Consider the following 56648-nt stretch of genomic DNA (forward strand, 5'->3'; position numbering starts at 1 on the left):
ACGTGCCGCTGTCGCTGCTGCTGCAGAGCCGCGACTTCCGCACGCTTCCCGTCACCATGCTCGACTACGTCCAGCAGAGCTACGACCCCATGGTCGCTGCCACGAGCACCATCATCCTCGCGGGCACCGTCGTGATCGCCGTCATCGCCGAGCGCACGGTCGGCTTCGCCCGCATCTTCGGAGGGATCAACCGATGACCACCGCAGCAGAGTTCGTCGGGGTGACACAGCGCTTCGGCGACTTCACCGCCGTCGACGACATCGACCTCGCCATCCCGTCGGGGCAGCTCACGACGCTGCTCGGGCCGAGCGGATGCGGCAAGACCACGTCGCTGCGCATGCTCGCGGGCTACACGCAGCCGACCTCGGGCCGGATCATGATCGCCGGCACCGATGCCACCCGCACCCCGCCGGAGCGCCGCGGCCTCGGCATGGTGTTCCAGTCCTACGCCCTGTTCCCGCACATGACCGTCGCCGAGAACGTCGGGTACGGACTGAAGCTGCGCAAGGTCGGGGGAGCCGAGCGCCGCCGCCGCGTCGAGGAGTCGCTCGACCTCGTCGGCCTCGGCCACCTCGCCGCGAGCCGCCCCAAGAAGCTCTCGGGCGGGCAGCAGCAGCGCGTCGCCCTCGCCCGCGCGATCGCGATCCGCCCGACCCTCCTGCTGCTCGACGAGCCGTTGTCGAACCTCGACGCGCGCCTTCGCGTGCAGATGCGCGCCGAGATCCGCCGCATCCAGTCCGAGACCGGCCTCACCGTGGTCCTCGTGACCCACGACCAGGACGAGGCCCTGGAGATGTCGGACCGTATGGTGCTGATGCGCGACGGCCGCATCATGCAGGAGGGCGCTCCCTCCGAGGTCTTCACCGCCCCAGCGAACCGCTTCGTCGCGGAGTTCCTCGGTTACGAGAACTTCCTCACCGGCCCCGACGGATCGCTCACGACCGTTCGGCCCGAGCACCTCGCGATCGGGCGGCCCGCCGGGGGTGCGGACCTCGCGCTCGACGGCGTGGTGCTCGACGTGGCCTACCGCGGAGTCGACCGTCTCGTGACCGTCGAGACCGCCGACGCCGGGGGCGCCGTAGTGCGCCTGGTCGCCGACGTGCGCGACGAGGCGGTGCTCGCCCGCCCCGGCGACCGGGTGACCGTCACCGCGCCCGCCGCCCGTCTCATCCCCCTCGCCGCCTGACCCGGCTCGGCCCCCGGCCGAGCCGCCCTCGACGCTCCACCCGCACCCGCACCAGCCACCCGCATGCCTGCGGCCCGCCCGCAGCCCCGAGAGGAACCCGCATGATCCGCACCCGCACCAGCCGCGTCCTCGCGGCATCCGCCGCCTTCGCCGCCACCGCGCTCGTCGTGACCGGCTGCTCCGGCAGCAGCACCGACGGCTCCGACGACGCCGCCTCGACCGATTCGATCGTGGTCAGCACCTTCCCGTTCGGGGTGGAGCAGTTCCAGGAGGCCGTCGTCGATCCGTTCACCGAGAAGACGGGCATCGAGGTCGAGATCGAGACCGGCTCGAACGCCGACCGCCTCTCGCAGCTCCAGCTCGCCGGCGGCGACGCGGGCATCGACGTCATGCTGATCTCCGACACCTTCGCGGCATCCGGCCAGGAGCAGGACCTGTTCCAGGACTTCGACGAGTCCGACGTGCCCAACCTCGCGAACATCGCCGACTTCGCCGTCGAGGAGGGATATGACGGCCCGGCCTACAGCTACCAGCTCAACGGCACGCTGTACAACACCGACGAGCTGTCCGCGGAGCAGGCCGCCGACTGGTCGCTGTACGCCGACTCGGCATACAGCGGACGCCTGGCGTTCCCCGACATCTCGGTCACGGCCGGTCAGCTCGCCGTCTCGGGTGTCGCGTCGACCTTCGGCGACGGCCCGTACGACATCGACACCGCCTACACGACGATCGGCGAGTGGGCGCCGAACATCCTCCAGTTCTACTCGTCGTCGACCGAGGTGACGAACCTCCTGACCCAGGGCGAGATCGTCGCCGCCGACTCGCTGAGCGGGTTCGCCACGACCCTCGTCGCGTCGGGCGAGCCCGTCGCCTGGACCGCGCCGGCCGAGGGGCGCTACATGGCGACCAACCGCGCCATGATCCCCAGCGGAGCGAAGAACCTCGAGGGCGCCTACGCGTTCATCGACTACCTCCTGTCGGTCGAGGCGCAGACGGCGTCGGCCGAGATCGTCGGCGACCTGCCCGTCGCGCTCGACGCGACGATCCCCGCCGAGATCACCGACGTGGTCGGCGACATCGCCGCCGACCCGATCGCGGCCGGCTACGCCACGCTCGACCCCGCCGAGGTCGTGCCGAACCGCGCCCAGTGGGTCGAGCGGTTCGCGCGCGAGGTCGCTTCGCGCTGACCCCGGCCCTCCGGCCGCCGAGCATCCCCCATCCTCGGCGGCCGGACACCCCCGCGCGTCCGACGGGCGCGCCCGCTCCACACCCTCGACGCATGAACGGCACCATGACCTCCGCAGCACCCCTTCCCGCCGAATACCTCCAGCGCCTGCCGAAGGCCGACCTGCACTGCCATCTCATCGGCACCGTGCGAGCGACGACCTTCGGCGAGCTGGCCCGCCGGGAGTCGCTCGAGCTGCCCGCCGACCCCGAGCGCATCTTCGCCGACATCAACTCGCTGCCGCCCGACCCGGCGCTCTACCGCGACACCCGCATCCCCGTCCCGCAGCAGCGCAGCGCGGACGAGCCCGAGGTGTCGTACTCGCTCTTCCAGGCGTCGAACTGGGTCGTCGAGGTGCTCCGTGATGCCGACGATCTCACGCGCATCGTCTACGAGGCCTTCGAGGACGCCCACCGCCAGAGCGGGACCCGTCACCTCGAGCTGTTCTTCGACGCCCTGCCGCCGCACCTCGAGTCGCTCGGATACCTCGGCGCCGTCGAGGCCTATGCCGAGGGCATCCGCATGGCGGAGCGCGACTTCGGCATGACCGGTCTCATGATCCAGGGCATCGACCGCAGCCGCAGCGGCGCGGAGGCGCTCGAGGTCGTCCGCCGCGTCGTCGACAACCCGCACCCGTACGTCGCGGGCATCGGCCTCGACAACCTCGAGACCGCCGGGCCGCCGGAGCGTTTCGTCGACGCGTACCGGCTGGCCGGTGAGGCGGGCCTCGGCCGGACGGCGCATTCGTCGGAGCACGCCCCGACCGCCGTCAACACCATCACCTGCCTCGACCTGCTCGGCTGCGACCGCATCGACCACGGGTACTACGTGCTCGAGGACGACGCCGTGATCGAGCGGATGCGGGACGAGCAGGTGTCGTTCACGGTTGCGTCCACGACCTCCCGCCGCTCGTGGCGGCCGTGGCGCCGCGCGTCGATCGCCGCGATGCTCGACGCCGGGCTCAACGTCATCCCGTGCTCCGACGATCCCGGGATGTTCCCGACGAGCCTCGCCGCGGAGTACGGCATCGTGTCGGAGCAGATCGGCGCGACGCCCGAGCAGATCCGCCGCATGGCGATCTCGTCGTTCGAGGCCTCGTGGCTGCCCGCCGAGGAGCGCGCCCGTCGCGTCGCCGAGGTCACCCGTGAGATCGACGCCCTCGACGCCGAGTTCGCCGTCTCGGCCTGAGCCCGGGCCGCGGTTCGCTGCCGCGAGAACGCACCGTCGCCGCGAGAACGCACCGTCTGGGGTGCGTCCTCGCGGCAAGCGTGCGTTCTCGGCGGGTTCGCCCGCGCCGGGCGGTGTCGGGTGGCATGACGAAAGCCGCCGCGACCTGCGTCATCCCCGTGGGGAGACGGCAGGCCGCGGCGGCGTGGTCGTTCGCGGATGCCGGGGGTCAGCGACCGCTGCGGCGTCCGGCACTGTTCTGGCGGACGACCGAGCCGACCATCAGCTTGCCGCCGGCCGCACCGCCGTTCGATGATGCGCGACGGCCGGTGCGGCGCGGGTTGCCCGCGGGGGCGGCGTCACGCGCGGCACGGTCGGTGTTCTGGCCGCCGCGCGCGGGCTGCTGTCCACCGCGGTTCTGCGGACCGCCCTGGTCGCGCTGAGCGCCCTGACCGCCCGAGCGCGCGCCCTGGCCGTCGCGGCCACCCGCGGCGCCCTGACCCTGGCCACGTCCGCCGCGGCCCCGGCCGTTGCCGCCGCCGGAGCGTCCGCCGGAGTTCGACGAACCACCCTCGCGAGCGTCGCGCGCGGCGCGCTTGCGCTGGGCGTTCGCACCCTGGCTGGTGCCGCGGGGAGCGTCCTCGACCGGCGCCGGGGTCACGTAGGGCGCGACCTTGCCGACGAGGGCGACGACCTCGGGCGACTCCGCCGTGACGGACGTCGGGGTGACGGCGATCGCCGCCTTGCGCAGCAGGTCCTTGACGTCGCGCTCCTGACCCGGCATCACGAGCGTGACGACGGCGCCCTCGGCGCCCGCGCGGGCCGTCCGGCCGGAGCGGTGCAGGTATGCCTTGTGCTCCATGGGCGGGTCGACGTGCACGACGAGCTCGACGTCGTCGACGTGCACGCCGCGCGCGGCGACGTCCGTTGCGACGAGGACCTTCGCGGCGCCCGACGAGAACGCGGCCAGGTTGCGGTCGCGCTGCGGCTGCGAGAGGTTTCCGTGCAGGTCGACCGCGGGGATGCCCTGCGACGTCAGCTGCTTCGCGAGCTTCTTCGCGGCGTGCTTGGTGCGGGTGAAGAGGATGCGGCGGCCCATGCCCGAGGCGAGCGCCTTAATGACGTCCTTCTTCTCCTCGGCGCCGGCGAGGTGGAACACGTGGTGGGTCATCGCCGCGACGGGCGAGTGCGCCTCGTCGACCGAGTGCAGCACCTCGTTCTGCAGGAAGCGCTTGACGAGCTTGTCCACGCCGTTGTCGAGGGTCGCGCTGAACAGCATCCGCTGTCCGTCGCGCGGCGTCTTGTCGAGGATGCGCGTGACGGCGGGCAGGAAGCCGAGGTCGGCCATGTGGTCGGCCTCGTCGATCACGGTGATCTCGACCGAGTCCAGCGTCAGGTGGCGCTGCTGCAGCAGGTCCTCGAGGCGACCCGGGCAGGCCACGACGATGTCGACGCCGGCGTTGAGCGCCTGCACCTGACGGTTCTGGTTGACGCCGCCGAAGATGGTGGTCGTCTTCATGCCGTATGCGGCCGCGAGGGGCGCGAGGGTCGCGTTGATCTGCGTCGCCAGCTCACGGGTGGGGGCGAGCACGAGGCCGAGGATGCGGGTGGCGCGGCGGCTGCCGCCGGCCAGCTCGCCGCCGAGGCGCGCGGCCATCGGGATCGAGAAGGCGAGCGTCTTGCCCGAGCCGGTCTTGCCGCGGCCGAGCACGTCGCGCCCGGCGAGCGTGTCGGGCAGGGTGTCGACCTGGATCGGGAACGCGGTGGTCTTGCCGTCCTTCGCGAGTGCTTCGACGAGGGGAGCGGGCACGCCGAGCGTGCGGAAAGTGGTGTCAGTCATGGGGGAGCGTTTCTCCGGGCACACGTCGGCGCCCTGATCGGTGGCCCGGATGCGGGTGCATGCGGGTTCGCCGTACGAAAGTGTCCGCGGGATGCCGGTCGTGACCCGGTGGGCGGAAGGCGTTCTACGACGCGTGCGGCGCGAGCGCGCCACAAGTTCCCCCAGTCTACCAGTGCCCGCCCGTCCGCCCGTCCGTCTGCTGCGCCGCGATGCAAGCGATCGGTCGCGACACCCCGGCCGCGCGGCATCCCGTGCGGGGTGTCGGCCCGGATGTCTTGCACCCGCGCACGGCCCACGGCCCACGGCCCACGGCCCACGGCCAACCGCGCGCGGCCGAGGTCAGATCAGCGAGAGCTCGCGGAGCTTGGCTGCGACGTCGTCGTTGCTCGGCTCGACGTGGTGGCTCGCGTCGGGGTAGACCACGACGGGGATCTGGGTGCGCCCCGAGATCTCGCGAGCGACGTCGGCGGCGGCCGGCTCGGCCTCGAGGTCGATGTAGGTGTAGTCCACGCCGAGCTCGTCGAGCTGCGCCTTCGTGCGGCGGCAGTCGCGGCACCAGTCGGCGCCGAACATCGTGATCGTGTCGGTGGAAGCGGTCATGTCTCCAGGGTACGTCCGCCACAAGAACTCGGGGCGCCCGTCCGATCGCGCCGAGCGCGTACCGCTCGAGCGAAAACGCACCGCCATGCGAGCTCTCTCGACGGGGCGGTGCGTTTTCGGCGCGGAGGGCTCAGTACTCCGCGGCGCGTGCGCGCTCGGGCGCAGCCTCGATGACCGCCTCGACGCGCTGCTTCTTCGGCGCGTAGACGACGAGCGCGTGGAACACGAACCGCACCACGAACGCCGCGATCAGCGTCAGCCCCGCGGCGATGACGCTGGGGATGTGCGCGTTCTCGACGAGGACCCACAGCACCGGGATCCGGATGACCGCTTCGGCGTTGTTGAACGTGAATGACTTCAGGAACCGCTGCGTCATGCTGCCCGACTCGGAGCGCATGTCGGAGAAGACGAGGTATTCGAGCAGCAGGAAGTTGCCGATGATCGTGATCTCGCTCGCGATGATCGACGCCGGCAGGTAGTCCATCCCGAGCCGGATGAGGCCCCACATGATCACGAGGTTCGCGATCGCGCCCACGCCGCCGACGAGGGCGAACGCTGACATGCGCCCGAAGCGCAGCATCAGCAGCTGGGTGAGGAACCGGATGCCCTGGGTGAAGGTGGCTTTCGAGGCGCCCGCGTATCGCGGGGCGAATGCGAACGGCACCTCGGCGACGCGCATGTGGCGGCGGGCGAGGATCTCGAGCAGGATCTTGAAGCCGCGCGGGCGCAGGGAGTCGATGTCGACGGCGTCGCGGTCGACGAGGAAGAACCCGGTCATCGGGTCGCTGCATTCGCCGAGCTTGCGGGGGAACATCGCCTTGGTCAGCAAGGTCGAGGCGCGCGAGACGGTCGTCCGGGTGGCGTCGGCGAGCCCCTTCGAGTCGCCGCCGGCGATGTACCGGGAGGCGACGACCACGTCGACGTCGCCGCGGTCGGATCGTGCCAGCAGCCGGGGGATGTCCTCGGGCGGATGCTGCAGGTCGCCGTCCATGACGAGGCACCACGACGCGGTGGCGGCACGCAGGCCTTCGACGACGGCGCCCCCGAGACCCGCGACCGGCTCGTCGCGGTGGATGAGGCGCACCGGGAAGTCCGCCGTCTTCGCGGCCCGTTCGATGACGGCGGGTGTGTCGTCGGTGGAGTCGTCGACGAACACGACCTCGATCATCCGATCATCGACCGCGTCACCGATCCGTCGAAGGAGTTCGGCGACGTTCGGACCTTCGTTGAAGGTCGGGACGACGATCGTCAGATCCATGTATCGCTCGCAGGTGTCAACAGGCGGGGGAGTTCACACAGTACTGAGGATTCATATGCGGACAAGCCGTTGACTCTTTGGATATCTCCTGAGATTCACCCGATGGCCTTCTCGATGTCATTCACGGTCATCCCGTAGTTGACGCGGATGACCGGCAGCGCGAGCTTGTCGGTGCCGATGGAGACGTACCCGTGCTCGATCGTCCGGCCCATTGCGAACCCGGCGTCCGCCACCGCCTGTTTCGCCGCGTCGTCGTAGTGGCCGAAGGGGTAGGCGACAACCTCCTTCACGCCGCCGAGCACGCCCGCCGAGGTCTCGAGGTCCGCGACGATCTCGTCATGGGTCCAGTTGACGATGCGGCCCTGGCCGTCGGCGCCCGCGGAGTGCATGTCGTGCGTATGCGAGCGCTTGAGCACGAGGGGGGTGAGGTCGGGGCCCGGACCGTTGACGGTGATCACGAAGGATGTCGTCATCACCTGGTACTTCTCCACCACGGGCACCGCCAGCTCGAGCCAGGACGGGTCGGCGTCGTCGTCGGTGATGATGACGGAGTGGTCGGGCAGGTACAGCCTGCCGTCGATGAAGGCGTCCAGTTCCGGCCAGGTGGGCAGATAGAACTGCTGCTCGGAGATGTACTTCAGATGCGCGTCCCAGTCTCCGACGTAAGCGTAGTTGCCGCGCAGCCAGCCCGACTCGCCCGCGGGGTTGGTCGTGAACTGGTGGTACATGAGGATCGGGATGCGGGTGCCCGCCGCGGTGTTGTCGCCCGGCGACATCCACGCGGCGTGCACGGTGCGCTGCTGCGCCTCGCACGAGACGATGTCCGCCCCGTTGAGGCGCCCGGGGATGGACAGCCCCGCCGCGTCGTCGGCGGTGTCGTACCACCCGGCGAACACGAGCCCGTCGTGCGCGGGGATCGGCAGCGAGGCGTACGGCCGCCCCTGTGATTCGAGGACGGGGGCGATGTCGATGCCGTCGCCCGCGAACGAGACGGCGCATGCGTTCGAGTCGTTCGCGTCGGCGACGAGCTGCTCGGCGGGCGACAACGGCGGCGTCGTCGGGGTCAGCGTCGCGGCCGGGGTCGGGGCGTTCGAGGTGGACGCCTGCTCCAACTCGGAGCCGTCGACCCGAAGAGCGGCGACGGCGAGCCAGCCGGCGACGGCGGCGACCAGGACGACGCCGGCCAGCGAGGCGCCGATCCAGATCCCGACCGCTCGGTGCCGGCGGTGTCGGCGCGCGTTCGAGCGTCGCGTTTCGGCCATCGTGTCTCCCCTGGTGGTGCCCGGTGCGTCGTCGAAATCCTAGGGGGCCGGGTGATGCGGGACCGGTCGGAGCGGTGGGCAACCCCCTTCCGCGCGGACGCGCATCGACCGAGACTGCGGCATCATGAGCGACGAATCCGCGGCATCCGGTCCGGGTCGGGTGCGCGTCGGCATCTCCGGGTGGCGGTACGCCGGATGGCGCGGCGACTTCTACCCGACAGGCCTCGGGCAGCGGCGCGAGCTCGAATACGTGGGCGAGCGGATGTCGACGGCCGAGCTAAACGGGTCGTTCTATTCGCTGCAGCGCCCGTCGAGCTATCAGCGGTGGCGGAACGAGGTGCCCGAGTCTTTCGTCTTCGCCGTCAAAGGCTCGCGCTATGTCACGCACATGCTGCGCCTGCGCGGAGTCGAGACGGCGCTGGCGAACTTCTTCGCCTCGGGAGTGCTCGCGCTGGGGCGGCAGCTCGGCCCGGTGCTGTGGCAGCTGCCCGAGCGCGAGGCGTTCGACCCCGACGTGCTCGAGGGCTTTCTCGGGCTGCTTCCGCGCACGACACGCGCAGCCCTCGCGCTCGCCGGGCGGCGCGACGAGCGCCTCGACGGGCGGGCGTGGCTCGAGATCGAGGAGGACCGACCGATCGTGCACGCACTCGAGCCACGGTCGTCGGGCTTCGGAGGGGATGCCGCGCTCGCGCTGCTGCGTTCGCACGACACCGCTCTCGTGGTGGCCGACACCGCCGGACGCTTCCCCCGGTTCGAGGAGGTCACGACCGCGGGACACGTCTACGTGCGGCTCCACGGCGCGACCGATCTCTATGCCAGCGGATACACCGACGCCGAGCTCGACGACTGGGCCGACCGTATCCGGGGGTGGGCCGACGGGTCGGCGGCATCCGACGGCCGCCCGCGCGACGTGTGGGTGTACTTCGACAACGACGCGCGGGGGAGAGCCCCGCATGACGCGGTGGCTCTGGCCCGCCGGTGCGACGCGGCGTTTATGCTCGGCCCGTGAGCGATCGGAACGGCGCGTGAGCGCGCAGCCCGCACCGTGGGTCTGCCCGACCTGCGGCGATCCGCTGCGGTTCGAGATCCTCGACGACGAGGCGTTCATCGTGGCGTGGTCGTGCCTGAACTGCGGACTGGTGCGGGTCACCGAGCCGACCTGAGCGGATGCCGCGGCAGGCGCGTGCCGCTCGAGGGCAAAGCAAAACCCCCGCCATGTAGAAGCTAGGCGAGGGTTTCTGGGGTGATTGTAATGATCACCCGTGTGGCTCCGACGGGCGTCGATCCCGTGACCTCACGATTTTCAGTCGTGCGCTCTACCAACTGAGCTACAGAGCCGCATGGCGTCAAAGATGCCACGTCCTACACGACAGGCCCTCTGGAAACCAAAGGGCCCGTCGCTTGAGAGCGACCCTGACGGGACTTGAACCCGCGACCTCCGCCGTGACAGGGCGGCACGCTAACCAACTGCGCTACAGGGCCATGCTTATTAAGTTGTGGGAGTGACCCCAACGGGATTCGAACCCGTGCTACCGCCGTGAAAGGGCGGCGTCCTAGGCCGCTAAACGATGGGGCCGAGCGAACCCAGACCCGGGAGTCTCCGTTCACGCTTACCGAGGGTCAAGCATATGCGATTCCCCCCGGATGTGCGAATCGGGGGCGTGGCGTGCGTCGGCCGGGCGTGTCCCGGAGGCAGAATGAGCCGGTCCGCGCGCTTCCGTCGGTATCCGTCGCGCTTTGGCGATGTGACGTGTGTTGCTACTGTGAACGGAGTTGCCCACGCGATATGGAGGATCACCGCGTGCGATACGAGAGCCTCGACTCCCCGGAAGACTGCGGCTGCGCCCCGACGCCCGCAGAGAGCAAGAAGCTCTCCCAGCTGATCTCGCGCCGCGGCGCCCTCGGCCTCGGTGCCGTCGGCTTCGTCGCGGCGACGGCGTTCCTCGCCCCCGGCATCCCGTCGGCGTTCGGTATCGAGGGTTACCCCTCGTGGGATGACGTGCAGCGCGCGAAGGGCAACGAGGCCGCGAAGTCATCCGAGATCGCGCGCATCGAGAAGCTGATCTCCGACCTCACCGCGGATGTCGCCTACAAGCAGGCGGAAGCCGAGCGTCTGGGCGCCGAGTACGCGAAGGCGCAGGCCGATTTCGAGGATGCCGCGTACCGCGCGGACTCCCTGCAGGCCGAGGCCGACGCGCAGTCGGCGGTCGCCCTCGAGTCCGCCCGCCGCGCAGGCAAGCTCGCCGCCCAGCTGTACCGGAACGGCGGCGACGACACGAGCCTCAAGCTCTTCTTCTCCGACTCGGCCGCGAGCGCCGACGACCTCCTCGCCCGCCTCGGCACGATGGACAAGCTGCTCCAGGCCAACCGCGGCGTGTACACGGATGCCGTTGCGGCCCGCGAGACCGCGCAGAGCCTCAGCGATCAAGCCGGTGTCGCCCGTGACGAGCGCGACCGTCTGCAGAAGGAGGCCGAGCAGAAGCTCGCCGCCGCACAGCAGGCCGCCGCCGTCGCGCAGGCGGCCCTCGAAGAGCAGACCGCCAACATGGCCACGCTGCAGGCCCAGCTCGCTGCGCTGAAGGACGAGACCGCGGCGACCGTCGCCGGCTACCAGGCCGGCGTCGAAGAAGAGCGTCGCCGCGAAGAGGCCCGCAAGCAGCGCGAGCGCGAAGAAGCCGCTCGCCGGGCAGCCGAGGAGGAACGTCGCCGTCAGGCGGAGGCTGCCGCGGCGGCCGCAGCGGCGGCCGCCAACAACGGCGGCGGTGGTGGTGGCGGCGGTGGCGGTGGTGGCAGTGCCGCGGGCAACCCCGGCGGTGGCGCCGGACAGGTGCAGCCCTCCGGGTGGGTCCGCCCCGGCCCCGGGTACATCAGCTCGTGGTTCGGCAACCGCGGCACGATCTGCTCGAACGGGTACTGCACCTCGGGCCACCGCGGCATCGACTTCGCCGGCGGCTGCAGCGCCCCCATCTACGCCGCCGCGTCGGGCACGGTCGTCCACGCCGCGTACACGGGTGACTGGGGCAACTACATCAAGATCGACCATGGCGGCGGGATCATCTCGGGCTACGCCCACATCCAGCCCGGCGGCTACAACGTCGGCTACGGCCAGCGCGTTTCGGCCGGCCAGGTCATCGCGTACGCCGGGAACACCGGGATCTCGCAGGGCTGCCACCTGCACTTCGAGATCTACCAGAACGGCGTGCGGATCGACCCGGCGCCGTTCCTGCGCAACCGCGGCATCTCGGTCTGACCCGGGCGCCGCCCGTCACACCGGGCGGAACGACGAAGGAGGGGCGGATGCCGCAGCATCCGCCCCTCCTCGCGTTCGCGTGAGACTCAGAGCGAGTTGGGCGCTGCGCCCTCACCCTGCGTCTTCGTCTGGCCCTCGTGCTCTTCGAAGCGATCGAACGCCTCGGAGACGAGACGCTCGGCCTCGGCCGCTCCGGCCCACTCGTCGACCTTGACCCACTTGTTGGGCTCGAGGTCCTTGTAGTGCTCGAAGAAGTGGCCGATCTCGTTCTTGGTCCAGTCGTCGATGTCGCCGACATCCTGGATGTGCGCCCAGCGCGGGTCCTTCGCCAGCACGGCCACGACCTTGTCGTCGCCACCGGCCTCGTCGCTCATCTTCAGCACGGCGACGGGGCGGACCTTCGCCAGGACGCCGGGGTAGATGTCGCGGTCGAGCAGCACGAGCACGTCGAGCGGGTCGCCGTCTTCGCCGAGGGTGTTCTCGAAGAACCCGTAGTTGCTGGGGTATCCCATCGGCGTGAACAGCACGCGGTCGAGGAAGACACGGCCGGTGCCGTGGTCGACCTCGTACTTCACGCGGCTGCCGCGGGGGATCTCGATGACGGCGTCGTACGCGCCCATACGTGTGCTCCTTCGATAAGACGGTGGGATGCCGCGGACCAGCCTACTGGCGGCAGCGCGGCGTGCCGCATACAGGCTCAGCCCAGGGTGCAGGGTGCCGCGGCGGGTCGTGCAGTGCGCTCAGCCTGTGGACGGCACCGCGCTCGCCGCCGAGCGCACCCGCACCCGCGCCCGCACGGCCGCACCGCCTGCCGCGACGGCACCGGCGGGCGGCCGGGGGCGGGGGCGGATACCGTGGGGGCGTGCCGTCGCTGAACCCCGCCATCGCCGAGATCCGCCGTGCCGTGCGGGCCTCGCTCGCGGCCCTGCCCGCCGGGAGCACGGTCGTCGTGGCGCTCTCGGGCGGGGCCGACTCGCTCGCCCTCGCGGCTGCCACGGCCTTCGAGGCGCCGAAGCTCGGTCTCCGCGCCGCGTCGGTGACGGTCGACCACAGCCTGCAGCCCGGCTCGGACGAGGTCGCGCTCGCCGCGGCCAACGCGGCAGCGGGCCTCGGGCTCGACCCCCTCGTGGTGCGCGTCGAGGTCGGAACGGCCGGTGGGCCCGAGGGTGCGGCCCGCGATGCCCGCTACGGCGTGCTCCGGGATGCTGCACGCGATGTCGGCGCGGCCGCCGTGCTCCTCGGGCACACGCTCGACGATCAGGCCGAGACCGTCCTGCTCGGGCTCGCGCGCGGCGCGGGTGCGACGAGCCTCGCCGGGATGGCCGCCGACCGCACCGATGAGGCGTCGGGCACCCGGTGGCTGCGCCCGCTACTGGCGGTGCGGCGCGAGACCACGGCTGCGGCGTGTGCCGCGGCGGGCCTCGACCCGTGGCACGATCCGCACAACCGCGACGACCGGTACCGCCGCGTGCGGGTCCGGGAACGGGTGCTGCCGCTCCTCGAGGCCGAGCTCGGGCCCGGCATCGCCGAGGCGCTGGCTCGCACGGCCGACCAGCTGCGCGAGGACACCGAGGCGTTCGACGACATGATCGCCGAGACGATCGAGGACATCGTCGAGCCGGCCGAGGCCGGCATCGCCATTTCGGTCGCGGCGCTCGCGGCGAATCCGCCGGCGCTCCGGCACCGCATCATCCGTCATGTCGTGCAGAGCGAGTTCCACGAGAGCCTCACGCGCAGCCAGACGCTCGAGGTCGCCCGGCTCGTGACCGACTACACCGGCCAGGGCCCGATCGACCTGCCCGGATGTCGCGCCCGCCGGGTCGGGCGCCTCGTCGAGTTCTCGGCGGGTGCGGGCGGCGCCTAAACTCGTCGCATGCGTGCCGCCGAGATCGCCGATCAGCTCACCGACGTCCTCGTCACGGAGGAGGAGATCCAGGCCAAGCTCGTCGAGCTCGCCGCACGGGTCGAGGCCGACTACGAGGGCAAGGAGCTCATCCTGGTCGGCGTCCTCAAGGGCGCCGTCATGGTGATGGCCGACTTCGCCCGCGCGCTCAAGCGCGACATCACGATGGACTGGATGGCGGTGTCGTCGTACGGGGCGAGCACGAAGTCGAGCGGTGTCGTCCAGATCCGCAAGGACCTCGACGCCGACCTGCACGGCAAGCACGTGCTGATCGTCGAGGACATCATTGACTCGGGCCTGACCCTCAGCTGGCTGCTCGAGAACTTCCAGTCGCGCGGCGCCGAGTCGCTCGAGGTGCTGGCGCTGCTGCGCAAGCCCGAGGCGGCCAAGGTCGAGATCGACTGCCGTTATGTGGGCTTCGACATCCCGAACGACTTCGTCGTGGGCTACGGCCTCGACTACGCCGAGAAGTACCGCAACCTGCGGGATGTCGCGATCCTCGCGCCGCACGTCTACAGCTGAGCCGGCGTCGATCCTTCGTGGGGCGTGCGGGCTCCCGGTACGCCCAAAACGAACGCACAGAGCCCGCATAGTCCCCGCGGGGTAGCCTGATCGCACCATGGACGTCAAGAAAGTCACGCGCAACCCGCTGATGTACGTGTTGCTCATCGGCGCGCTGCTGCTGATCGGTTTCATGCTGATCTCCAGCCTCACCGGTGCGAAGCAGATCACGACCCAGCAGGGATTCGAGCTGCTCCGGGGCGACACCGTCACGAAAGTGCAGACCACGGACGGTGATCAGCGCGTCGATCTGACGCTCTCATCCGACTTCGAGGGCGCGAACCAGGTGCAGTTCTACTTCACCTCGGCCCGCGCCGACGAGGTCGTCTCGGCCATCGACGCGGCGAACCCGTCCGAGGGGTACAACGATGTCGTGCCCCGCGCGACGTGGTTCGACGGCTTCCTCTCGCTCATGCTGCCGCTCGTGCTGCTGGGCCTGCTCTTCTGGTTCCTGATGTCGAGTGCGCAGGGCGGCGGCAGCCGCGTCATGCAGTTCGGCAAGTCGAAGGCGAAGCTCGTCACCAAGGAGACCCCCACGGTCACCTTCGGCGACGTCGCGGGCTCCGACGAGGCCATCGAGGAGATGCAGGAGATCAAGGACTTCCTGAAGGACCCGACGAAGTTCCAGGCCGTCGGCGCCCGCATCCCGAAGGGCGTGCTGCTGTACGGCCCTCCCGGAACCGGAAAGACCCTGCTCGCCCGCGCCGTGGCGGGCGAGGCCGGAGTGCCGTTCTACTCGATCTCGGGATCGGACTTCGTCGAGATGTTCGTCGGCGTCGGCGCGAGCCGTGTCCGCGACCTCTTCAAGGAGGCGAAGGAGAACTCGCCCGCCATCATCTTCATCGACGAGATCGATGCCGTCGGTCGCCACCGCGGCGCCGGCATGGGCGGCGGCCACGACGAGCGCGAGCAGACGCTGAACCAGATGCTCGTCGAGATGGACGGCTTCGACCCGAAGGTGTCGGTGCTGGTCATCGCGGCGACCAACCGGCCCGACATCCTCGACCCGGCGCTGCTGCGTCCGGGACGCTTCGACCGCCAGATCGGCGTCGACGCCCCCGACCTCAAGGGCCGTCAGAAGATCCTCGAGGTGCATGGACGCGGCAAGCCGCTCTCGCCGTCGGTCGATCTCGCCGTCATCGCCCGCAAGACGCCCGGGTTCACCGGCGCCGACCTCGCGAACGTCCTCAACGAGGCGGCCCTCCTGACCGCGCGCTCCAACGCGCAGCTGATCGACATGCGCGCTCTCGACGAGGCGATCGACCGCGTCATCGCCGGTCCGCAGCGTCGCACGCGCGTCATGAAGGACAAGGAGAAGCTCATCACGGCGTACCACGAGGGCGGCCACGCCCTCGCCGCCGCGGCGATGAACCACTCCGACCCCGTCACGAAGGTCACGATCCTTCCCCGCGGCAAGGCGCTCGGCTACACGATGGTGCTGCCGCTCGAGGACAAGTACTCCGTCACGCGCAACGAGCTGCAGGATCAGCTCACCTATGCGATGGGCGGACGCGTCGCCGAGGAGGTCGTCTTCCACGACCCCACGACGGGCGCCTCGAACGACATCGAGAAGGCGACGGGCATCGCCCGCAAGATGGTGACCGAGTACGGGATGACGACCGAGGTCGGTCCGGTCAAGCTCGGCTCGTCGTCGGGCGAGGTCTTCATGGGTCGCGACATGGGTCACGGCCGCGACTTCTCGGAGCGTATCGCCGAGCGCGTCGACGCCGAGGTGCGGCTGCTGATCGAGCAGGCGCACAACGAGGCGTACGAGGTCATCAACGCCAACCGCGACGTCCTCGACAAGCTCGCGCTCGCCCTGCTCGAGGAGGAGACCCTCGATCACCTGCAGCTCGCCGAGATCTTCAAGGACATCCGGAAGCTCCCGCCGCGTCCGCAGTGGCTCTCGAGCGACGAGCGTCCGGTCTCGACCCTGCCGCCGATCGACGTGCCCAAGCGTCGCGAGGAGGCCGGACTCGCCGCATCCACGGTCGCCGAGAACGAGGCGGAGACCGCCGCCGAGCGTGCGCCGCAGCGCCGTCCCTCGGGGCAGGCGCGACCCGCGACCGCGTAGGCTCGGGGCGTGGCCGTCGATCGCGAACGCGTCGCCGCCCTCGTGCGCGACCTGCTCGAGGCGATCGGGGAGGACCCCGACCGCCCCGGTCTGAAGCAGACCCCGCAGCGTGTGGCCGACGCCTATGCGGAGTTCTTCGCCGGCGTGGGCGCCGACGCGGCCGAACCCCTCGCGCACACCATCTCGGTGGCGCGGGGACCGGCGCCCGACACGCTGCCGTCGGGCGCGGTGATGGTGCGCGGCATCCGTTTCCGGTCGGTCTGCGAGCACCATCTGCTGCCGTTCGCCGGTCACGCCCACATCGCCTACCTGCCGGGGGAGCAGGTCGTCGGTCTGGGGGCGCTGCCGCGCGTCGTCGACACCCTGGCGGCCCGCCCGCAGGTGCAGGAGCGCCTGGGCGAGCAGATCGCCGACACCATCGCGGGTGCCCTCGATGCCCGCGGCGTGCTCGTCGTGCTGGATGCGGCGCACGAGTGCGTCACCATGCGGGGCGGTCGCCAGGCGGATGCCACGACGGTGACGGTCGCCGCTCGCGGGGCGTACATCGAGCCGGCGGCCCGTGCCGAGCTGATCGCCCTCATCTCGGGCGGCGCCTCATGACGACGATCATGGGCATCCTCAACGTGACGCCCGATTCGTTCAGCGACGGGGGGCGCTACCTCGACCTCGATGCCGCCGTGATGCATGCCGAGGCGCTGCGCGACGCCGGCGCGCACATCGTCGACATCGGCGGCGAGTCGACTCGGCCCGGCGCGGAGCGGGTCGCCCCCGAGACCGAGCGCGCGCGTGTCGTCCCGGCCGTCGAGGCGCTCGCGGCACGGGGGTTCGTCGTGAGCGTCGACACGATGAACGCCGCGACCGCGGCTGCCGCGGTGACGGCGGGAGCCCGCATCGTCAACGACGTGTCGGGCGGTCTCGCCGACCCCGAGATGTTCCCGGCCGTCGCGGAGTCGCGGGCGGACGTCGTCATCGGCCATTGGCGCGGACATTCGGCGGACATGTACGCGACCGCGCGCTACGAGGACGTCGTCGGCGAGGTCGTCGCCGAGCTGCAGGAGCGCGTCGCGGCGGCCCTGGCCGCGGGCATCGCCCCCGAGCGCATCGTGCTCGACCCGGGCATCGGCTTCGGGAAGCGCGGCGACCAGAACTGGGCCGTGCTCGGCGGGCTCGGCCGCGTCGTGGCCCTCGGCCACCGGGTGCTCGTCGGCACGAGCCGCAAGGGGTTCCTGCGCGATGCGATGGATGAGCCCCCCGCATCCGACGGACAGACGGACCGTGGCCGTCGCGACCTGGCGACGGCCGTCACGAGCGTGCTCGCGGCCGATGCCGGCGCGTGGGGCGTGCGGGTGCACGATGTCGCGACCACCCGTGACGCGCTGGCCGTGCGGGCACGGTGGCGGGAGGCCTCATGAGCGACCGCATCACTCTGCGCGGCATCCGAGCGACGGGGCACCACGGCGTCTACGACCACGAACGTCGTGACGGGCAGGAGTTCGTCGCCGACGTCGAGCTCGAGCTCTCGCTCGCCGACGCCGCCGCGAGCGACGACGTCGCCGACACGGTGCACTACGGCGAGCTGGCGGAGGCTGTCGCGGGCATCCTGTCGGGCGAGCCGGTGGACCTGCTCGAGACCGTGGCCGACCGCATCGTGCGCGCCGCCCTCGCATACGAGCGGGTCGACGCCGTCACCGCGACGGTGCACAAGCCGCAGGCGCCCATCACGGTGCCGTTCGGCGATGTCAGCGTGACCCTCACCCGCCGACGGGAGACCTCATGAGCCGCCGACTCGCCCAGGATTCTCCCTCGCTCCCCGACGACGACCAGCGCCCGGCGCAGCGTGCCGTCGTCGCCGTCGGCGCGAACCTCGGCGATCGCGCCGATACCGTCGCGCGTGCGGTCGCCGAGCTCGACGGGCTGCCGCTGACCCGCCTCGTCCGCGCCGCCGAGCCGCTCGAGACGGTCGCGCTGACCCTCGACGGGCCGGACGCCGAAGCGCCCGCCTACCTCAACACCGTCGCGCTCGTCGACACGCGCCTCGCCCCGAGCGTGCTCCTGGCGTACCTGCATGCCATCGAGCAGCGGCACGGCCGCGCACCGCGCACCGCCGACCAGCCGCGCTGGCAGGACCGCACCCTCGATCTCGACCTCATCGTCCACGGGGATGCCGTGATCGACACGCCGACCCTGGTGCTGCCGCATCCGCGGGCGGCCGAGCGCGACTTCGTCCTGGGCCCCTGGCTCGCCGTCGATCCCGACGCGGCGATCCCCGGACGGGGTCGCGTCGATGCGCTCCTCGCGGCGCTGTCCGATGCGCACGCCTCGGGTGCCGGCCCGGGCGCCCCCGGGGGTGCGCCGTGAGACGCACATCGCCCGCGTCTCTCATCGTGGCGGCGGTGCTCGGCATCGCCGCCGGCTTCGTGATCGATCAGGCGCTCACCTCGGCGGGACGCGCCACGTTCACGCCCTCGATCATGCTGCCGGTGCTCTTCGTGCTGCTGGGGGTGTCGGTGGTGGCCCTGGCGTTACCGATCCGGCGCTCCACACGCGGCCTGGCGCCCCGCGTGGATCCGTTCCGAGCCCTGCGGGTCGCGATGCTTGCGAAGGCGTCGAGCATCGTCGGGGCCGTCGTCGGCGGCATCGGCGTCGGTCTGCTGCTGTTCCTCTTCACACGACCGGTCACCCCGTCAGTAGGCTCATCGGGAGCGGTCGTCGCCGTGATCGTCGGGGCCGTCGTGCTCGTGGCGGCCGGCGTGATCGCCGAACAGCTGTGCACCATTCGGAAGGACGACGATGACGACCAGCCCGGACCACCCGAGCCCGACGCCACTCCCTCCCACCACTGACGCGGCGGAGCCGGGGGCGATCGATCCGACGCTCGACGCCGGTACCTACGACCGCATCCGCGAGCCCCGCAGCGCAGGCCGCCTGGCACTCGAGCAGGGGGTCTGGCACCAGATCTCGCGCAAGTACCTCGCCGTCCAGCTGATCAGCAACGGCGTCGTCCTCGCGATCATCGTGACGGCGATGCTCGTGCTCGTGCTGCTGGTCGATCAGATGTGGGCGCTCATCCCGGGACTCATCCTGGCGGCGCTCACGATCGCGGGCATGGCCGTCCTGCCCCGGCAGGTGCGCTCGATCGGATACCAGCTGCGCGAGGACGACCTCGTGTTCCGCCGCGGCATCCTGTGGCAGCGGATGGTCGCCGTGCCCTACGGGCGCATGCAGCTCGTCGACATAACGCACGGCCCGCTCGACCGCGGCTTCGGCATCGCGCAGCTGAAGTTCGTCACGGCCGCGGCGGCCACCGGCGTCGTCATCCCGGGTCTCACGCAGCAGGCGGCCGAGGCGCTGCGCGACCACCTCATGTCGGTCGCCGAGACGCGACGGGCCGGACTGTGACCGATCCGACCCCCGAGCCGGGGCCGAACCCGGTCGCCGGCCCCGACCTGAGCCCGCCGCCCGTCGACGCGGCCGGATCGGCGCCACCCGCCGAGCTCGTGCGCTCGCCGCTCAGCGACGGCGAGTGGCATCGGCTGCATCCGCTGACGCCGTTGCTGCGGGGCGGACTCGCTCTGCTCGTCGTGCTCGGCATCGTCGTCGCGAACCTGCGCGACCGGCTCATCGCCATCTTCGTGCCCGCTTTCGCGCCCGATGCGCCCATCGACGAGTGGGAGGAGTACGAGGCCGCCGGCGATCCCATCGGATGGGTCGTCGCGAACAACCTCCTGCTCATCGCGCTGCTCATCACCCTCGGGGTGCTCGCGGTCGTCATCGGCGGGTTCTATCTGTCGTGGCGGTTCCACACGTTCCGCATCACGGGCGACGACGTCGAGGTGCGAAGCGGCATCCTGTCGCGCACCCACCGTCGCGCACCGCTCGACCGGGTGCAGGGCGTCAACCTCACGCGGCCCGCGATCGCCCGGCTGCTCGGTGCCGCCAAGCTCGAGATCGTGGGTGCGGGCGCCGACGCCAACGTCAAGCTCGAGTACCTCTCGACCGGCAACGCCGAGACGATCCGTGCTGACATCCTCCGTCTGGCCTCGGGTCAGCGCCTCGCGGAGCAGCGTGCCGCGGCCGCCGCCGCGGGCGGAGCGCGTCACGGCGTCACCGACACCGTGACGCGGGGCCTGACCGGACTCATCGAGGGCGACGACGCCGACGGCGTCGAGCCGGCGTCGGTCGTCCGCATTCCGCCGGGGAGGCTCGTCGCTTCGCAGGTCGCCGGCTGGGGCACCGTCATGATCCTCGCCGGCGCCACGATGCTCGCGATCGCGCTGTCGCAGGGCGTCTTCTGGGTGCTGTTCGCCTACTTCCCCGCGCTGCTGGGCCTCGGCGCCTACTGGGTGCGCTCGATCGTGAAGTCGCTGCGCTACTCGATCGCTCCGACCCGTGACGGGGTGCGCGTGACCTTCGGCCTGTTCACGACGGTGTCGGAGATCCTGCCGCCCGGGCGCATCCACGCCGTCGAGATCACCCAGCCCATCTTCTGGCGGGCGTTCGGGTGGTGGTCGGTGCGGATCAACCGGATGACGGGACGCAGCGCATCCGACACCACGACCGATCAGTTCACCACGGTCCTCCCCGTCGGCACCCTCGCCGACGTCGAGCGCGTGCTCGGGCTCATCCTGCCGACCGTCGGCGACGAGGAGCGGGCGGCGATCGTCCGTGACGGCGTGCTCGGCGGCGCGGCGTCCGACGGCGGATACCTGACGACGCCGCGCCGCGCACGCATCCTGCGTCCGCTGTCGTGGCGACGGAACGGCCTCACGATCGACGGCGACCTGCTGCTGCTGCGCCGCGGTGTCGTCTGGCGGAAGCTCGCGGTCCTGCCGCTCGCGCGGCTGCAGTCCTTGGGCGTGCACCAGGGCCCGGTCGACCGGGCCCTGCGCGTCGCGACGCTGCGCGCCCACACCGTCGCCGGGCCGGTGCTCACCTCGGTGACGGGTATCGACCGCGATGACGCGATCGCGTCGTTCGAGCGGGTCGCCCGGGTGGCCGTCTCGGCGGCCGCGTCCGATCGCTCGCACCGCTGGGCCGAGGCGACGGATGGCGGCGCGCCCAGTCCCGAGCCCGCGTGGGACGTCGCGTCGACGACGCCGGCGCCCCTGCCTGTTCCGAGCCCGAGCCCGCAGCCGAGCCCGACGCCCCCGGTCCCGACCGCGCTGCCGCCCGGTGCCGCGCCGCCGCCGCCCTACGTGCCACCGCCCGCAGACATCGACCCCGACGTCGCTTCGTCGGATGCATCGCCGGCGGCGGACCGATGACCGCGGCCTCGCGCCTGGGCGTCGGCATCATCGGTGCGGGTCGAGTGGGCCCGGTCATCGGCGCGGCGCTCGCGGGCGCCGGGCACGCCCTCACCGGCATCACCGCGGGATCCGACCGCGAACGCGTCGACGCGGTGATCCCGGGCATCCCGGTGCTCGACGCCGACGAGGTCGTGCGCCGCAGCGAGCTCGTCGTCATCGCGGTCCCGCATGACGAGCTCGGGCCGCTCGTCAGCGGGCTCGCCGAGCTCGGCGCCTGGCAGGTCGGGCAGCTCGTGCTGCACACCGACCCGGGGCACGGCCTCGAGGTACTGGCCCCCGCCGCTGCGCGCGGTGCGATCCCGCTCGCCGTGCATCCGGCGATCGCCTTCACCGGGTCCACCCTCGACCTGCGTCAGCTCGTCGGCGCCTATGCCGCTGTGACCGCCCCCGCCGCCGTCCTGCCGATCGGGCAGGCGCTCGCCGTGGAACTCGGATGCGAGCCCGTCGTCGTCGCCGACCGCGACCGCCCGGCTTACGGCGAGGCGATCGCGACCGCGACGCACTTCGCGGCGTCGATCGTGCAGCAGTCCGCGGCTCTGCTCGACGACGCCGGCGTGCCCGCTCCGGGCCGGTTCCTGTCGACGCTCGTGCATTCGACGGTCGAGCGGGCGCTGACGGCCGCCGGCCGTGGCGCAGCGCCCGATGACGAGCTGCTGTGACCGACGTCGAACTGGCCCGCATCCCCGCCGGTGAGCTGCCGGTCGCGGGTGCGCGTCGCGGTCCCCGGGTCGAGGCGTTCGAGATGGGCGTCTACCCCGTGACCGAGGAGCAGCTCGGCGAGCTGCTCGGGATCACCGCGGCGCATCCCCGAAGGCCGGCTGTGGACCTGTCGTGGCTGCGAGCGGTGCGGTTCTGCAACGCGCTGTCGGAGTGGGAGGGTCTCGACACCGCCTACGCCGTGGACGGCGACACGGTGCGGTGGGACGAGGACGCCGACGGATACCGGCTGCCGACCGAGCTCGAATGGGAGTACGCGTGCCGCGCGGGCTCGGGCGCTGCGCAGTACGGCCCGCTGTCCGAGGTCGCGTGGACCGCGTCGGACGGCGTCTCGTCGCCGCAGCCTGTCGGCGGCCGGCATCCCAATCTCTTCGGGCTCTTCGACACGCTCGGCAACGTGTCGGAGTGGTGCTGGGACCTCGTCGCCCCCGATGCCGGGTCGCGTGACCGGGTGTTCCGGGACGGCAGCTTCGCCGACGCCCCGACGTCGGTGCGCGCCGGCACGCGCCGCGGTGCGCCGCCGAGCAGCACGCACGACGACATCGGCCTGCGCGTCGCCCGCGGGCCGTACGCCGGGCCGCCCGGCGCCCCGGCGTAGCACCCGCAGTGCGCTCGGTAGACTGGCACGTCGAATCCCGAGGAGTTTTTCTGCCATGAGCGACGCGCCCGTGCACCCCACCGACGACGCCGACGACGTCATCGAGCAGAAGGCCGTGCGCCTCGCCAAGCGCGAGCGCCTGCTGGCCGAGCGGTCGGATGCCGCGGGCGGCGCGTACCCCGTCGCCGTGGCGGTCAGCGACACCATCCCAGCGCTCCGGGCGCGCTACGCCGACCTCGAGGCCGGCGCCGAGACCGGGGTCACCGCCTCGGTCGCCGGTCGTGTCGTCTTCAGCCGCAACACCGGCAAGCTGTGCTTCGCCTCGTTGCAGGCGGGCGACGGCAGCCGCATCCAGGCCATGGTCTCGCTCGCCGAGGTCGGCGAGGAGTCGCTGCAGGCGTGGAAGGAGCTCGTCGACCTGGGCGACCACGTCTCGGTGACCGGGCAGGTCATCTCGAGCCGTCGTGGCGAGCTCTCGATCATGGTGACGGCCTGGCAGATCGCGTCGAAGGCGTTGCTGCCGCTGCCGAACCTGCACTCCGAGCTGAGCGAGGAGAGCCGCGTGCGCTCGCGGTTCCTCGACCTCATCGTCCGCGACACCGCGCGCGAGACGGTCGTCGCACGGGCGAAGGTCAACGCCTCGCTGCGTCGCACGTTCGACGAGCACGGCTTCCTCGAGGTCGAGACCCCGATGCTGCAGGTGCAGCACGGCGGTGCGGCCGCACGACCGTTCGTGACGCACTCGAACGCGTTCGACACCGAGCTGTTCCTGCGCATCGCGCCGGAGCTGTTCCTCAAGCGCGCCGTCGTGGGCGGCATCGACCGCGTCTTCGAGATCAACCGCAACTTCCGCAACGAGGGTGCCGACTCGACGCACAGCCCCGAGTTCGCGATGCTCGAGGCCTACCAGTCGTACAGCGACTACAACGGCATCGCCGATCTGACGCAGGAGCTCATCCAGAACGCCGCCGTCGCGGTCGCGGGGTCGACGACGGTCACGTGGGCCGACGGCACGGAGTTCGACCTCGGCGGCCAGTGGGACCGCATCTCGATGTACGACTCGCTGTCGGACGCGGCCGGCCGGGCCATCACGCCCGAGACCTCGCTCGACGAGCTGCAGGCGCTCGCGGCCGAGGTGGGCGTCGTCGTTCCCGAGAAGGTCGCGACGCACGGCAAGCTCGTCGAGGAGCTGTGGGAGCACTTCGTCAAGGGCGGGCTCGAGCGGCCCACTTTCGTCATGGACTTCCCGGTCGACACGTCGCCGCTCGTCCGCGAACACCGCACGATCGCCGGTGTCGTGGAGAAGTGGGACCTCTATGTCCGCGGCTTCGAGCTGGCGACCGGCTACTCGGAACTCGTCGACCCGGTCATCCAGCGCGAGCGCTTCGTCGAGCAGGCGAAGCTCGCCGCCCGCGGCGACGATGAGGCGATGCGCGTCGACGAGGAGTTCCTGCGGGCCCTCGAGCACGGGATGCCGCCCACCGGCGGCATGGGCATGGGCATCGACCGTCTGCTGATGGCGATCACCGGGCTCGGCATCCGCGAGACGATCCTCTTCCCGCTCGTCAAGTAACCCCGTCGGCTCCTGCGCGCCGAGGAGCGCGAGCGGTCTCTCCACATCCCGCCGGGACGGGGCCCGGCGCCGGGGCGCGCGCCGCCAGCCTGGTCTGCATGACCACGACCGTCCGTGCCGCGGATGCCGCGCACTTCCTCTCCCTCGTCCCTCATCTGCTGGGCTTCGCGCCGCGCCGCAGCCTCGTGGTGGTGCCCTTCGCGGGCTCCCGCAGCCTCGGCGCGATGCGGGTCGATCTGCCGCCCGACTCGCTCGAGGCGTTCGACAGCGCGGCCGCCACGATCGTCGGCATGGTGTGCCGCATCCCGGATGCCGACGCGCTGACGGCGATCGTGTACGCGCCCGGGTCGGCGGCGGACGGTCTTCCGGGCGTGCCGGTGCTGGCCGCCGTCGGCCGCGCGGCCGACGCGTGCGGGGTACGGGTCGTCGACCTGCTCACGGTCGCGAGCGACGGGTGGGGCTCGCACCTCGATGCGACGTGCCCGCCCGGCGGGCGGCCTCTCGACGAGATCGGGAGCGCCGCCGAGCGACACGGCGATCCGGCCCCCGGCCGCAGCCTCGACGACGATCACGCCTCGGGCGCCGAGCTGCCCCGCCACTCGGCGGCCGAGCGTCGGATCGTCGGGGGAGCGCTCCGCTCGCTCGAGACGGCGTTGGCGGTCGTGTGCGGAATCCCGCGCGTCGGCGGCGGCCGCCGTGGATCGCGTGAGGGAGACGACGGAGGCGTCGCACCCGAGGCGTTGACCGCCGCCTGCGAGCTCGACGATCCGCCGCTCCTGTTCGAGCGGGTCCTCCTCGGTGACCCGTCCGAGCTCGAGCCCCTCGTCGTCGCCCTGCTGGCGTGGTGCCTGGCCCGCCCGTCGCTGCGCGACGTGGCCCTCGTGCAGTGGGCCACCGATGCGGCCCACGGCGCAGATGCGCTCGAGGCGCAGCGCCGCTGGGAGGAGGGCGAGGACTACCCCGAGCGGCTCGGGAGCATCATGTGGGGCGACGGCGACCGGCCCGAGCCCGGCCGGCTGCTGGCGGCGCTCGAGGTGGTCCGCGAGGTCGCCGCACTCGCCCCGCGTCGGCTGCGTCCGGGACCGCTCGCGCTGTGCGCCTGGCTCGCGTGGGCGCTCGGCCGCTCGACGCACGCGGCGTCGTATGCGCAGCGAGCGCTCGAGATCGACCCCGATCACGGTCTCGCCGAGATCCTGCTGTCGTTCGTGCAGGTCGGCCATCTGCCCGACTGGGCGTTCCACCAGCGGCGGCACGTACGATAGGGGCATGGACGAATACGTGGGCGCGGTCATCTGGTCGCTGCTGCCGACCCTGGTGGTCTCGGCGCTCTTCGTCTTCGTCATCCGCGGCATCCTCCGGATGGACCGCACCGAACGTCGGACGTACGCGAAGATCGAGGCCGAGGAGCGCGCGGCGCGCGGCCTCGCGGCTCCTGCGCCCGACCGTTCGACCCCCTGAGCCGGCGGGATGAGCGGTCGCGCCCGATACGCTGATTCCGAGGAGATCGGAGGGGCGGCGTGACGATCGAGTTCACCGCGTTCGAGTTCCCCGGATGGTGGCTCGTCCTGGTCTTCATCGCCGACCTCGTCATCCGCATCACCGCGGTCATCGTCGTGCCGCGCAACCGCCGCCCGACCGCGGCGATGGCGTGGCTGCTCGCGATCTACTTCATCCCGTTCGTCGGCGTCCTGCTGTTCCTGCTCATCGGCAACCCGCGGCTGCCGCGCAAGCGCCGGTGGATGCAGCGCGAGATCAACCAGTACATCCGCGAGACGAGCGAGGGCCTCGACTTCGGCACGCTGCGTCCGGACGCGCCCGCCTGGTTCACCTCGGTCGTGACCCTGAACCGGAACCTCGGCGCGATGCCCCTCGCCGGCGACAACGGGGCCGAGATCATCTCGGACTACGAGGAGAGCATCCGACGGATGGCGGAGGAGGTCCGCCGCGCGGAGCGCTACGTGCACGTGGAGTTCTACATCCTGCAGTCCGACGAGACCACGGATGTGTTCTTCACCGCGCTCGAGGAGGTCGCCGCACGTGGCGTGACGGTGCGCGTGCTGCTCGACTACTGGGCGAACCGGGGCAAGCCCCGCTACCGCGAGACCGTCAAGCGGCTCTCGGCGATGGGCGCCGACTGGCACCACATGCTGCCGGTGCAGCCGCTGCGCGGCAAGTACCAGCGTCCTGATCTGCGAAACCACCGCAAGCTCATCGTCATCGACGGCTCGGTCGCCTTCACCGGGTCGCAGAACATGACCGACTCGACCTACAACCTCAGGAAGAACATCAAGCGCGGCCTGCACTGGGTCGACCTGATGGTGCGCGTGCAGGGCCCCGTGGTGGCCAGCATCGACGCGGTGTTCCTCTCCGACTGGTACAGCGAGACCGGCTCGGCGCCGTCGGAGGACGTCGGGCTCTTCGAGCTCGAGAGCGGACCGGGCGACCTCGACTGCCAGATCGTGCCGTCGGGACCAGGCTTCGAGTTCCAGAACAATCTCAAGCTCTTCACGGCGCTCCTGTTCGCCGCTCAGAAGCGGATCATCATCGTGAGCCCGTACTTCGTGCCCGATGAGGGCCTGCTCCTGGCAGTTCAGACGGCGTGTCAGCGGGGGCTGCAGGTCGAGCTGTTCGTCTCCGAGGAGGGCGACCAGGCGATGGTCTACCACGCACAGCGCAGCTACTACGAGGCGCTGCTGCGCGCCGGCGTGAAGATCTGGATGTACCCCAAGCCCTACATCCTGCACACCAAGAGCCTCACGATCGACGACGACGTCGCGATCATCGGGTCGAGCAACATGGACATGCGCTCGTTCGGTCTCAACCTCGAGATCTCGATGCTCGTGCGCGGTGAGGAGTTCATCGCCCAGCTCCGCGGGGTCGAGGACCAGTACCGGTCGCTCTCGCGCGAGCTCACTCTCGAGGAGTGGATGAAGCAGCCGCTCCGCTCGACGGTGCTCGACAACCTGGCACGTCTGACCTCCGCACTGCAGTGATATCGCGCGAGACGATCGCGGGCCTCCCGACACTCTCGGGATGACGGAAGGATGAGATTCATGACGACGACACGGACCACGACGGCATCCGCTCTGCTGCTCCTGGCAGCCCTCGCGCTCGCCGGCTGCGCGACGACCCCCGGAGGCGCGGCTCCTGGAAGCCCCGACGCCGCGACGCCGGACTCGGGCTCCACCGCCCCCGCCGACGACGCGGAGCTCGACGCCGCCTGGCTCGACGGCGGACGCGGCATCGGGCTGATCACCTACGGCAGCTCGTCGTGTCAGCCGGTCGTGGGCGAGGTGTCGGCGGCCGGGCAGACGGTCACGGTCGAGCTCAGCGATCCCGAGGGGGTCGCGTGCACGCGCGACTACGTCCCCCGCGCCTCGTACGTCGCTCTGCCCGCGGGGATCGATCCTGCGCAGGACGTCGAGATCGTCGTGACCGGCGGTTACACCGGAGACGCCGACATCGACGGGGTACCCGGGCTCGACGTGACCACCGGCGAGATGGCCGTCGACATGGTGCCGAGCGCCGGCTGGTTCGCCGACGGCGGACTCGTGCTGCTCACGTACGGCTCCTCGAGCTGCCCGCCCGTGTTCGAGGCGGTCGCGCTCGACGAGGCCGGGGCGGTGCGTGCGACCGAGGCCGCCGCACCGGCGGACCAGGTCTGCACGATGGATTACGCGCCGAGGCTGAGCGTACTGCAGCTGGCGGGCGTCTCCGACGACGCACTCCCGAACGAACTCGTGCTCGTCTCGGCCGCGGGCGACGAGCAGCGCGTCGACATCATCGGCTGACCGCCAGGCTTCGCCGGTAGCCCCGCTCGCGACTGCTGGGGCGGTGCTGGGGTCGGGCCCCGCGATACCGAGTTCCGGCCCCAGGCCCTCTCGCGCGCGGTGCGGCGACGATTACAGTCCACAGGACCTGAGTCGTCTGCACCGCGCCGAGGAGCCTCGCCATGACATCTGCCCCCGCACCCGCCGCCTCCGCCGAGCGCGGCCCCGACACCGAGCGGTCGTCGCGCCGTCGCCGTATGGCTCTGGCGCTGACCGCGGGCGGGCTTGTCCTCGGCGTCGGTGCGGCGGTCACGCTCGCCGTCTGGAACGACTCGGAGTTCGTGACGGGCACGTTCGGCTCGGGGACGTTCGACCTGCAGGGCAGCACGGACGGTGCGGCGTTCAGCAGTTCGCCGGCTGCGCCCGGCAAGACGGTGACCTTCGAGCTCGATGCCGACACGCTCGCCCCCGGCGACGTCGTCTACGCGCCCTTCGCCGTGCAGCTCTCCGACACGTCGACAAACGAGGCGTCGGTCACCATCGAGAACGTCATCGGCGGCGCGATCGGCGACGACCTCGCGTACTCGCTCTTCGTCGAGGACGCCTTCGGCGCCACGTGCTCGGCGGCGACACCGCCGGTGGGGGATGAGGTCGTGGCCGACCGCGCCGCGAACGCGACCGGAACCGTCGACGTCTTCGATCTCACAGCGGCCGGAGAGCCCGTGAACCTCTGCTTCGTGGTCACCGCCGGTGCGATCGCCCAGGGCGAGGTCGGCACGATCACCTGGGAGTTCGCGGCGACTTCGGGCGCGACGCTGGCCTGACCCGCGCATGCGCACCAGACGAGATAACCGGCGGCGATGGGGCCGTCGACGCATCCTGACCGTCCTGGCGGCAGGCGCCGTGCTCGGGGTCGGCACGGCGTCGACGATCGCCGCGTGGACCGACAGCGAGGTCGCGACGGGTTCGTTCACCGCCAGCGTGTTCGACACCCAGTCGCAGTCGGCGGGCTCGCCGACCTACGCCGACCACGCCACGTCGGCGAACGCCGCCAGCCTCACGTTCGCGGCCGGCGCGCTTTCGCCGGGTGTCCTGTCGCAGGCCTGGATCAACATCCGCACCTCGCCGGCGTCGACGATCGGCGGCAGCATCACCCTGACCGGCGCGACGGCGACGGGCGGGCTGGCGGGAGCCCTGGAGTACCGGGCGGTGCGCCTCAGCTCCGCGGTGCCGACCGCGACCTGCAACGCGGCTGCGTTCACGACGGGCACGCCGGTGTTCATCGCCGGCGGCGCGTCGACGTACGTGCCCGTGACCACCGTGCCCAGTCCGGCGGTCGCGAACGCGATCGACGGCGCCGGAGCGCAGCTGGGGTTCTGCGTCGAGGTCCGGGTGCAACCCGCGGCGGCGAGCACCTTCCAGGGGACGGCGGCGACCGTGACGTGGACGTTCACCGGGACGTCGGCGAGCTGAGTCGACCGTGAGCCCGTCGCCCATCCCGGCATCGCCGCCGGTCCCCACGACGCGGGCGGCGGCCCGGAACGCCGCGGCAGCGGCGACGCCGCCGCGGGTCACGGGCGACGCATCGCCACCCCGCGCCGTCGTGCGGCTTGCCGACACCGTGCTCGCGCTGGCGGCCGTCCTCGGGGCGGTGTGCATCGTGCTCTCGATCGCGACGGTCGTCTTCGACGTGCGCGTCACCCTGTTCAGCACCGGCTCGATGTCGCCGACCATCCCCGCCGGCTCGGCCGCCGTCGCGCGCGGCATCCCCGCGGCCGACATCCGGGTCGGCGACGTCGTCACGGTCGAACGAACCGGCAAGCTGCCGATCACCCACCGGGTGACCGGGGTCGAGACGGTGCCCGACGGCTCCGCCGGCATGCGGCGCATCACGATGCGCGGCGACGCGAACGCGGTCGAAGACCCGGCGCCCTACGACGTCGAGCGCGTGCGGGTGGTGTTGTTCTCGGTCCCGGGTATCGCGCCGGCCATCGCTGCCGCCGGCACGCCGCCGGTCATGGCCGCGGTCACTGTGGCCACGACGGCGCTCGTCGTCGCGGTCTTCTGGCCTCGCCGCACCCGTGACGATGCTCGGCGTCGCCGGCGAGCGGGTCCGTGAACGCGCGCCGGCCGCGGGCACGGCTCCGGGCCCGCACCGCGGCGGTGGTGGTCGTCGGCTGCGTCGCGGCGGGGTGGCTCGCCGCGCCGGCCGTGACGGATGCCGCCTGGGCCGACCGCGAGGTCGCGGCGGGCGCGCTCTCGGCGGTCACCGTGACGTCGCCGGGAGCAGTGCGCTGCGTGCAGTCGGGCCTGGCGGTGCCGGCTATCGTCGGCTGGAATGCCGCGCCGACCGGGGGCAACATCGCCGGCTACCGCTGGACGCTCGCGGGTGCGTCGAATCGGTCCGGCACCCTGCCGGCCTCGGCCACCTCGCTCACCCTGACGGCGAACACCATCGAGCTCGGATCCTCGACCTTCACGCTCTACGCGGTCGGACCGGGCGGATGGGAGCGCGCGGCGACGACCTCGGCGACGGTCGGCTTCATCTCGATCGCGGTCGGTGTGACCTCATCGTGCACGGTGCCCTGACGGCCCCGAGCGTCGCGGGGCACCGCCGGTTCAGGCCATCGTGTCGAGGATCCCGGCGAGGTCGTCGTACGTCGTCCGCGGATTGAGGATCGCGAACCGGGCGTTCGTGCGTCCCGCGTGGCTGCTCGGGGTGACGAAGGCGTGCTGCCGCTCGAGCAGGTCGGACGACCAGCGCGCATAGTCGGATCGCTCCCACCCGACGCGCTCGAACACGACCACGCCGAGCTGCGGCCGACGCACGAGGACGAGCTCGGGGCGCCGCTCGATCTCGGCCGCGATGCGCTCGGCGAGCTCGATCGAGCGCGTGATCGCGTCGCGGTACACGGCGGTGCCGTAGGTGGCGAGCGAGAACCACAGCGGCAGGCCGCGAGGGCGCCGCGTGAGGTGCACGGCGTAGTCGGAGGGGCTCCAGTCCGACGTCTCGGTGAGGGTGTCGAGGTATTCCGCGTGCTGCGTGTGCGCGCGTCGGCCGAGCTCCGGGTCGCGGTAGATCAGGGCGCAGGCGTCGAACGGGGCGAAGAGCCACTTGTGCGGGTCGACGATCACCGAGTCGGCATCCTCGACGCCGGCGAAGCGGTGACGTGCCGCCGGTGAGAGCATCGCCGCGAGCCCGTACGCCCCGTCGACGTGCAGCCACACGCCGAGCTCACGGGTGACCGCGGCCACCGAGGCGATGTCGTCGACGATCCCGAAGTTGGTCGACCCGGCCGTCGCGACGACGGCGAAGACGCTCTCGCCGTGCTCCGCCAGCGCGGCCCGCACCGCGTCGCCCCGCAGCATGCCGTCGTCGGCGACGGGTACCGCGACCACGTCGACATCCATCACCCGGGCCGCCGAGGCGATCGACGAGTGCGCCTCGGCGCTGCAGACGACGCGCCACCGGTCCGGGCGGATGCCGCGGGCGCGGGCGGTCTCACGGGCGGCGACGAGGGCCGACAGGTTGCCGAGCGTACCGCCCTGCACGAAGACGCCGCCGGCACTCGCGGGCAGCCCGAACTCGTCGGCGAGCCACCGCAGCACCTCGTTCTCCGCGTGCACGGCACCGGCCCCCTCGAGCCATGATCCGCCGTAGAGCGCGCTCGCCGAGACGACGAGGTCGAACGCGGCTGCCGCCTTCGACGGTGCGCTGGGGATGAAGGAGAGGTAGCGCGGATCGTCGGTCGAAATGCATGACGGGGCGAGGATGTGCTCGAAGACGCCGATCGCCTTCCGCGCGCCGATGCCCTCGTCGTCGATCGTGCGTCCGGCCAGGCGCCGCAGTTCGGACGGCGGCAGCGGCTTGTCGAGCGGGGTGTCCTGGGCGAGCAGTCGACCGCGCGAGTAGTCGAGCACCAGGTCGACGATCGCGCGGGTCTCGTCGGTCACGTCGTGCATGCGGGCGGGGAAGCGCTCGGTCATGATTCCTCCTTGCGTCGAGGGTAGTTCGGGCGGGGTGCGCGTGGCGCGGGCGGGGCGGGACGGGTCGGTCGGAGCGGAGCTGCTCACGCGAGCGGTGGCGTTCGCGGTGGCGCGACCCGTCGCGGCGCCAGCGCCTCGATCGCGGCCGCCAGCCGCAGCAGCGCGCTGTCGTCGTAGGCGCGTCCCGCGACGGTCAGGCCCACCGGCATCCGGATGTCCGGCAGAAGACCCATCGGCACCGTCACGGTGGGGATGCCGAGGTGCCGGATGGCGAGGTTGCCGTTGGCGATCCAGGTGCCGTTGCGCCACCCGATGTCGGCCGAGGCGGGGTCGACGTCCATGTCGGCGGGGGCGATGTCGGCGACGGCCGGGAACACGACGGCGTCGAGCCCGGCGGCGTCCATCCACGTCTCGAGGTCGATCCGCCGCGTCTGCTCGAGGCCCCGCAGCCCGGCTTCGAGGTGCGGGATGTCGGCGAGCCCCGCCCCCGGGTTCGCGCGGACCCACGCCGGGTACTCCGCGATGTCGTCGTCGAATCCGGTGTAGCGGTCGGGCAAGGCGCCATCGGGGTGCGGGAAGATGCGCGCGCCGTCGATGCCGGCGAGATCGGGCACGGCGGGGTCGCCGTTGGCCCGCAGGAAGTCGTCCCACGCCCACGCCGACAGGTCGACGATCTCGCGACGCAGGTACTCGGGACTCACGCGACCGTTCGTCGCGATCGACCCCGCACCGGGCCGGTCGTTCTCGTACCGCGACACGACGGGGAAGTCGGTCTCGACGATCTCGGCCCCGGCGGCCTCGAGGTCGGCGCGCAGGGTGCGCCACAGCTCGAGCACGCTTGCACGCGTCTCGATGCGCTGTCCGGTGGGTCCGCCGATGCCGGGGGCGTCGGCGGTGCCGGCATCCGGATCCGCCCCGATGTACATGCGCGGGATGCCGAGGCGGCGGCCGGCGAGCACCGAGCGCGCGGCGGCCGCGTCGGCGACCCCGAGATCGGCGTAGCTCGCGGGTCGTACGGTCGAGGCCGCGGGGATCTCGACCCAGGGCTGTGCGCGCCAGAAGTCGCCGCGGGTCTCGGGGTCGTCGGCGACGACCGCATCGAGAACGGCGAGCAGGTCCGCCATCGTGCGGGTGTGCGGCACGACGACGTCCATCGTCGGCACGAGCGGCCAGTTGCCGCGAACCGAGATGACGCCGCGCGAGGGCGTGTAGGCGCAGAGCGCATTGTGCGAGGCCGGTCCGCGCCCGCTCGACCAGGTCTCCTCGCCGAGTCCGAAGGCGGCGAAGCTCGCGGCCGTGGCGGTTCCCGACCCGTTCGACGAGCCCGACGCGAACGGGGCCGTGAGGTAGTCGGCGTTGTACGGGCTCTCGGCTCGGCCGTACAGCCCCCGCTGCATCCCGCCGTTGGCCATCGGGGGCATGTTCGTCAGTCCGAGGCAGATCGCCCCGGCATCCCGCAGTCTCTCGATCGTGAAGGCGTCGCGCTGCGCGACGAGCTCGGCGAAGGCGGGACTCCCGGCGGCGGCGGTCAGACCGCGGACGAGATAGCTGTCCTTCGCCGTGTATGGGATGCCGTCGAGCATGCCGCGGCTCTCGCCCCGCGCGCGCCGGTCGTCGGAGGCGGCCGCCTCGACGAGCGCGTCAGGATTGCGTACGACGACGGCGGTGAGGGCGGTCGGGGTCTCGGCACCGTCGTAGGCCGTGATGCGGTCGAGGTAGGCGTGCACGAGCTCGACCGCGGTGGTCTCGCCGTCCGCGAGTGCTGCCGCGAGCTCGCCGATCGTCGCTTCGCTGACCTCGATCACCGGCTCGCCCCCGCCCCCGCTCCCGTTCCCGTTCCCGTTTCCGTCGATTCGCCAGAGAACGCGGATGCGGCGCCGGCGGCATCCGCAGATCGTGGCGAGTCGACGGGGGAGTGCGGGGTCACGGCGGGCTGCTGCTGCGTGATGCAGTGGATGCCGCCGCCGCGGGCGAAGAGCGGGCGCGCGTCGACGGTCACCACCCGGCGGTCGGGATACGCGTCGGCGAGGATGCCGCGGGCGCGGTCATCCGCCACGGGGTCGCCGAAGCCGCACGCGATCACCCCGCCGTTGACCACGAGATGGTTGACGTAGCTGAAGTCGACAAAGCCCTCGTCGTCGCGCAGCTGAGCGGGACCGGGCAGGTCGACGATCTCGATGCGGCGACCTGCGGCATCCGTCGCCGCCTCGAGCGCGGCGCGAATCTCCGGCATGACGGCGTGGTCGGGATGCCCGGCGTCGGGCTGCGCGTGCAGCAGCACTCTGCCGGGACCGGCGAAGGTGGCGACGATGTCGACGTGCCCGTTCGTGCCGAACTCGTCGTAGTCGCGGGTGAGGCCACGCGGCAGCCAGACGGCGGTGTCGGCGCCGATCGTGCGGAGCATCTCGGCCTCGACGCGGGCCCGGTCGGCGAACGGGTTGCGGCGCGGGTCGAGCTGCACGGTCTCGGTGAGCAGCACGGTGCCGGCGCCGTCGACATGGATGCCGCCGCCCTCGTTCACGAGCACCGAGCTGACGAGCTCGGCGCCCACGTGCGCCGCGACGATGCGCGCGTGCTCGGCCGAGAGACGCCAGTCGGCCCAATCGGGTGCTCCCCACCCGTTGAAGATCCAGTCCACCGCGCCCAGGACGCCCGGCCGGTCGGTGTCGACGACGAAGGTCGGTCCGTGGTCGCGCATCCAGAACTCGTCGACCGGGATCTCGTGCTGCTCGATCGCCGAGCCGAGCATGCTGCGCGCCCGCCCCGTCTCGGTGGGGTCGACGAGCATCGACACCGGTTCGAACTCGGCTACGGCACGCGCGACGGCGGTCCAGGCGGCATAGCCCTCGGCGCGGTCGGCGTCGGTCTCGCCGAGAGTGAACCCGGCCCGGGGAAAGGCCATCCACGTGCGTTCGTGCGGTGCGGTCTCGGCCGGCATCCTCCAGGCCATCGCGGTCCTCCCGGGACTAGTTGATCGCTTGATCAATTTCTCGGAAGCGTACAGACTGGCGGGCATGGCGTCAAAGGAACTCGTGGCCGCGCACTCGGCGGCGGTCCGGCCACCGCGCGGCGGGCGTCCGCGGCTGAGCGGCGAGGAGCGGCGCGAGCAGATCGCCGCGGCCGCGGAGCGCCTCGCGCGCGAGCAGGGACTGAGCGCCGTGACGCTGCGCGCGGTCGCGAAGGAGGTCGGCGTCGGGTCGGCACTCGTCGCCCACCACGCGCCGAGCATGGACGACGTGGTCGCCGACGCCTTCGACACGATCGTCGCCGCCGAGCTCGCCGACCTCCGGGCGCTGCGGGCCGGCGATGTGGATCTCGTCGGCGTCGTCCGGGCGCTGCTGCGCACGCTGCTCGACGGCACGCGTACCGACGTGACCCTCGTCTGGGTGCAGTCGTGGGCGCTCGGCGGACGCAACGAGGCCCTCGCCCGGCGGGTGCGCGCGCAGATGGACGCCTGGACCGACTTCCTCGAGGGGATCGTGCGCGACGGTGCGGTCGGCGGAGTCTTCCGGGTGGACGACGCCGCCGCAGTCGCCGCACAGATCCTCGGCATGATCGACGGTCTCAACGCCCACGCGCTCGTCTCGTGGCGCGACGCCGAGTCGCGCATCCTGCTGATGTCGACGGCGGTCGAGGCGATGCTGGGGCTGCGCCGGGGCGAGCTCACCGGTCGGTGACGGTCGTCGCTGGCACACGCGCGGTGTCTTCTCAACCCGCCTGCGCCGTCGTCGGAGCACGCTCTACGGTGGGACCACACGCGCGAGGGGATACCGGCATGGCACAACGAGCACTCGTCCTCACCGGATCGGGACGATACGCCGATCCGTGGCACCCGTTCGCCGAGGTCGGCGCGAACGTCGCCGACATCCTGCGTCATCGGGACTGGGATGTCGCCGTGTCGGACGACGTCGATCAGGGCATGGCCAACCTCGAGGGCTTCGACCTCGTGGCGGTGTGCGCGGGCGACCCGTGGCGGGGCGGGAGCGGAGTGTCGCGCGGGGCTCCACCGGCCTCGGTCGCGGGATTCGCCGCCGCCCTGGAACGCGGCATCGGCGTCCTGGCCGTGCACTCGGCCGTCGCCTCGCTGCGCGACTACCCGGAGTGGGCGCCGGCGCTCGGCGCGATCTGGCTGCCCGAGCTGTCGTACCACCCTGAGGCCGGAGAGATGACCGTGCAGGTCGAGCCCGACGCCGTACCCGTCGAGGTCCCGACGACGTTCCACACGCACGACGAGCGGTACTGCGCCCTGCAGCGACTCGGCCACCGCACCGTCGTCGCGTGGCACGAGGGCGACCGCGCGAAGGAGGCCGCGGCGTGGGTGCGCGAGTTCGGCGGCGGCCGCATCGCGGTCGACGTGCTCGGACACGACGCCCGCGCCTTCGAGGCCTCGGGTCACCGCACGCTCGTAGCGGCGCTCGCCGCGTGGGCGGTCGCCGGCAGCTGACGCGGTGACCGCGGCTGACGCGGGGCCGCGTGGCTGACGCCGGGTCTCAGATGACGCGCGGGCTCGGGTGCGGCAGAGTAGCGGTGTGCCCGTCGTCTCCGCCCTGTACCGCTACCCCGTCAAGGGCTTCACGCCCGAGTCCCGCGACGAGCTCGTCGTGCAGGCCGATGGCCGTATCGCCGGCGACCGTGTGCTCGCGTTCCGCTTCGCCGACGCCGTCGAGCCCGAGGACGCCGACGGTCTCGAGTCGTGGCCCAAGAGCCGGGGACTCGCCCTGATGGACTTCCCCGCGCTCGCGCGCATCGAGCTCGCCTTCGACGCCGACGCGCAGCTTCTCCGTCTCAGCGTCGACGGAGACGTGCTGGCCGAGACCGGGCTCGACGACACCGGCCGGCGCGAGCTCGAAGACGCCGTTACCGCGTTCGTGCAGGCGTCGCCCGACGCGCGTCGGCTCGAGAAGGACGGCGCGCTGCCGCTGCGGCTCGTCGGCGACGGTGTCACCGCCCGGTTCCAGGACCGGGCTCGCGGCTACGTCTCGCTGCACGGAGCGGCATCCGTCGATGACGTGGATGCCGCGGTGCCGGTGCCCGTCGACAGCCGGCGGTTCCGGTCGAACATCGTCGTCGACGGTGTCCCACCCTGGGACGAGCTGGGGTGGAGCGGCCGCATCCGCATCGGCGCGACCGCCTTCGAGGTGCAGCGCCCCATCGGCCGGTGCGCTGCGATCATGGCCAACCCCGACACGGGCGAGCGCGACGCCCGCCTGCTGCGGGTGCTGACGAGCGAGTTCGATCAGGTCGAACCGACCCTCGGCATCCTGCTGCTGCCCGCCGACGGCGGGGGCGTCGTGCGCGTGGGCGACGAGGTCGTCGTCGAGTCCTGATCCGGATCGCGGTGCGGGTGCGGGCGCGCGCGGCCGGCCGCGATGCAAGGCATCCGTGACGACACCCCGGCTGTGGATGCCTCCTGGCGGCGTGTCGTCGGCGAACTCGTGCATCGGCGAGCGGCCGGCGGCGGGCGGAAGCATCGCCATACGCTCAGGAAAAGTTCTGGACAGGCTCCCGCCTCGAGACGGAGGATGATCCCCATGCGCGCAGATGCCACCCCGCCCGGTACGACCTCGACGGCCGGACGCAGGTGGCGCTTCGCGGCGGCGCTGGTCGTCGCGACGGCATGGAGCCTGACGGCTGTCCTGGGCGCCGGGGTCATGCCCGCATCCGCAGCGCAGTCGTCGCAGTGGGGGCAGCCCTCGGAACCGCAGGGGACCGCCGGCGCCCGTACGGGCAGCGTCGCCCTCGCCGAGCTGCCGGCGCTGAACGCCACGATCACCAGTACGGCGTCGACGATGCAGCGCGCATCGGGCGGGAGCACGTGGCTGAGCGAGGGCACGCCCATCGGCGCGCGCTACGGGTCGAGCCGGAACGAGCCGTATCTGACGATCGGTGCGCGCGGTTCGACGCCCTCGGTCACGACCTACGCCTTCGACCGGCCGACACCCGCCACCGGGTGGGCTTTCGCGCTCGGCGACATCGACGCCGACCAGGTGAGGATCACCGCCACCGCGGCAGACGGCTCGTCGGTCGCCGCATCCGAGCTCGGATTCCAGGGCGGCTTCAACTACTGCGAGCAGGGGCTCGCGGGTCGTCCGTCGTGCTCCGGTGCCGTGCTGCCCGGCGACGTCGCGCGGTGGGATGCCGACACGCAGATCCTGATCGGCAACGACGCCGCCCGTGACACCTCCGGTGCCGCCGGATGGTTCGAGCCGACCGTTCCGCTGGCGACGCTGACCTTCGAGTTCTCGGTGCGGTCGGGGACGCCGATCTACCAGACCTGGTTCGCCACCCTCAGCCGGGGCATCACGGGCACGGTCACCGATGCGGCCGGCGGACCGGTCGACGAGGCATCGCTCGAGCTGCGGGATCCCGCCGGATCCGTGATCGCGACGACGGATGCCGCATCCGACGGCGCGTATGCGTTCCCCGCCGTGCAGGCATCCGACGGGTACACCGTGACGGTCGTGCCGCCGCCGGGAACGACGACCGACGCAGCATCCGCACCCGTCGACCTCGGCACAGCGGATGCCATCGCCGACTTCGTCATCCGCGATGTCCGGTCGGTGGCGGTCACGGGCAGCGTGGTCGACGCCGCCGGTGATCCGGTCGCCGACGTGGTCGTGTCGCTCGACGACGCCCGCACCGCGGTCACGACGGCGGAGGGGACGTTCGAGTTCACCGACGTCGATCCCGGCACGTACCAGGCGAGCGTGATGCCGCCCGACGGGTTCGAGGTCGTGTCCGCGCCCGCTCCGTTCACCGTCGAGGAGGGGGCGGAGGAGCCCGTCGTCGACCAGGACTTCGTGATCGCGCCGGTCGTCGTGCCGGTGCCCACGGGCGGGATCGCCGGGACCGTGCTCGACGAGGACGAGGCCCCCGTCGCCGGGGCAGTCGTCACCATCGAAGGAACGGATGTCGCGGTCGCGGCGGAGACCTCGGAGGCGGGGCTCTTCTCCGTGGCCGACCTGCCCCTGGGGACCTACACCGTCGAGCTCGCGGCGCCCGAGGGCTTCACGGTCGTCGGCGACGCGTCGCGGGAAATCGAGGTAGGGGCGGCCGACGAGGTCGTCGCCGTCGCCTTCGTGGTCGAGCGCGTCGCGGAGCCGGGCGTGCCGGGGGAGCCGGGTGTGCCGGGTCAGCCGGGGGTGCCCGGTGAGCCCGGCGCGGGGAACCCCGCTCCGCCCGTCGTCCCGGCGGGCACCGGTGGGGTCGGCACGCCCGGACTCGCGGCCAGTGGAGCGGCGGGTGAGCCCCTGGCGACGACAGCTCTGGTCGGCGCTCTCTTCGCCGCGGCCGGTGCCATCGCGCTGGCCGCCGGCCGCGCCCGCACCCGCCGTCCCTGACGCCGCGCCCCGCCGCATCCGTGCGGCGGGAGCCGGCGCTGCCGTGCGCGGATGCACGTGATCGTCGGCGACACGCCGCCGCTCGACCCCACGGCGCAGGGTGTCGCGCCTGATCCCTTGCATCGCGGTCCGGCAGCCCTGAGCTGAAGGGCGGGCCAGCCGAACCTCATCGCTGGCATCGCGGCCCGGCTCGCTTGGGCTGAGCGTCGCCACCGCGCTCGCGACTGCCGGACGCGGCATCCGGGCAGGTCCGCGGATGCACGTCTTCGTTCTCGACACGGCGCCGGGTTCGCACGAGCCACGGGGTGTCCGGAACGAACCGTTGCATCGCGGCGCACGACGCACGGCCACCGCTGCGCGGTCAGGTCGGCCGCGCCGCGCCCGGCAGGTCGTGATAGTTTCATTGAACGCACTGGTGTTGCACCCAGTGAAACATGCACCATCTCGACGAGGAGACGGCTATGACAACGACCGGCATCGAACTGCGCCGCTTCGCGACGGACGTGCTGGCGGCGGCCGGGATGCGGCGGCAGAACGCCGACGTCGTCGCCGGGGTCATGGTGGGGGCCGATCTGCTCGGCGTCCACTCTCATGGAGTCGCTCGGCTCTCGACCTACCTCGAGCGCGTGGATGCCGGCGTCATGGCGATCGACCCGGAGATGTCGCTCGTGCGCGACCACGGCGCAACGGCATTGCTGGATGCGGCGAACAGCTTCGGTCAGCTCGCGGCGAGCCGCGCGATGATCGACGCGATCGAACGGGCGCGCGCATTCGGCGCCGGCATCGTGTCGGTCACCCGTTCCAACCACTTCGGTGTCGCGGGGCACTACGTCCGAGCTGCCGCCGAGGGCGGACTCGTCGGTATCGCGATGACCAACGCCTCCCCGGCGATGCCGCCCTTCAACGGCACGCGTCGGCTGCTCGGCACCAATCCCATCGCGATCGGGGTGCCCTCGCGGCGCCGACCGCTCGCGGTGCTCGACATGTCGTCGACCACGGTGGCGCGCGGCAAGATCCGGCGGGCGTTCGACAACGGCGAGACCGAGATCCCCGCAGGCTGGGCGACCGGCCCCGCGGGGGAGCCGACCACCGACCCCGCCGTCGCACTCACGGGCGATCTCGCTCCGCTGGGCGGCCCGAAGGGCTCGGGGCTGTCGCTCATGATCGATCTGCTCGCCGGAGGCCTCTCGGGCACCGGGCCGGTGGGGTCGGTCGTCGGGCTGCCCGACGCCTCCGCCGTGTCGGGTACCGGGCACCTCCTGATCGCGCTCGATCCCGAGGCCTTCGGCGGGGCCGACCTCTTCGACCGGCTCGTGGAACAGTCGCTCGACGACGTGGCCGGTATGGCCGGCGCGGACGGCGGCCGCGTCTTCTACCCCGGCCTCATCGAGCACGAGCAGCGGGAGCGCGCCGAGCGCGACGGCATCCAGCTCACCGATGTCGATCACGACCGTCTCGGCGCGCTCGCCGCGCGCTTCGGGCTCGACGCACCAGCCCGCTGACCGCAGCCGCACCCACCGGCCCGCCCCCACGACCACAACCACGACCCCCAACCACGAAGACCGCGCAAGCGCCGCACCGCTGGCGCATCAAGGAGGAGAACATGTCCGAGAACGCGAACCTGATCGAGCGCCTGGGCGCGCTGCCGACGGCCAACATCGGTGACGCCATGGAGCGGCTCGGAGTCGTCGACGCCGAGATCGCGCCCGTCTGGCGCGGCGCGCGCGTGGCCGGACGTGCCGTGACCGTCGAGGTCGCCGAGGGCGACAATCTCGGCATCCACCAGTCCCTCGCCGACCTCGGGCCGGGCGACGTGCTGGTGGTGAACGGCCACGGCGCCCGCAATCGAGCGCTCATCGGCGAGCTCATCGCCGAGCGGCTGCGCGTGCGCGGATGCGTCGGGATCGTCATCGACGGCGCGGTGCGCGACGCGGACGAGCTGGGCGAGCTCGGCTTCCCGACCTTCGCCCGCGCGGTCACTCCCGCGGGCCCGTACAAGAACGGGCCGTGGCGCCATCACCGCGCCGTGGCGATCGGCGGCGTCGTCGTCGCGCCGGGTGACATCGTCGTCGGCGACGCGGACGGCGTCGTCGTCGTGCCGGCCGCAGAGGCCGCCGAGATCCTGGATCGGGCTGAGGCGAAGCACGCCGACGAGACCCGCATCCGGGCGTCGATCGTGGCGGGCTGAGCCGCTCCGCGGGAATCGCGCCGGCCTTGCGAGAATGAGGTCATGCCCGAGACTCCGGATGCCGCGAGCCAGCCGACCGTTCGCAGCGTCGAGCGGGCGCTCGACATCCTCGAGATGCTCGAGCGCTCCGACGGTCCGCTGCGACTGGTCGACCTGAGCCGGGGGACAGAGCTGCACGCCGCGACCGTGCTGAGGCTCGTCGGGGTGCTGGAACGGCGCGGGTTCGTCCAGCACGACGGGGGCGAGTACCGCATCGGGGTCGCGGGCCTCGGCATGGCACACCGCTACCTGCAGTCCGACCCGCTCGTCGTGCGCTCGCGCTCGCATCTGCAGGAGCTTGCGCGGACCACGGGCCTCACCGCGTCGCTGTACGCGCGGTCGGGGGAGTCGCGGGTCCTCGCGGCGCGCGTGGACGGTCGCGACCCCCTGCGCTATCAGCTTCCCCTCGGCCGTCGCCTGCCGCTGTTCGTGGGCGCGGGCCGGACGATCCTCGCCTTTCTCCCCGACGACGAGCGTGAACGGATCCTCGAGCGCGCGAGCGAGTTCCGCACCGCCGGGGGTGAGCTCGTGACGCCCGAGCGGCTGCGCGCGTCGGTCGATGACATCCGCGGCGCCGGATTCCACATCTCGGTTTCGGAACGCGACGTCGGCGTCTCGGCCGTCAGCGTGCCCGTGCTCGACCGCGAGGGCGCCGTCGTCGCCGCGGTGTCGGTGCTCGGGCCCGACGAGAGCACGACGGCGGATGCGCTCCGCGGCTGGGCGCCCGAGCTGCGCCGCGCAGCGCACGCGATCGCCCTCTCGCTCTGACGGAGCATCTTTGCGGGCCGGCGCTCCCGGGTTTCCGTGCGGGCCAGGGACGCCGGGACGATGCGCTGTGCGCGACTTCCCCATGACGAGCGCGGCTTGACAAGTCGGCGACGCATCATGTGAAATGACGTTTCACCTGACGCAAGTATCTTGTGTCTGACGAAAATGGTCGCTCCGAAGCGACCGCCATCGCGAGCAAAGGAGCTGCGAGTGATCGACGACGATCCCACCCCCACGATCGAGGTGCCGCCGTGCCCGTAGCCGTCATCGCCCTCTTCGTCTTCCTCACGATCATCGTGGTGTGGAACGTCGTGGTGAAGCGCAGCATGGCCGAGGCGATGGTCCTCGGCTTCGTCGCCACCGCGCTGTTCGCCGGGCTGCAGGCCCCCCAGGTCGCCCGTGACGCCATCGTCGACGCGAGCTCGAACGAGGTCATGTACGCGGCGATCGCGTTCATCTTCATGACCTACCTCGTCGAGCGCACGGGCACGATCGCCCGCCTGATCGAGATCCTCACGAGCCTGCTGGGCGGGCTCCGCGGCGGACCGGCGATCGTCGACACCGTGGCCTCCGGCGCGATGGGCGCCGTCGCCGGCGGCTCGAACACGGGCAACGCGGCCACCAGCGGCGTCATCACCGGGCCGTGGATGACGCGCACCGGGTGGAGCAAGGCGCGGGCCGCCACGGTCATCGCCGGCAATGCCGGGCTCGGCTCCGCCCTGCCGCCGAGCGCGTCGATGGTGATCATGATCGGGTTCGCCGGCAGCCTCGTCACCACGAGCTCGGTCTACCTGGCGCTCTTCGTCGCCGGCGTCTACCAGTTCCTCATCCGCATGGTGCTCATCGCCTGGTTCGTGCACCGCGACGGCATCCGCAAGGTCGCCGGCGAGGAGCGCCCGGCGGTCGGGCCGGCGATCCGCCGCAACTGGACCTCGATGCTCATCTTCCTCGGCGCGGTCATCCCGGTATCGATCACCATCGGGCCGCTCGCCGACCTTCTCGCCGCATCCCCGCTGTCGGACGCGATGGGCTCGGTGTCGCTCATCACCTGGATCCCCGTCCTGATCATCCTCATCAGCGTCGCGGTCGGCTGGCGCCAGCTGCCGCGCACCCCGCGCGACTGGTGGGAGTTCTTCGGCGGCGCCGCGTCGAAGTACTACGCGATCGGCGCGCTGCTGTTCTTCGCGATCGCCGCGAGCGAGGTGCTCGCGTCGCTCGGTCTCGCCGCCGACGTCGACGCCCTGCTCGGAAACCTCGACATCCCCGTGTGGCTGCTCGTGACCCTCGTCGGGTTCTTCGTCGTGCTCGTCGCCGGCCCGCTGTCGTCGACCGCGACGCTGAGCGCCGTCGGCCAGGTCTCGCTCGTGACCCTCGTCGCCGCGGGGGTCGATCCCCTGCTCGCCGTCATCGCGATCCTCGTCTTCGCCTCGACCGAGGGCGCCTCGCCCCCGGCATCCGGAGCGATCTTCGTCGCGAGCGGCATCACCGGCGCGCGTCCCGAGCAGACCTTCATCCCGCTCGTCATCTACTACGTGCTGCCGTTCTTCGTCCTCGGCGTGCTCATCGCCGTCGGCATCGTTCCCGTTCCCATCACCTGAGAGGCATCCCCATGAGGAAAACGCTCGACAAGACCGTCACGGGCGCCTTCGCGCTCGCCATGATGGCGTTCCTCGCGCTCGCCTGCGCGCTCGTGCTCACCCAGATCGTCGGCGTGGTGTTCGTGCTGCCGGACGTCGTCACCACCGCCGAGACCCTCTTCAAGGGTCCCGCGATCGTGGGAGCCGTCGTCGTCTCGCTGCTCGGCTACGCCCTGTTCAACATCCGCGGCGAGAAGCCGGCGGAGAGCTGATGGCCGCCGCAGAAGCCGCGGCGACGCCGGACCGCGACGCCATGCGCCTCACCGTCATCGGCCTCGGCGAGGCCGGGCGCCTGTACGCACAGGGCGCCGTCGCCGCCGGGTACGTCGTCACCGGGTACGACCCGTTCGCTCCGGACGAGCCGGCCGGAGTCGCGCGGGCGGCGACCCTCGCGGACGCCGTCGCGTCGGCCGACATCGTGCTCACCCTCACGGCGGCGTCGCTGTCGGAGCAGATCGCCGCCGAGGCGGCGCCCGAGCTCCGGGCCGACGCGACCTACGTCGACTGCACCACGGCGTCGCCCGAGGTGCTCGCACGCGTTGCCGAGGTGATCGAGGCCGCGGGGCCGGCGTTCGCGGACGTCGCGATCCTCGGCCCGGTGCCCATCCGGGGCGCGGCCACCGACGCGATCGTGTCGGGATCGGGACGTCGCGTCGCCACTGAGACACTGCGCTCGTTCGGCGCGACCGTCGAGGACGGAGGCGACGTCGCCGGGGATGCGTCGGCGCGGAAGCTCCTGCGCAGCATCCTGATGAAGGGGCTGGGCGCGATCATCACCGAGGCGCTCGCTGCCGGGCGGGCGGCCGGCTCGGAGCAGTGGATCCGCGGTCAGATCGCGCGCCAGCTCGCCGGTGACGGTCACGCCGTGGTCGAACGCCTCGAGCGCGGTACCCGGCTGCACGCGGTGCGGCGGGCACACGAGATGGCGGCCGTCGCGGAGTACCTCGAGTCGCTCGGCGTCGCCCACGACATGGCCACGGCCACCCAGCACACCCACGAACGGCTCGCCGCCGAGCAGGAGTGACGCCGGGCGGCATCCGTTCGCTGGCGTGGATGCAAGGGATCGTGGCCGACACCCCGAGAGCGGATGGCGCCACCCGGGGTGTCGGCTACGGATCATTGCATTACGGATCGGTGACCGGGGTCTGTCACGGTGCGGCCGGGGGTCAGCCGCGGAGGTAGACGGTCGCGGTCTCGGTGAAGAAGTCGCGGGCGACGGATCCCTGCTCCTTCGGGCCCAGGGCGCTGCCGCGCGTGCCGCCGAAGGGCACGTGCAGGTCGGCCCCGGCCGAGGCCGAGTTGACGTGCACGACCCCGACCCGGATGTCGTCGATCGCGGCGAGGGCGCGCCCCAGGTCGGTCGTGAAGACCGCGGTCGACAGCCCGTACTCGCTGTCGTTGACGAGCGCGAAGCCCTCGGCCGCGGAGCGCGTCCGCCGGACGCCGACGACGGGGCCGAACAGTTCGTCGTGCCACAGCTCGCCGGGCTCGGCCGCCGGCAGCTCGAAGACCGACGGGGGGATGAAGAACCCCTCGGCGAGCGGGCCGTCGCGATACGGCCCCGGCGCGACGACGGGGGTCGCGTAACGGCTCGCGTGATCGAGTGCGGCGTTGATGCGGTCGCGGGCGCCCGCATCGACCACGGGGCCGACCTCGACGCCGTCACCGAGGGCGTCGCCCACGACAGCGGCCCGGGTCCGTTCGGCCAGGGCCGCGAGGAAGCGGTCGGCGACCGCCTCGTGCACGACGACGCGCGAGGTCGCGGTGCACTTCTGCCCCGCGGCGCGGAAGGCGCCGATCGCGACCTGCTCGACGGCGAGGTCGAGGTCGGCGTCATCGAGCACCAGCGAGGCGTTCTTGCCGCCCAGCTCGCCCTGGAAGGGGATGCCGCGGCCGGCGAGTCGCGACGCAATCTGGCGTCCGACCCGGGTCGAGCCGGTGAAGGTCACGGCGTCGACGTCGGGATGCGCGACGATCGCCTCGCCGACCGCGGCGGTTCCGTTGACGAGGTTGAGCACCCCGTCGGGGAGCCCGGCCTCCATCAGCGCCTCGGCGAAGCGCATCGCCAGGACGGGCACGAAGGTCGCCGGCTTCCACACGATCGTGTTGCCCCACGCCAGGGCGGGGGCGAGCTTCCACGCCGGGATGGAGAAGGGGAAGTTGAACGGCGTGATCGCGCCGATGACCCCGACCGGTCGGCGCACCACGAGGATGCGCTCGCCCGGGGTGGGTGACTCGTAGACCTCGCCCGACGCCCGCTCGACGTCATGGGCGTGGTAGCGCAGGATGTTGGCCCCGTGGGCGACCTCGGCGATGCCCTCGGCCCGGGTCTTCCCCTCCTCGCGGGCGAGCTCGGTGCCCCACTCCTCGCTGCGCGCCGCGACGATGTCCGCCGCGCGCAGCAGCACGGCCGCGCGCGACCGGGCCGGCGTGCGGCGCCACCCCTCGGCGGCGGCCCGGGCGGCGGCGAACGCGCGGGCGACGTCGTCCTCCGACGCTCCCGGCCCGGACGCGACGATGTCGGACGGGCGGCTCGGGTTGACGTCGACGAGCTCGTCGCCGCCGCCGGTCACCCAGCGGCCGTCGATGAGGTGTCGCAGGTCGATGGTCGTGCTCATCGGTCCTCCTGGGGTGCGGCGGTGCGGAACGCGGGGATGCCGGTGAGGTGGGCTCCGAGGACGAGCGTGTGGATCTCGTCGGTGCCCTCGTACGTCCGCACCGACTCGAGGTTCGCGGCGTGTCGCATCGGCGAGTAGTCGGCCGTGACACCGTTGCCGCCGAGGATCGTGCGCGCCTCGCGCGCCACCGCGATGGCGGCACGGGTGTTGGCGAGCTTCGCGACGGAGATCTGGTGGGGCTGCAGCCGCCCGGCATCCTTGAGCCGGCCCAGCCGCAGGGCGACCAACTGCGCCTTCTCGATCTCGAGCGCCATGTCGACGAGCTTGCTCTGGGTGAGTTGGAACGACGCGATCGGCTGGTTGAACTGCATCCGGCGGCCGGCGTAGTCGAGCGCCGTCTCGTAGCTGTCGCGTGCCGCGCCGATGACGCCCCAGCCGATGCCGTAGCGGGCCTCGTTGAGGCATGAGAAGGGTGCGCGCAGTCCGCGGGCCTCGGGCAGCTGCGCGTCGAGCGGCAGCCGCACGTCGGCAAGGGCGATGTCGCACTGGATCGATGCGCGCATCGACATCTTCGGGGCGATGGGCGTCGCCGTGAACCCCGGGGTGTCGGTGGGGACGACGAAACCGCGGACGCCCTCGTCGGTCTGCGCCCAGATCACGGCGATGTGCGCGATCGAGGCGAGGCCGATCCAGCGCTTGGCGCCGTTGATGACCCATTCGTCGCCGTCGCGGCGTGCGAACGTCGTCATGCTGCCGGGGTCGGAGCCGGAGTCGGGCTCGGTCAGCCCGAAGCAGCCGATGACCTCGCCGCGCGCCATCGGCGGCAGCCACTTCTGCTTCTGCGCCTCGCTGCCGTGCTTGTGGATGGCGCTCATCGCGAGCGACCCCTGCACCGAGACGAAGGTGCGCAGGCCCGAGTCGCCGGCCTCGAGCTCCATCGCAGCGAGACCGTACTCGACGGCGCTGCGACCGGGGCAGCCGTAACCGGTCAGGTGCATGCCGAGCACGCCCAGGTCGGCGAGTTCGGGGATGAGCTCGGCCGGGAACCGTGCGGCGTCGTACCAGCCGGCGATCGCGGGCTTCACTCGGGCGTCGACGAAGGCGCGGACGCGGTCGCGCACATCGCGCTCGGCCTCGCTCAGCTGGCCGTCGAAGTCGAGCAGATCCGTCGTGGCGCTCATGCGGCGTCCTCCTCGGTGGCGTCGGCGATGGTGGTGTCCGGCTCGCCTGCGACGGTGGAGCGGATGGCGTCGACGAGGATGTCGAGTCCGGCTGCGAGCACCGCCTCGTCGATCACGAGCGGTGGCAGGAGTCGGATGACGTTGCCGTGGGTGCCGCACGTCAGCGTCAGCACCCCGGCGGCGTGGCACGCGGCCGACACCCGCTGGGCGAGGTCGCCGCGGGGAGCGAGAGTGCCGGGGTCGGCGAACTCGACCGCCATCATCGCGCCCCGCCCGCGGACCTCGGCGACGACGTCGAACTCGGCGAGGAGCGGTTCGAGCCGGCCGCGGATCGCACCCTCGATGCGCGCCACGCGGGGGAGCAGGTTGGGGTCTTCGAGCACCTCGAACACGGCGAGGGCGGCCTCGCAGGCGAGCGGGTTGCCGGCGTAGGTGCCGCCGAGACCGCCCGGGTGCACGGCGTCCATGATCTCGGCGCGCCCCGTGACGGCGCTGAGGGGGAGTCCGCCGCCGAGCGCTTTCGCCGTGAGGACGAGGTCGGCGACGACCCCCTCGTGCTCGCTCGCGAAGAGCTGTCCGGTGCGGCCGAGACCGCTCTGGATCTCGTCGATGACCAGCACGATGCCGTGTCGGTTGGCGATCTCGCGCAGCCCGGGCAGGAAGCCGGGGGCGGGGACGACGAAGCCGCCCTCGCCCTGGATCGGCTCGACGACGAGCGCCGCGAAGGCGTCGGCGCCGTGCTCGCCGATGGTCCGGTCGATCTCATCGAGCACCTCGGCGACCGGGCGGCCTCGGAGGGGGTTGGCGTTCGGGACGCGCACGACGTCGGCGGGGAACGGGCCGAACGAGGTCTTGTACGGGTGCTCCTTGGCGGTCATCGCCATCGTCAGCAGCGACCGGCCGTGGTACGCCTCGTCGACGACCAGGACGCCCGCCCGTCCGGTGTGGGCGCGAGCGATCTTGACGGCGTTCTCGACGGCTTCGGCGCCCGTCGTGAACAGACCGGTTCGCTTCTCGTGCGTGCCGGGCGCGTGGTCGTTGAGCCACTGGGCCACCCGGACGTAGCCCTCGTACTCCGTCACCATGAAGCAGGTGTGGGTGAATCGTTCGACCTGCGCCGCCACGCGCTCACGGACGCGCGGGTTGGATGCGCCCACGCTGGTCACGGCGATCCCGGACGCGAGATCGATGAGCTCGTTGCCGTCGACGTCGATGAGGGTCGACTCCGTCGCATCCGCGATGAAGACGGGCAGCGTCACGCCGAAGCCCGCCGAGACGGCCTGGCTGCGTTCGTCGTGGAGGCGTCGCGAGCGCGGGCCGGGGATCTCGGTCACGAGGTGGGGGACGGTCATGAGGCGACTGTAGGTGCTGGCCACCGTCCCGTTCTGGGCGATTCGCACGGATCGTCCCCTTCCGTGTGCATGCTGCACAATGAACGCGTGCCGTCTCTCGCCGCCCTCGTCGATGCTGCCGACGGCGCGCTCGCCCCGGTGACCCCGTTCCCGCCCGCCCGGATCATCAGCGGTGTGCACGTCTCCGAGCTCGCGGCGCCCGGCCGCTACCTCGCGGGCGGGGAGCTGCTGCTGACCACGGGCATCCCCCTCACGGGGCACGACGGCGACGCCGCGTACGTCGCCTCGCTCGCGGCGCACGATGTCGGAGCCCTCGGGCTGGGCCTCGGCGAGGGATGGGACGCCCCGCCGCCCGGATTCGCCGCGCGCTGCGCGGACGCCGGTGTCGCGCTGTTCGTCGTACCCGACGGTGTCCCGTTCCTTGCTGTCTCGCGCGCCCTCATGACCCTCGAGCGTCGTCTCGAGCGCGACGCGGGGCTGCGCGCCGCGTCGGCCCACACCCGACTGGCGGAGGCCGCGACGGGCGACGAGCCCCGCCCCGCCATCGCGCGGGCGATCGCGGAGGCCGTCGGCGGCTGGGCGGCCTGGGTGCCGGCGTCGCGACACGACGGCGCGGCGCTGCTGCATCCGCCGGCGCTCGCCGGGATGCTGCCCGCCGTCATTGCCGACGTCGAGGCCTCGCTACGACGCTCGGGCGCCGCCGCGGCATCCTTCGCGTCGCACGGCTCGGTCGCCGTCGCCTTCCCGGTGATGACGGGCGGACGCATGGGCGGCGCCCTCGTGATCGGCTCGGGGCGACCGCTCTCCCGTGCCGACCGTCAGCTCGCGCTCACGGCGGTGGCGCTGCTTCGGATGGTCACGGCTCCCGCGGGCGCGGCGTCGCCGGTGGAGTGGGTCGCGCGCCTCGCGCTCGACGGCGAGACCGCGGCGGCCCGCTCGCTCGCGCGCGCGGGCGGGGTCGCTCTGCCCCGCATGGTGCGGGTGGCGGTCACGGGCGTCGACGGCGAGCCCCATCCGCTGTCGGCGGTCGAGGACGGGATGCGGCTGGCCCTGCTCGATGTCGACGACGTCTCCGAGGCCGGCGCGGTCAGCGCCCCGGTGCCGCTCGACGAGGCCCCGGCCGCAGCATCCCGGGCGATCGCGCTGTGGCGGTCGGCGGACGGCACGGGCGCGGTGACCGAGCGTCCGCGCCGCGTCGAGCTCTGGCTCGACGCGCTCGACGGGTCGCCCGGACTGCGCGACGCGGTGCGGGCGCACCTCTCGTCGAGCCAACGGATGGAGCAGACGGCCCGGATGCTCGGCGTCCACCGCAACACCGTGCGTCAGCGCATCGCCGCCGCGGAGCGGGTCATGGGTGTGCCGCTGACGGACCCGGACGTGGCTGCCGAGCTGTGGCTCGCGCTGCGCGTCAGCCGCTGACGTCGCCGGTCGGCGCCGCGAGCCAGCGCAGCACCTCGTCGGTGTGCTCGCCGAGCCGAGGTGGCGCGGTGCGCGCGCTCTCGACGGGCGGGGCCCACGTGATGGGAGACCGCACCTGGCGCGAGGTCCGGCCGTCGGCGCCGACGGCGTCGTAGACCGGATCGAGTCCGAGACGATCGGCCAGCGCGATGCCCTCGCCGATCGTCGCGACGACACCCGCGGCGACGCCGACGGCGTTGAGTCGTTCCGCCCATGTCTCCGCGGGCTCGGCGGCGAGGGCGGCCTCGAGAGAGGCGGCGAGCTCGTCGCGGTTGCTCACGCGCAGGGTGTTCGTCGCGAACCGCGCGTCGGCGGCGAGGTCGGGAACCCCGAGCACGGTGGCCATTCGGGCGAACTGGACATCGTTGCCGCACGCGACAGCGAGCGGGCCGTCGCTGCAGCGCAGCACCTCGTAGGGGGCGATGGAGGGATGCCGGTTGCCCAGGCGGCCCGGCTCGGTCGCCGCCCCGAGATGTGCGGACATCTGGTTCACGAGTCCCGCCTGCAGGCTCGACAGCAGGTTGACCTCGACGCGCGACCCGCGCCCCGTGAGCTCGCGACGTCGCAGCGCGGCGAGGATCGCGATGACGGCGTCCTTACCGGTGAGCACGTCGACGAGGGCGACGCCGGCCTTCATCGCCTCGCCGTCGCGGTCGCCGGTGATGTGCATGAGCCCGCCGACGGCCTGCGCGACGAAGTCGTAGCCCGGCAGGTCGGCGCCGCCGGCGCTGCCGAAGCCGCTGACCGACGCGTAGATGAGGCCGGGATGTCGCTGAGCGAGCGTCTCCCAGTCGAAGCCGAGCCGCGCGAACTGCCCGGGACGGAAGTTCTCGATGACGACGTCGCTGCGCGCGATGATCGCCTCGGCCCGCTCGCGGTCGGCCGGGTCGGTCAGGTCGAGCGCGATCGAGGACTTGCCGCGGTTGGCCGCTTCGAAGTACGTCGTCATGCCGGACGCCGCATACGGCGGTCCCCACGCCCGGGTGTCGTCACCTGCTCCGGGGCGTTCGATCTTGATGACCCGTGCACCGAGGTCGGCGAGCATCATCGTGGCGAGCGGACCGGCCAGCACGCGCGAGAAATCGGCGACGACGACGCCGGCGAGCGGAGCGCTCATGCCCGCATCCGTTCGAGGGCGTGGGCGGTCGAGTCGCGGGCGACGACCGCGATGGGGAACTCGACGTCGGTGCCGCGGGGACTGCGTCCCTCGAGGACGTCGAGCAGCAGGGTGGCGCAGGCCACGCCCGACTCGCGCGCCCGGAGATCGATCGAGGTGATGGACGGGCGCAGATAGGGCAGCGAGGGGTGGTCGACGCACGAGACGACCGTGATGTCGTCGCCGATGACGCGCCCCAGGCGCTCGAGCGTCGCGGTCACCTCGATCGCGCTCGAGTCGGGGCCGCAGACGATGACGTCGGTCTCGGGCCGTTCGGCGAGCAGCTGCTCGGTGCGGTTGCGCACCTCGACCCACGGCGCCTCGAACGTCACGGGCGCGATGACGGGGTCGAGACCGCGGTCGTGACACGCACGCCGGTAGCCCGAGACGAGCTGGCGGCCCCAGTCCGACGAGTCCGGTGCGACGATGAGGGCCGGATGGCGGGCGCCGGTGCGGTCGATCTCGTCGAACAGACGCAGCATCCCCGACTCGTGCGACGACCACACGACGCCGACCGGCTCGCCGTCGACGTCGGACGGCAGGTGCTCCTGCGTCACGATCGGGATGCCCGAGGCGAACAGCGCCGGCAGGGCGGGGTCGCCGGCGAGCGGGTCGCCGATGACCAGCCCGTCGGCCCGGAGCGGACGTGACCGTCCGGACGACACCGAGGGGCTGACGATCGTGACGTCGACGTCGTGCGCGGCGGCGTGCGTCACGATGCCGAAGGTGAACGCCATGTAGTACGACGAGCGCGAGACCACCTCGGGCAGCACGATGCCGATCGTCCCGACCGACCCCGTGCGCAGGTGGCGTGCGGCCGCGTTGACGGTGTAGCCGAGCTCCGCCGCGGCGGCCAGGACGGCCTCGCGGGTGGCGGGCGAAACCCGGCCGCTGCCGCTGAGCGCATCGGATGCCGTGGTCTTCGCCACGCCCGCGCGACGGGCGACATCGATGAGGCGTGCTCTGCCGGACCCGTGCATGCGGCGAGTCTAACCACACCGATCGGACCGTAACGCGCTCGCAACAATTCGGGTCTTGCGCCGTAACGGGGCTCTCGCATACTTTTGCCGGAACGTTCCGGCACCGAACCCGACAGTGCCCAAACAAGACAGTGCCCCGAATCGGAGATGCGATGAACTGCTCCTGCACCCCCAGCACGCACACCCAGCGCTCGCGGCGCCTCGGCGACGAGTCGGGCGCGCCCTACGCCACGCTGTCGGAGGCCGAGCTGTTGCGCGCCGCCGAGATCCTTCGGACCCGCGGTGCGCTCGACGACGACCACCGCATCGCCTACATCGGACTTGACGAGCCCGACCGCCGCGAGGTCGCTGCCGGAGCCGACGTGCCGCGCCGCGCCCGGGTGCAGCTGCTCGACGTGGGCACCGGGCTCGCCCGTGACATCTCCGTCGATCTCGCCGCCGGCGAGCTGGCGCTGGACGTGCCGATCGAGCACGACGTCAGCGGCCAGGTGCCGCTGCTGCAGGAGGAGCATGCGCTCATCCGCGACCTGCTGGCCGTCGACGAGGACTGGCTCGCGGCGCTGCGCCTGCGGGGCATCACCGACCCGGCGACCGTCGCGCTCGCCGGACTGTCGGCCGGGCGCTACCCGATCGAGGGAGAGGCGGGCCGCCGGCTCGCCCGAGTGCTCGCGCACCACCAGCCGACCCCGCAGACGATGCCGTGGGCGCACCCGATCGACGGGCTCGTCGCCTACGTCGACCTCGGCTCGCGGAGCGTCGCGCAGGTCGTCGACACCGGAGTCATGCCCATCCCGCAGGAGACGGCCGACTATCACGTGCCCGGAACCTTCGGCCCCGAGCGCACGACGCAGAAGCCGATCGTGATCCAGCAGCCCGAGGGGCCGAGCTTCTCGTTCGACGGCGACGTGCTGAGGTGGGAGAAATGGTCGCTGCGCATCGGCTACGACATGCGCGAGGGGCTCGTCCTGCACGGGATCGGGTTCGAGGATGCCGGTCGCGTCCGGCCCATCGTCCACCGCGCCTCGATCGCCGAGATGCTCGTGCCGTACGGCGATCCGGGCCCCGTGCGTTTCTGGCAGAACTACTTCGACACCGGCGAATACCTGCTGGGCCGGCTCGTCAACAGCCTCGAGCTCGGCTGCGACTGCGTGGGCGACATCACCTACCTCGACGTGCCGATCGCCGACGCGCGCGGCGGCGTGAAGGTGCTGCCCAACGCGATCTGCATCCACGAGGAGGACGCCGGCGTGCTCTGGAAGCACACCGAGCAGTTCACCGGGACGAGCGACGTGCGCCGTCAGCGCCGCCTCGTGGTGTCGTTCTTCGTCACGGTGGGCAACTACGACTACGGCTTCTACTGGTACCTCTACCTCGACGGCAAGATCGAGTTCGAGGCGAAGGCGACCGGCCTGGTGTTCACCGCCGCGTACGACGAGCGCACCGGTCGCTTCGCGAGCGAGCTCGCGCCCGGACTGGCCGCGCCGTACCACCAGCACCTCTTCTGCGCGCGGCTCGACATGGCCGTCGACGAGGGCCCCGCCGTGATCGACGAGATCGACGTGACGACCGTGCCGATCGACGACGGCAACCCGCATGGCACCGCGATCGGCTTCACCGCGACGCGCCTGACCAGCGAGTCCGGCGCCGTGCGCCGCGCCAACGCCTCGGTCGGTCGCACGTGGCGGGTGAGCAGCGCGACCGCGACCAACCGTTTCGATCGTCCGGTCTCGTACGTGCTGACCCCCGAGGGGACGCCCGTGCTCCAGGCCCACCCCGAGTCGGTCATCGCGTCGCGCGCCCGCTTCGCGACCGCCGACCTCTGGGTCACCGAATACGACCCCGAGGAGCGCTACCCCGCAGGCGCCGTCGTCAACCAGAGCGTCGGCGAACAGGGCCTCCCCGCGTTCATCGGCGACGACGCCCCGCTCGAGCCGGCCGATCTCGTGCTCTGGCACACCTTCGGCCTGACCCACTTCCCGCGACTCGAGGACTGGCCCATCATGCCGGTCGACACCTGCGGCTTCGTCCTCACGCCCCACGACTTCTTCGACCGGAACCCGACCCTGGACGTCCCGGCGTCCGCATCCTCCTGCTCGTGCGCCCACGAGGCGCCCGGTCACGGAGGGGACCCGCACCACACGCCCCACTCGCACCACCTCCCCGTTTCGCCGTCGAGCCACGCACACTGACCCGCGGGCCGGCACCTCGAGAGGAACCGCCATGAGAACACGCACCCGAACGGGAGTGGTGATCAGCACGATCGCCCTCCTCACCCTCACCGGATGCAGCGCCGCATCCGCCCCGGATCCGGCCGCGACATCCGACGAAGTCGCGCCCGGCTTCATCGCCGTCGCCGACGCCGACGCCCCCGCGGGCGGCGAGCTCGTCGTCCAGGTCGACTACGACACCGCCGAGGCCAGCGGCCTCGACCCGCAGGGCGCCGCGACCGCACGGTCGTGGATGCTCGAGGGGCTCGTCTACGAGACCCTCACCACGATCGACGAGGACCTCGCCGTCGCCCCCGGTCTCGCGACATCGTGGGAGACTCCGAGCGACACCGAGTACGTCTTCACCCTGGCCGACGACGCCGTGTTCTCGAACGGCCGCCCCATGACGGCGGCGGATGTCGTCGGCAGCCTCCAGCGCCTGATCGACAACCCGGTGACATGGACCGGGCAGCTCGGCCCCGTCGCATCGATCGAGGCGACGGGCGACCTCGAGGTCACCGTCACGCTCTCCGAGCCGTACACCGCCTTCCTCGCGGCGCTCGCGAACACCCCGGCCGCCGTGCTGCCGATCGCCGAGATGGAGGCGGGGGAGGTCGACATCACCCAGGAGATGCTGGGTACCGGACCGCTCGTCGCGACGGCGCACCGCCAGGACGAGCAGTGGACCTTCGCGCCGAACGAGAACCACCCGGACGCCGCCGACCTCGGCTTCTCGACGCTGACGATCGACATCGTCGGCGACGAGGCGACGCGTGCCGCGGCGTTGCGCGACGGATCGGCTGACCTCGCGATCCTGAACTCCACCGACTCGGCCTCGCTGCTCTCCGGGACCGCGGATGCCCGCGTCGCGACCCAGCGCAACACCGACCTCCACTACCTGATGATCAACTCGCTCGGAGGCGACCCCGCGCTCGCCGACGAGGACGTGCGCTTCGCCATCAACTCGGCGATCAACCGCGACGCGATCAACGAGCTCGTGTTCGGCGGGGCCACGTCGGCCACCGGGGTCACCCCGGTGGGACTGCCGGACTCGTGCGATCCGACCTCGCTGCCGTCAGCGGCCCGCGACCTCGCGGCGGCGAAGGCGGCCGTCGACGCCGTCGGCGGGCTCGAGCTGAACCTGCTCGTCTACACCGACGAGCCGGTCCTGGCGCAGATCGCGCAGGTCATCCAGCAGAACCTGGCCGAGATCGGCGTCGACGTGTCGATCGAGCAGCTCGACTACGCGACCTACTCGGGCCGCGTGTACGGAGCCTCGTCCGACTTCGACCTCGCGCTCAGCTGGTTCGCCGGCTATGCCGACCCCGCGATGGTCACGACCTGGTGGAACCCGCAGCTCGCCGGCTTCTCGGCGGTCTTCATGTCGGGGTCGCCCGAGCTCGGCGAGCTGATCGCCGCGGGCGCGTCGACCGAGCCCGGCAGCGAC

54 protein-coding genes and 3 tRNA genes (2 of these 57 cut by a window edge) are annotated in these 56648 nt (G+C 72.0%); 41 read left to right on the forward strand and 16 right to left on the reverse strand.

Annotated elements, in window-relative coordinates:
* The 4 genes from BLT21_RS10665 to BLT21_RS10680 all read left to right on the forward strand — a co-directional run.
* Positions 1–197: the final stretch of an ABC transporter permease gene (locus BLT21_RS10665; protein ID WP_091501785.1), read on the forward strand. Its footprint begins 601 nt before the window's first position; the window shows 197 of its 798 coding nt (coding positions 602–798); its start codon lies off the left edge, out of view; it ends in the stop codon at positions 195–197.
* On the forward strand, positions 194–1186 hold the full coding sequence (locus tag BLT21_RS10670; protein WP_091501787.1) for an ABC transporter ATP-binding protein: 993 nt from the start codon (positions 194–196) through the stop codon (positions 1184–1186). Before BLT21_RS10665 ends, BLT21_RS10670 begins: the two co-directional genes overlap by 4 nt.
* 101 nt (positions 1187–1287) lie before the next feature.
* A complete protein-coding gene (locus tag BLT21_RS10675) occupies positions 1288–2373 on the forward strand; it encodes an extracellular solute-binding protein (RefSeq protein ID WP_091501789.1) in 1086 nt (361 codons plus the stop codon).
* Positions 2374–2465: 92 nt separating this feature from the next.
* Positions 2466–3599 (forward strand): adenosine deaminase family protein, encoded by a 1134-nt coding sequence (locus BLT21_RS10680; protein WP_256336031.1) that lies wholly within the window; start codon positions 2466–2468, stop codon positions 3597–3599.
* 208 nt (positions 3600–3807) lie between these two features.
* Here the strand turns inward: BLT21_RS10680 and BLT21_RS10685 are convergent, their stop codons facing one another.
* From BLT21_RS10685 to BLT21_RS10700, 4 genes are all read right to left on the reverse strand, one after another.
* Positions 3808–5418, reverse strand: a complete 1611-nt coding sequence (locus BLT21_RS10685) for a DEAD/DEAH box helicase (RefSeq protein WP_091501791.1) — start codon at positions 5416–5418, stop codon at positions 3808–3810.
* 339 nt (positions 5419–5757) lie between these two features.
* A complete protein-coding gene (locus tag BLT21_RS10690; protein ID WP_091501794.1) occupies positions 5758–6018 on the reverse strand; it encodes a glutaredoxin family protein in 261 nt (86 codons plus the stop codon).
* Between the two features lie 130 nt (positions 6019–6148).
* Positions 6149–7276: a glycosyltransferase gene (locus tag BLT21_RS10695; RefSeq protein WP_091501796.1), complete on the reverse strand. Its 1128-nt coding sequence runs from the start codon at positions 7274–7276 to the stop codon at positions 6149–6151.
* Between the two features lie 95 nt (positions 7277–7371).
* On the reverse strand, positions 7372–8538 hold the full coding sequence (locus tag BLT21_RS10700; RefSeq protein ID WP_091501799.1) for a polysaccharide deacetylase family protein: 1167 nt from the start codon (positions 8536–8538) through the stop codon (positions 7372–7374).
* Positions 8539–8662: 124 nt separating this feature from the next.
* Here BLT21_RS10700 and BLT21_RS10705 point away from each other — a divergent pair, with 124 nt between their 5' ends.
* Positions 8663–9547 (forward strand): DUF72 domain-containing protein, encoded by an 885-nt coding sequence (locus BLT21_RS10705; RefSeq protein WP_091501801.1) that lies wholly within the window; start codon positions 8663–8665, stop codon positions 9545–9547.
* Positions 9548–9563: 16 nt separating this feature from the next.
* On the forward strand, positions 9564–9701 hold the full coding sequence (locus BLT21_RS15675; RefSeq protein ID WP_176786879.1) for a hypothetical protein: 138 nt from the start codon (positions 9564–9566) through the stop codon (positions 9699–9701).
* A gap of 102 nt (positions 9702–9803) precedes the next feature.
* On the opposite strand, the gene BLT21_RS10710 is transcribed toward BLT21_RS15675, so the two are convergent.
* The 3 genes from BLT21_RS10710 to BLT21_RS10720 form a co-directional block, all read right to left on the reverse strand.
* Positions 9804–9876 (reverse strand) — tRNA-Phe (locus tag BLT21_RS10710).
* Positions 9877–9946: 70 nt separating this feature from the next.
* Positions 9947–10020 (reverse strand) — tRNA-Asp (locus BLT21_RS10715).
* A gap of 21 nt (positions 10021–10041) precedes the next feature.
* Positions 10042–10114 (reverse strand) — tRNA-Glu (locus BLT21_RS10720).
* A 225-nt stretch (positions 10115–10339) separates the two neighbouring features.
* Between BLT21_RS10720 and BLT21_RS10725 the strand changes: the two genes are divergently transcribed.
* Positions 10340–11788, forward strand: coding sequence for a M23 family metallopeptidase (locus BLT21_RS10725; RefSeq protein WP_371113438.1), 1449 nt, complete (start codon positions 10340–10342; stop codon positions 11786–11788).
* 86 nt (positions 11789–11874) lie between these two features.
* Here BLT21_RS10725 and BLT21_RS10730 read toward each other — a convergent pair whose 3' ends face one another.
* The gene (locus BLT21_RS10730) at positions 11875–12408 is read right to left on the reverse strand and encodes an inorganic diphosphatase (protein ID WP_091501806.1); all 534 of its coding nucleotides are present in this window, start codon (positions 12406–12408) and stop codon (positions 11875–11877) included.
* A 242-nt stretch (positions 12409–12650) separates the two neighbouring features.
* On the opposite strand from BLT21_RS10730, the gene tilS reads away from it, so the two are divergent.
* From tilS to BLT21_RS10835, 21 genes are all read left to right on the forward strand, one after another.
* The gene (gene tilS / locus BLT21_RS10735; protein WP_091501808.1) at positions 12651–13652 is read left to right on the forward strand and encodes a tRNA lysidine(34) synthetase TilS; all 1002 of its coding nucleotides are present in this window, start codon (positions 12651–12653) and stop codon (positions 13650–13652) included.
* 9 nt (positions 13653–13661) lie between these two features.
* Positions 13662–14213, forward strand: coding sequence for a hypoxanthine phosphoribosyltransferase (hpt, locus tag BLT21_RS10740; protein ID WP_091501810.1), 552 nt, complete (start codon positions 13662–13664; stop codon positions 14211–14213).
* 97 nt (positions 14214–14310) lie between these two features.
* Positions 14311–16326, forward strand: coding sequence for an ATP-dependent zinc metalloprotease FtsH (gene ftsH, locus BLT21_RS10745; RefSeq protein ID WP_091501812.1), 2016 nt, complete (start codon positions 14311–14313; stop codon positions 16324–16326).
* 9 nt (positions 16327–16335) lie between these two features.
* Positions 16336–16926: a GTP cyclohydrolase I gene (gene folE / locus BLT21_RS10750; RefSeq protein WP_091501815.1), complete on the forward strand. Its 591-nt coding sequence runs from the start codon at positions 16336–16338 to the stop codon at positions 16924–16926.
* On the forward strand, positions 16923–17738 hold the full coding sequence (gene folP, locus BLT21_RS10755; protein WP_091501817.1) for a dihydropteroate synthase: 816 nt from the start codon (positions 16923–16925) through the stop codon (positions 17736–17738). The genes folE and folP overlap by 4 nt, the downstream gene beginning before the upstream one ends.
* Positions 17735–18103, forward strand: a complete 369-nt coding sequence (folB, locus tag BLT21_RS10760) for a dihydroneopterin aldolase (RefSeq protein WP_091501819.1) — start codon at positions 17735–17737, stop codon at positions 18101–18103. Before folP ends, folB begins: the two co-directional genes overlap by 4 nt.
* The gene (gene folK / locus BLT21_RS10765) at positions 18100–18684 is read left to right on the forward strand and encodes a 2-amino-4-hydroxy-6-hydroxymethyldihydropteridine diphosphokinase (RefSeq protein WP_091501820.1); all 585 of its coding nucleotides are present in this window, start codon (positions 18100–18102) and stop codon (positions 18682–18684) included. Before folB ends, folK begins: the two co-directional genes overlap by 4 nt.
* Positions 18681–19169 (forward strand): DUF3180 family protein, encoded by a 489-nt coding sequence (locus BLT21_RS10770; RefSeq protein ID WP_091501823.1) that lies wholly within the window; start codon positions 18681–18683, stop codon positions 19167–19169. Before folK ends, BLT21_RS10770 begins: the two co-directional genes overlap by 4 nt.
* The gene (locus BLT21_RS10775) at positions 19117–19725 is read left to right on the forward strand and encodes a PH domain-containing protein (RefSeq protein WP_091501826.1); all 609 of its coding nucleotides are present in this window, start codon (positions 19117–19119) and stop codon (positions 19723–19725) included. Before BLT21_RS10770 ends, BLT21_RS10775 begins: the two co-directional genes overlap by 53 nt.
* Positions 19722–21590 (forward strand): PH domain-containing protein, encoded by a 1869-nt coding sequence (locus BLT21_RS10780; RefSeq protein WP_371113439.1) that lies wholly within the window; start codon positions 19722–19724, stop codon positions 21588–21590. The genes BLT21_RS10775 and BLT21_RS10780 overlap by 4 nt, the downstream gene beginning before the upstream one ends.
* Positions 21587–22291 carry a DUF2520 domain-containing protein gene (locus BLT21_RS10785; protein ID WP_091501828.1) on the forward strand — a complete coding sequence of 235 codons (705 nt, stop codon included), beginning with the start codon at positions 21587–21589 and terminating at the stop codon, positions 22289–22291. The genes BLT21_RS10780 and BLT21_RS10785 overlap by 4 nt, the downstream gene beginning before the upstream one ends.
* Positions 22288–22947: a formylglycine-generating enzyme family protein gene (locus BLT21_RS10790; RefSeq protein WP_091501830.1), complete on the forward strand. Its 660-nt coding sequence runs from the start codon at positions 22288–22290 to the stop codon at positions 22945–22947. Before BLT21_RS10785 ends, BLT21_RS10790 begins: the two co-directional genes overlap by 4 nt.
* A gap of 55 nt (positions 22948–23002) precedes the next feature.
* The gene (gene lysS, locus BLT21_RS10795) at positions 23003–24520 is read left to right on the forward strand and encodes a lysine--tRNA ligase (protein WP_091501832.1); all 1518 of its coding nucleotides are present in this window, start codon (positions 23003–23005) and stop codon (positions 24518–24520) included.
* 98 nt (positions 24521–24618) lie between these two features.
* Positions 24619–25782, forward strand: a complete 1164-nt coding sequence (locus BLT21_RS10800) for a DUF4192 family protein (RefSeq protein WP_091501834.1) — start codon at positions 24619–24621, stop codon at positions 25780–25782.
* 4 nt (positions 25783–25786) lie between these two features.
* Positions 25787–25978 (forward strand): hypothetical protein, encoded by a 192-nt coding sequence (locus BLT21_RS10805; RefSeq protein WP_091501836.1) that lies wholly within the window; start codon positions 25787–25789, stop codon positions 25976–25978.
* A gap of 65 nt (positions 25979–26043) precedes the next feature.
* Complete coding sequence (gene cls, locus BLT21_RS10810) at positions 26044–27513, forward strand: cardiolipin synthase (RefSeq protein ID WP_256336055.1); 1470 nt, start codon at positions 26044–26046, stop codon at positions 27511–27513.
* 60 nt (positions 27514–27573) lie between these two features.
* Positions 27574–28311 (forward strand): hypothetical protein, encoded by a 738-nt coding sequence (locus tag BLT21_RS10815; RefSeq protein WP_091501840.1) that lies wholly within the window; start codon positions 27574–27576, stop codon positions 28309–28311.
* A 161-nt stretch (positions 28312–28472) separates the two neighbouring features.
* Positions 28473–29114: a SipW-dependent-type signal peptide-containing protein gene (locus BLT21_RS10820; RefSeq protein WP_256336032.1), complete on the forward strand. Its 642-nt coding sequence runs from the start codon at positions 28473–28475 to the stop codon at positions 29112–29114.
* 7 nt (positions 29115–29121) lie between these two features.
* Positions 29122–29763, forward strand: a complete 642-nt coding sequence (locus BLT21_RS10825) for a SipW-dependent-type signal peptide-containing protein (RefSeq protein WP_091501842.1) — start codon at positions 29122–29124, stop codon at positions 29761–29763.
* 7 nt (positions 29764–29770) lie between these two features.
* A complete protein-coding gene (locus BLT21_RS10830; protein WP_256336033.1) occupies positions 29771–30409 on the forward strand; it encodes a signal peptidase I in 639 nt (212 codons plus the stop codon).
* Complete coding sequence (locus BLT21_RS10835; protein ID WP_091501845.1) at positions 30406–30879, forward strand: hypothetical protein; 474 nt, start codon at positions 30406–30408, stop codon at positions 30877–30879. The genes BLT21_RS10830 and BLT21_RS10835 overlap by 4 nt, the downstream gene beginning before the upstream one ends.
* A 30-nt stretch (positions 30880–30909) precedes the next feature.
* Here BLT21_RS10835 and BLT21_RS10840 read toward each other — a convergent pair whose 3' ends face one another.
* The 3 genes from BLT21_RS10840 to BLT21_RS10850 all read right to left on the reverse strand — a co-directional run bounded on the left by BLT21_RS10840 (position 30910) and on the right by BLT21_RS10850 (position 35227).
* Positions 30910–32277, reverse strand: coding sequence for a pyridoxal phosphate-dependent decarboxylase family protein (locus BLT21_RS10840; RefSeq protein ID WP_091501848.1), 1368 nt, complete (start codon positions 32275–32277; stop codon positions 30910–30912).
* Between the two features lie 83 nt (positions 32278–32360).
* On the reverse strand, positions 32361–34082 hold the full coding sequence (locus tag BLT21_RS10845) for an amidase (RefSeq protein ID WP_091501851.1): 1722 nt from the start codon (positions 34080–34082) through the stop codon (positions 32361–32363).
* Positions 34079–35227 (reverse strand): agmatine deiminase family protein, encoded by a 1149-nt coding sequence (locus BLT21_RS10850; protein ID WP_091501853.1) that lies wholly within the window; start codon positions 35225–35227, stop codon positions 34079–34081. The genes BLT21_RS10845 and BLT21_RS10850 overlap by 4 nt, the downstream gene beginning before the upstream one ends.
* Positions 35228–35291: 64 nt before the next feature.
* On the opposite strand from BLT21_RS10850, the gene BLT21_RS10855 reads away from it, so the two are divergent.
* From BLT21_RS10855 to BLT21_RS10900, 10 genes are all read left to right on the forward strand, one after another.
* Complete coding sequence (locus BLT21_RS10855) at positions 35292–35954, forward strand: TetR/AcrR family transcriptional regulator (protein ID WP_091501855.1); 663 nt, start codon at positions 35292–35294, stop codon at positions 35952–35954.
* Between the two features lie 98 nt (positions 35955–36052).
* Positions 36053–36721 carry a ThuA domain-containing protein gene (locus BLT21_RS10860; protein ID WP_091501857.1) on the forward strand — a complete coding sequence of 223 codons (669 nt, stop codon included), beginning with the start codon at positions 36053–36055 and terminating at the stop codon, positions 36719–36721.
* 85 nt (positions 36722–36806) lie between these two features.
* On the forward strand, positions 36807–37604 hold the full coding sequence (locus tag BLT21_RS10865; RefSeq protein WP_091501859.1) for an MOSC domain-containing protein: 798 nt from the start codon (positions 36807–36809) through the stop codon (positions 37602–37604).
* Positions 37605–37808: 204 nt separating this feature from the next.
* The gene (locus BLT21_RS10870; RefSeq protein WP_143024973.1) at positions 37809–39617 is read left to right on the forward strand and encodes a collagen-like triple helix repeat-containing protein; all 1809 of its coding nucleotides are present in this window, start codon (positions 37809–37811) and stop codon (positions 39615–39617) included.
* 461 nt (positions 39618–40078) lie between these two features.
* Positions 40079–41119, forward strand: coding sequence for an Ldh family oxidoreductase (locus BLT21_RS10875; protein ID WP_176786880.1), 1041 nt, complete (start codon positions 40079–40081; stop codon positions 41117–41119).
* A gap of 101 nt (positions 41120–41220) precedes the next feature.
* Positions 41221–41805, forward strand: a complete 585-nt coding sequence (locus BLT21_RS10880; RefSeq protein ID WP_091501865.1) for an RraA family protein — start codon at positions 41221–41223, stop codon at positions 41803–41805.
* Positions 41806–41847: 42 nt separating this feature from the next.
* A complete protein-coding gene (locus BLT21_RS10885; RefSeq protein WP_091501866.1) occupies positions 41848–42612 on the forward strand; it encodes an IclR family transcriptional regulator in 765 nt (254 codons plus the stop codon).
* Positions 42613–42863: 251 nt separating this feature from the next.
* Positions 42864–44210, forward strand: a complete 1347-nt coding sequence (locus tag BLT21_RS10890; RefSeq protein ID WP_091501868.1) for a TRAP transporter large permease subunit — start codon at positions 42864–42866, stop codon at positions 44208–44210.
* A gap of 11 nt (positions 44211–44221) precedes the next feature.
* A complete protein-coding gene (locus BLT21_RS10895) occupies positions 44222–44461 on the forward strand; it encodes a hypothetical protein (RefSeq protein WP_091501871.1) in 240 nt (79 codons plus the stop codon).
* Complete coding sequence (locus BLT21_RS10900) at positions 44461–45273, forward strand: NAD(P)-dependent oxidoreductase (protein WP_256336034.1); 813 nt, start codon at positions 44461–44463, stop codon at positions 45271–45273. The genes BLT21_RS10895 and BLT21_RS10900 overlap by 1 nt, the downstream gene beginning before the upstream one ends.
* A 142-nt stretch (positions 45274–45415) precedes the next feature.
* On the opposite strand, the gene BLT21_RS10905 is transcribed toward BLT21_RS10900, so the two are convergent.
* The 3 genes from BLT21_RS10905 to gabT are packed head-to-tail and all read right to left on the reverse strand — an operon-like array spanning position 45416 to position 49400.
* Positions 45416–46867 carry an aldehyde dehydrogenase family protein gene (locus BLT21_RS10905; protein ID WP_091501873.1) on the reverse strand — a complete coding sequence of 484 codons (1452 nt, stop codon included), beginning with the start codon at positions 46865–46867 and terminating at the stop codon, positions 45416–45418.
* Positions 46864–48048 carry an acyl-CoA dehydrogenase family protein gene (locus BLT21_RS10910; RefSeq protein ID WP_091501875.1) on the reverse strand — a complete coding sequence of 395 codons (1185 nt, stop codon included), beginning with the start codon at positions 48046–48048 and terminating at the stop codon, positions 46864–46866. Before BLT21_RS10910 ends, BLT21_RS10905 begins: the two co-directional genes overlap by 4 nt.
* Positions 48045–49400: a 4-aminobutyrate--2-oxoglutarate transaminase gene (gabT, locus tag BLT21_RS10915; protein WP_091502268.1), complete on the reverse strand. Its 1356-nt coding sequence runs from the start codon at positions 49398–49400 to the stop codon at positions 48045–48047. Before gabT ends, BLT21_RS10910 begins: the two co-directional genes overlap by 4 nt.
* Before the next feature lie 87 nt (positions 49401–49487).
* On the opposite strand from gabT, the gene BLT21_RS10920 reads away from it, so the two are divergent.
* A complete protein-coding gene (locus tag BLT21_RS10920) occupies positions 49488–50819 on the forward strand; it encodes a PucR family transcriptional regulator (protein WP_176786881.1) in 1332 nt (443 codons plus the stop codon).
* On the opposite strand, the gene BLT21_RS10925 is transcribed toward BLT21_RS10920, so the two are convergent.
* Positions 50809–51975: a CaiB/BaiF CoA transferase family protein gene (locus BLT21_RS10925; protein WP_091501879.1), complete on the reverse strand. Its 1167-nt coding sequence runs from the start codon at positions 51973–51975 to the stop codon at positions 50809–50811. The two genes, BLT21_RS10920 and BLT21_RS10925, sit on opposite strands and share 11 nt — an antisense overlap.
* Positions 51972–52994, reverse strand: coding sequence for a LacI family DNA-binding transcriptional regulator (locus tag BLT21_RS10930; RefSeq protein ID WP_091501881.1), 1023 nt, complete (start codon positions 52992–52994; stop codon positions 51972–51974). The genes BLT21_RS10925 and BLT21_RS10930 overlap by 4 nt, the downstream gene beginning before the upstream one ends.
* 152 nt (positions 52995–53146) lie before the next feature.
* Here BLT21_RS10930 and BLT21_RS10935 point away from each other — a divergent pair, with 152 nt between their 5' ends.
* Positions 53147–55183 carry a primary-amine oxidase gene (locus BLT21_RS10935; RefSeq protein ID WP_091501883.1) on the forward strand — a complete coding sequence of 679 codons (2037 nt, stop codon included), beginning with the start codon at positions 53147–53149 and terminating at the stop codon, positions 55181–55183.
* 31 nt (positions 55184–55214) lie between these two features.
* A protein-coding gene (locus BLT21_RS10940) for an ABC transporter substrate-binding protein (RefSeq protein ID WP_091501885.1) crosses the window boundary here: on the forward strand, positions 55215–56648 show its 5' portion. The gene runs 177 nt beyond the window's last position; 1434 of the gene's 1611 nt are visible here — the first part of the coding sequence; it begins with the start codon at positions 55215–55217; the stop codon falls past the right edge of the window.

Origin of the sequence: Microbacterium sp. cf332, assembly GCF_900102175.1 — a bacterium.
Lineage (GTDB): Bacteria > Actinomycetota > Actinomycetes > Actinomycetales > Microbacteriaceae > Microbacterium.

Excerpts from the sequence above, each read along its gene's own strand:
- BLT21_RS10875 (WP_176786880.1), top strand. The coding sequence starts at position 40,079 with ATGACAACGACCGGCATCGAACTGCGCCGCTTCGCGACGGACGTGCTG.
- BLT21_RS10700 (WP_091501799.1), bottom strand. The coding sequence starts at position 8,538 with ATGGCCGAAACGCGACGCTCGAACGCGCGCCGACACCGCCGGCACCGA.
- BLT21_RS10775 (WP_091501826.1), top strand. The coding sequence starts at position 19,117 with ATGACGACCAGCCCGGACCACCCGAGCCCGACGCCACTCCCTCCCACC.
- folB (WP_091501819.1), top strand. The coding sequence starts at position 17,735 with ATGAGCGACCGCATCACTCTGCGCGGCATCCGAGCGACGGGGCACCAC.
- BLT21_RS10880 (WP_091501865.1), top strand. The coding sequence starts at position 41,221 with ATGTCCGAGAACGCGAACCTGATCGAGCGCCTGGGCGCGCTGCCGACG.
- BLT21_RS10925 (WP_091501879.1), bottom strand. The coding sequence starts at position 51,975 with ATGAGCGCTCCGCTCGCCGGCGTCGTCGTCGCCGATTTCTCGCGCGTG.
- BLT21_RS10840 (WP_091501848.1), bottom strand. The coding sequence starts at position 32,277 with ATGACCGAGCGCTTCCCCGCCCGCATGCACGACGTGACCGACGAGACC.
- ftsH (WP_091501812.1), top strand. The coding sequence starts at position 14,311 with ATGGACGTCAAGAAAGTCACGCGCAACCCGCTGATGTACGTGTTGCTC.
- BLT21_RS10895 (WP_091501871.1), top strand. The coding sequence starts at position 44,222 with ATGAGGAAAACGCTCGACAAGACCGTCACGGGCGCCTTCGCGCTCGCC.
- BLT21_RS10785 (WP_091501828.1), top strand. The coding sequence starts at position 21,587 with ATGACCGCGGCCTCGCGCCTGGGCGTCGGCATCATCGGTGCGGGTCGA.
- BLT21_RS10855 (WP_091501855.1), top strand. The coding sequence starts at position 35,292 with ATGGCGTCAAAGGAACTCGTGGCCGCGCACTCGGCGGCGGTCCGGCCA.
- BLT21_RS10820 (WP_256336032.1), top strand. The coding sequence starts at position 28,473 with ATGACATCTGCCCCCGCACCCGCCGCCTCCGCCGAGCGCGGCCCCGAC.
- BLT21_RS10850 (WP_091501853.1), bottom strand. The coding sequence starts at position 35,227 with ATGGCCTGGAGGATGCCGGCCGAGACCGCACCGCACGAACGCACGTGG.
- BLT21_RS10685 (WP_091501791.1), bottom strand. The coding sequence starts at position 5,418 with ATGACTGACACCACTTTCCGCACGCTCGGCGTGCCCGCTCCCCTCGTC.
- BLT21_RS10910 (WP_091501875.1), bottom strand. The coding sequence starts at position 48,048 with ATGAGCGCCACGACGGATCTGCTCGACTTCGACGGCCAGCTGAGCGAG.
- lysS (WP_091501832.1), top strand. The coding sequence starts at position 23,003 with ATGAGCGACGCGCCCGTGCACCCCACCGACGACGCCGACGACGTCATC.
- BLT21_RS10905 (WP_091501873.1), bottom strand. The coding sequence starts at position 46,867 with ATGAGCACGACCATCGACCTGCGACACCTCATCGACGGCCGCTGGGTG.
- BLT21_RS10800 (WP_091501834.1), top strand. The coding sequence starts at position 24,619 with ATGACCACGACCGTCCGTGCCGCGGATGCCGCGCACTTCCTCTCCCTC.
- BLT21_RS10695 (WP_091501796.1), bottom strand. The coding sequence starts at position 7,276 with ATGGATCTGACGATCGTCGTCCCGACCTTCAACGAAGGTCCGAACGTC.
- BLT21_RS10930 (WP_091501881.1), bottom strand. The coding sequence starts at position 52,994 with ATGCACGGGTCCGGCAGAGCACGCCTCATCGATGTCGCCCGTCGCGCG.
- gabT (WP_091502268.1), bottom strand. The coding sequence starts at position 49,400 with ATGACCGTCCCCCACCTCGTGACCGAGATCCCCGGCCCGCGCTCGCGA.
- BLT21_RS10860 (WP_091501857.1), top strand. The coding sequence starts at position 36,053 with ATGGCACAACGAGCACTCGTCCTCACCGGATCGGGACGATACGCCGAT.
- BLT21_RS10900 (WP_256336034.1), top strand. The coding sequence starts at position 44,461 with ATGGCCGCCGCAGAAGCCGCGGCGACGCCGGACCGCGACGCCATGCGC.
- BLT21_RS10675 (WP_091501789.1), top strand. The coding sequence starts at position 1,288 with ATGATCCGCACCCGCACCAGCCGCGTCCTCGCGGCATCCGCCGCCTTC.
- BLT21_RS10815 (WP_091501840.1), top strand. The coding sequence starts at position 27,574 with ATGACGACGACACGGACCACGACGGCATCCGCTCTGCTGCTCCTGGCA.
- BLT21_RS10690 (WP_091501794.1), bottom strand. The coding sequence starts at position 6,018 with ATGACCGCTTCCACCGACACGATCACGATGTTCGGCGCCGACTGGTGC.
- BLT21_RS10730 (WP_091501806.1), bottom strand. The coding sequence starts at position 12,408 with ATGGGCGCGTACGACGCCGTCATCGAGATCCCCCGCGGCAGCCGCGTG.
- BLT21_RS10805 (WP_091501836.1), top strand. The coding sequence starts at position 25,787 with ATGGACGAATACGTGGGCGCGGTCATCTGGTCGCTGCTGCCGACCCTG.
- folK (WP_091501820.1), top strand. The coding sequence starts at position 18,100 with ATGAGCCGCCGACTCGCCCAGGATTCTCCCTCGCTCCCCGACGACGAC.
- BLT21_RS10680 (WP_256336031.1), top strand. The coding sequence starts at position 2,466 with ATGAACGGCACCATGACCTCCGCAGCACCCCTTCCCGCCGAATACCTC.
- BLT21_RS10885 (WP_091501866.1), top strand. The coding sequence starts at position 41,848 with ATGCCCGAGACTCCGGATGCCGCGAGCCAGCCGACCGTTCGCAGCGTC.
- folP (WP_091501817.1), top strand. The coding sequence starts at position 16,923 with ATGACGACGATCATGGGCATCCTCAACGTGACGCCCGATTCGTTCAGC.
- BLT21_RS10670 (WP_091501787.1), top strand. The coding sequence starts at position 194 with ATGACCACCGCAGCAGAGTTCGTCGGGGTGACACAGCGCTTCGGCGAC.
- BLT21_RS10825 (WP_091501842.1), top strand. The coding sequence starts at position 29,122 with ATGCGCACCAGACGAGATAACCGGCGGCGATGGGGCCGTCGACGCATC.
- BLT21_RS10870 (WP_143024973.1), top strand. The coding sequence starts at position 37,809 with ATGCGCGCAGATGCCACCCCGCCCGGTACGACCTCGACGGCCGGACGC.
- BLT21_RS10705 (WP_091501801.1), top strand. The coding sequence starts at position 8,663 with ATGAGCGACGAATCCGCGGCATCCGGTCCGGGTCGGGTGCGCGTCGGC.
- BLT21_RS10935 (WP_091501883.1), top strand. The coding sequence starts at position 53,147 with ATGAACTGCTCCTGCACCCCCAGCACGCACACCCAGCGCTCGCGGCGC.
- hpt (WP_091501810.1), top strand. The coding sequence starts at position 13,662 with ATGCGTGCCGCCGAGATCGCCGATCAGCTCACCGACGTCCTCGTCACG.